Source organism: Paenibacillus sp. P46E, assembly GCF_001909095.1.
In the GTDB taxonomy this organism is placed as follows: domain Bacteria; phylum Bacillota; class Bacilli; order Paenibacillales; family Paenibacillaceae; genus Paenibacillus_AQ; species Paenibacillus_AQ helianthi.
Genome location: NZ_LVYZ01000099.1, coordinates 1 through 57,671 on the forward strand (window position 1 = coordinate 1; position 57,671 = coordinate 57,671).

Annotated in this window: 47 protein-coding genes and 1 tRNA gene; 34 read left to right on the top strand and 14 right to left on the bottom strand. The window is 49.1% G+C overall.

What is annotated here, in order from left to right; translation table 11 throughout:
- Positions 1-223 precede the first annotated feature (223 nt).
- Positions 224-982, top strand: a complete 759-nt coding sequence (locus A3849_RS30095) for a carbohydrate-binding protein (protein ID WP_256701122.1) — start codon at positions 224-226, stop codon at positions 980-982.
- Positions 983-1,121: 139 nt separating this feature from the next.
- Here A3849_RS30095 and A3849_RS30100 read toward each other — a convergent pair whose 3' ends face one another.
- Entirely contained in the window at positions 1,122-2,516 is a 1,395-nt protein-coding gene (locus A3849_RS30100; RefSeq protein ID WP_074114745.1) for an RsmB/NOP family class I SAM-dependent RNA methyltransferase, read from the bottom strand.
- Positions 2,517-2,700: 184 nt separating this feature from the next.
- On the opposite strand from A3849_RS30100, the gene A3849_RS30105 reads away from it, so the two are divergent.
- The 3 genes from A3849_RS30105 to A3849_RS30115 are packed head-to-tail and all read left to right on the top strand — an operon-like array spanning position 2,701 to position 8,607.
- On the top strand, positions 2,701-3,837 hold the full coding sequence (locus A3849_RS30105) for a glycosyltransferase family 4 protein (protein WP_074114746.1): 1,137 nt from the start codon (positions 2,701-2,703) through the stop codon (positions 3,835-3,837).
- 4 nt (positions 3,838-3,841) lie between these two features.
- A complete protein-coding gene (locus A3849_RS30110) occupies positions 3,842-5,191 on the top strand; it encodes a metallophosphoesterase family protein (protein ID WP_074114747.1) in 1,350 nt (449 codons plus the stop codon).
- Entirely contained in the window at positions 5,188-8,607 is a 3,420-nt protein-coding gene (locus A3849_RS30115) for an AAA family ATPase (RefSeq protein ID WP_074114748.1), read from the top strand. The genes A3849_RS30110 and A3849_RS30115 overlap by 4 nt, the downstream gene beginning before the upstream one ends.
- A 108-nt stretch (positions 8,608-8,715) precedes the next feature.
- Here the strand turns inward: A3849_RS30115 and A3849_RS30120 are convergent, their stop codons facing one another.
- Positions 8,716-8,964: a hypothetical protein gene (locus tag A3849_RS30120; RefSeq protein ID WP_074114749.1), complete on the bottom strand. Its 249-nt coding sequence runs from the start codon at positions 8,962-8,964 to the stop codon at positions 8,716-8,718.
- 37 nt (positions 8,965-9,001) lie between these two features.
- Positions 9,002-10,123 (bottom strand): YkvI family membrane protein, encoded by a 1,122-nt coding sequence (locus tag A3849_RS30125; RefSeq protein WP_074114750.1) that lies wholly within the window; start codon positions 10,121-10,123, stop codon positions 9,002-9,004.
- Between the two features lie 181 nt (positions 10,124-10,304).
- Between A3849_RS30125 and A3849_RS30130 the strand changes: the two genes are divergently transcribed.
- From A3849_RS30130 to A3849_RS30140, 3 genes are all read left to right on the top strand, one after another.
- Positions 10,305-10,877: a xanthine phosphoribosyltransferase gene (locus A3849_RS30130; RefSeq protein WP_074114751.1), complete on the top strand. Its 573-nt coding sequence runs from the start codon at positions 10,305-10,307 to the stop codon at positions 10,875-10,877.
- A gap of 104 nt (positions 10,878-10,981) precedes the next feature.
- A complete protein-coding gene (locus A3849_RS30135; protein ID WP_039309077.1) occupies positions 10,982-11,299 on the top strand; it encodes a hypothetical protein in 318 nt (105 codons plus the stop codon).
- A gap of 116 nt (positions 11,300-11,415) precedes the next feature.
- Positions 11,416-11,634 carry a hypothetical protein gene (locus A3849_RS30140; RefSeq protein ID WP_074102935.1) on the top strand — a complete coding sequence of 73 codons (219 nt, stop codon included), beginning with the start codon at positions 11,416-11,418 and terminating at the stop codon, positions 11,632-11,634.
- Between the two features lie 68 nt (positions 11,635-11,702).
- Here A3849_RS30140 and A3849_RS30145 read toward each other — a convergent pair whose 3' ends face one another.
- On the bottom strand, positions 11,703-12,158 hold the full coding sequence (locus A3849_RS30145) for a YhjD family protein (RefSeq protein ID WP_074114752.1): 456 nt from the start codon (positions 12,156-12,158) through the stop codon (positions 11,703-11,705).
- A 178-nt stretch (positions 12,159-12,336) separates the two neighbouring features.
- Here A3849_RS30145 and A3849_RS30150 point away from each other — a divergent pair.
- Positions 12,337-12,420 (top strand) — tRNA-Leu (locus A3849_RS30150).
- A gap of 72 nt (positions 12,421-12,492) precedes the next feature.
- On the opposite strand, the gene A3849_RS30155 is transcribed toward A3849_RS30150, so the two are convergent.
- On the bottom strand, positions 12,493-13,188 hold the full coding sequence (locus A3849_RS30155; protein WP_074114753.1) for a DUF7002 family protein: 696 nt from the start codon (positions 13,186-13,188) through the stop codon (positions 12,493-12,495).
- An 82-nt stretch (positions 13,189-13,270) separates the two neighbouring features.
- Between A3849_RS30155 and A3849_RS30160 the strand changes: the two genes are divergently transcribed.
- The 7 genes from A3849_RS30160 to A3849_RS30190 all read left to right on the top strand — a co-directional run bounded on the left by A3849_RS30160 (position 13,271) and on the right by A3849_RS30190 (position 22,877).
- Complete coding sequence (locus A3849_RS30160) at positions 13,271-14,173, top strand: GNAT family N-acetyltransferase (RefSeq protein ID WP_074114754.1); 903 nt, start codon at positions 13,271-13,273, stop codon at positions 14,171-14,173.
- A gap of 166 nt (positions 14,174-14,339) precedes the next feature.
- Positions 14,340-15,986, top strand: a complete 1,647-nt coding sequence (locus A3849_RS30165; RefSeq protein ID WP_074114755.1) for a response regulator transcription factor — start codon at positions 14,340-14,342, stop codon at positions 15,984-15,986.
- Positions 15,987-16,041: 55 nt separating this feature from the next.
- Entirely contained in the window at positions 16,042-17,895 is a 1,854-nt protein-coding gene (locus A3849_RS30170; protein WP_074114756.1) for a sensor histidine kinase, read from the top strand.
- A 216-nt stretch (positions 17,896-18,111) separates the two neighbouring features.
- Positions 18,112-18,972: an ABC transporter permease gene (locus A3849_RS30175; RefSeq protein ID WP_083613747.1), complete on the top strand. Its 861-nt coding sequence runs from the start codon at positions 18,112-18,114 to the stop codon at positions 18,970-18,972.
- Between the two features lie 22 nt (positions 18,973-18,994).
- Complete coding sequence (locus tag A3849_RS30180; protein ID WP_074114758.1) at positions 18,995-19,870, top strand: carbohydrate ABC transporter permease; 876 nt, start codon at positions 18,995-18,997, stop codon at positions 19,868-19,870.
- A 37-nt stretch (positions 19,871-19,907) separates the two neighbouring features.
- A complete protein-coding gene (locus A3849_RS30185) occupies positions 19,908-21,449 on the top strand; it encodes an extracellular solute-binding protein (RefSeq protein ID WP_074114759.1) in 1,542 nt (513 codons plus the stop codon).
- A 15-nt stretch (positions 21,450-21,464) separates the two neighbouring features.
- Entirely contained in the window at positions 21,465-22,877 is a 1,413-nt protein-coding gene (locus A3849_RS30190) for an FAD-dependent oxidoreductase (protein ID WP_083613733.1), read from the top strand.
- Positions 22,878-22,885: 8 nt separating this feature from the next.
- Here the strand turns inward: A3849_RS30190 and A3849_RS30195 are convergent, their stop codons facing one another.
- On the bottom strand, positions 22,886-23,731 hold the full coding sequence (locus A3849_RS30195; protein ID WP_074114760.1) for a YihY/virulence factor BrkB family protein: 846 nt from the start codon (positions 23,729-23,731) through the stop codon (positions 22,886-22,888).
- A gap of 330 nt (positions 23,732-24,061) precedes the next feature.
- Here A3849_RS30195 and A3849_RS30200 point away from each other — a divergent pair, with 330 nt between their 5' ends.
- The gene (locus A3849_RS30200; protein ID WP_074114761.1) at positions 24,062-25,012 is read left to right on the top strand and encodes a hypothetical protein; all 951 of its coding nucleotides are present in this window, start codon (positions 24,062-24,064) and stop codon (positions 25,010-25,012) included.
- Here the strand turns inward: A3849_RS30200 and A3849_RS30205 are convergent.
- Positions 24,979-25,836, bottom strand: a complete 858-nt coding sequence (locus A3849_RS30205) for an SDR family NAD(P)-dependent oxidoreductase (RefSeq protein ID WP_074114762.1) — start codon at positions 25,834-25,836, stop codon at positions 24,979-24,981. The two genes, A3849_RS30200 and A3849_RS30205, sit on opposite strands and share 34 nt — an antisense overlap.
- Positions 25,837-26,037: 201 nt before the next feature.
- Between A3849_RS30205 and A3849_RS30210 the strand changes: the two genes are divergently transcribed.
- From A3849_RS30210 to A3849_RS30220, 3 genes are all read left to right on the top strand, one after another.
- A complete protein-coding gene (locus tag A3849_RS30210; RefSeq protein WP_074114763.1) occupies positions 26,038-26,493 on the top strand; it encodes a MerR family transcriptional regulator in 456 nt (151 codons plus the stop codon).
- 110 nt (positions 26,494-26,603) lie between these two features.
- Complete coding sequence (locus A3849_RS30215; RefSeq protein ID WP_074114764.1) at positions 26,604-27,707, top strand: glycerol dehydrogenase; 1,104 nt, start codon at positions 26,604-26,606, stop codon at positions 27,705-27,707.
- A gap of 86 nt (positions 27,708-27,793) precedes the next feature.
- The gene (locus A3849_RS30220) at positions 27,794-28,720 is read left to right on the top strand and encodes a divergent polysaccharide deacetylase family protein (protein ID WP_074114765.1); all 927 of its coding nucleotides are present in this window, start codon (positions 27,794-27,796) and stop codon (positions 28,718-28,720) included.
- Here the strand turns inward: A3849_RS30220 and A3849_RS30225 are convergent.
- Positions 28,707-29,483, bottom strand: a complete 777-nt coding sequence (locus tag A3849_RS30225) for an N-acetylmuramoyl-L-alanine amidase (RefSeq protein ID WP_074114766.1) — start codon at positions 29,481-29,483, stop codon at positions 28,707-28,709. The two genes, A3849_RS30220 and A3849_RS30225, sit on opposite strands and share 14 nt — an antisense overlap.
- 170 nt (positions 29,484-29,653) lie before the next feature.
- Here A3849_RS30225 and A3849_RS30230 point away from each other — a divergent pair, with 170 nt between their 5' ends.
- Entirely contained in the window at positions 29,654-29,842 is a 189-nt protein-coding gene (locus tag A3849_RS30230) for a YqzE family protein (protein WP_074085117.1), read from the top strand.
- A 167-nt stretch (positions 29,843-30,009) separates the two neighbouring features.
- Here the strand turns inward: A3849_RS30230 and A3849_RS30235 are convergent, their stop codons facing one another.
- From A3849_RS30235 to A3849_RS30245, 3 genes are all read right to left on the bottom strand, one after another.
- Positions 30,010-31,092, bottom strand: a complete 1,083-nt coding sequence (locus tag A3849_RS30235) for a hypothetical protein (RefSeq protein WP_074114767.1) — start codon at positions 31,090-31,092, stop codon at positions 30,010-30,012.
- 232 nt (positions 31,093-31,324) lie between these two features.
- Positions 31,325-32,404 (bottom strand): YqhG family protein, encoded by a 1,080-nt coding sequence (locus A3849_RS30240; RefSeq protein ID WP_074114768.1) that lies wholly within the window; start codon positions 32,402-32,404, stop codon positions 31,325-31,327.
- Complete coding sequence (locus A3849_RS30245; protein WP_074114769.1) at positions 32,401-34,146, bottom strand: DEAD/DEAH box helicase; 1,746 nt, start codon at positions 34,144-34,146, stop codon at positions 32,401-32,403. The genes A3849_RS30240 and A3849_RS30245 overlap by 4 nt, the downstream gene beginning before the upstream one ends.
- A gap of 485 nt (positions 34,147-34,631) precedes the next feature.
- On the opposite strand from A3849_RS30245, the gene A3849_RS30250 reads away from it, so the two are divergent.
- From A3849_RS30250 to A3849_RS30280, 7 genes are all read left to right on the top strand, one after another.
- Positions 34,632-37,289, top strand: coding sequence for an adenosylcobalamin-dependent ribonucleoside-diphosphate reductase (locus A3849_RS30250; protein WP_074114770.1), 2,658 nt, complete (start codon positions 34,632-34,634; stop codon positions 37,287-37,289).
- A gap of 279 nt (positions 37,290-37,568) precedes the next feature.
- Complete coding sequence (locus A3849_RS30255) at positions 37,569-38,114, top strand: nitroreductase family protein (RefSeq protein WP_074114771.1); 546 nt, start codon at positions 37,569-37,571, stop codon at positions 38,112-38,114.
- Between the two features lie 765 nt (positions 38,115-38,879).
- Positions 38,880-40,289, top strand: coding sequence for a PTS transporter subunit EIIC (locus A3849_RS30260; protein WP_074114772.1), 1,410 nt, complete (start codon positions 38,880-38,882; stop codon positions 40,287-40,289).
- 24 nt (positions 40,290-40,313) lie between these two features.
- Positions 40,314-40,796 (top strand): heme-binding protein, encoded by a 483-nt coding sequence (locus A3849_RS30265; RefSeq protein ID WP_074114773.1) that lies wholly within the window; start codon positions 40,314-40,316, stop codon positions 40,794-40,796.
- An 84-nt stretch (positions 40,797-40,880) separates the two neighbouring features.
- Positions 40,881-42,020 carry a Gfo/Idh/MocA family protein gene (locus A3849_RS30270; protein ID WP_074114774.1) on the top strand — a complete coding sequence of 380 codons (1,140 nt, stop codon included), beginning with the start codon at positions 40,881-40,883 and terminating at the stop codon, positions 42,018-42,020.
- A gap of 37 nt (positions 42,021-42,057) precedes the next feature.
- Positions 42,058-42,483 (top strand): VOC family protein, encoded by a 426-nt coding sequence (locus A3849_RS30275; RefSeq protein WP_074114775.1) that lies wholly within the window; start codon positions 42,058-42,060, stop codon positions 42,481-42,483.
- 24 nt (positions 42,484-42,507) lie between these two features.
- Positions 42,508-43,014: a PTS sugar transporter subunit IIA gene (locus A3849_RS30280; RefSeq protein ID WP_074114776.1), complete on the top strand. Its 507-nt coding sequence runs from the start codon at positions 42,508-42,510 to the stop codon at positions 43,012-43,014.
- Positions 43,015-43,069: 55 nt separating this feature from the next.
- On the opposite strand, the gene A3849_RS30285 is transcribed toward A3849_RS30280, so the two are convergent.
- Positions 43,070-44,056, bottom strand: coding sequence for an AraC family transcriptional regulator (locus tag A3849_RS30285; RefSeq protein WP_074114777.1), 987 nt, complete (start codon positions 44,054-44,056; stop codon positions 43,070-43,072).
- Between the two features lie 128 nt (positions 44,057-44,184).
- Complete coding sequence (bglX, locus tag A3849_RS30290; RefSeq protein ID WP_074114778.1) at positions 44,185-46,404, bottom strand: beta-glucosidase BglX; 2,220 nt, start codon at positions 46,402-46,404, stop codon at positions 44,185-44,187.
- A 198-nt stretch (positions 46,405-46,602) separates the two neighbouring features.
- On the opposite strand from bglX, the gene A3849_RS30295 reads away from it, so the two are divergent.
- From A3849_RS30295 to A3849_RS30320, 6 genes are all read left to right on the top strand, one after another.
- On the top strand, positions 46,603-48,138 hold the full coding sequence (locus A3849_RS30295) for a glycoside hydrolase family 43 protein (protein WP_074114779.1): 1,536 nt from the start codon (positions 46,603-46,605) through the stop codon (positions 48,136-48,138).
- A gap of 394 nt (positions 48,139-48,532) precedes the next feature.
- Positions 48,533-50,311, top strand: coding sequence for a sensor histidine kinase (locus A3849_RS30300; protein WP_074114780.1), 1,779 nt, complete (start codon positions 48,533-48,535; stop codon positions 50,309-50,311).
- Entirely contained in the window at positions 50,304-51,842 is a 1,539-nt protein-coding gene (locus A3849_RS30305; protein ID WP_074114781.1) for a response regulator, read from the top strand. The genes A3849_RS30300 and A3849_RS30305 overlap by 8 nt, the downstream gene beginning before the upstream one ends.
- Before the next feature lie 72 nt (positions 51,843-51,914).
- On the top strand, positions 51,915-53,252 hold the full coding sequence (locus tag A3849_RS30310; protein WP_074114782.1) for an ABC transporter substrate-binding protein: 1,338 nt from the start codon (positions 51,915-51,917) through the stop codon (positions 53,250-53,252).
- 75 nt (positions 53,253-53,327) lie between these two features.
- A complete protein-coding gene (locus A3849_RS30315) occupies positions 53,328-54,194 on the top strand; it encodes a carbohydrate ABC transporter permease (RefSeq protein ID WP_074114783.1) in 867 nt (288 codons plus the stop codon).
- Positions 54,191-55,021, top strand: a complete 831-nt coding sequence (locus A3849_RS30320; protein WP_074114784.1) for a carbohydrate ABC transporter permease — start codon at positions 54,191-54,193, stop codon at positions 55,019-55,021. The genes A3849_RS30315 and A3849_RS30320 overlap by 4 nt, the downstream gene beginning before the upstream one ends.
- Before the next feature lie 6 nt (positions 55,022-55,027).
- On the opposite strand, the gene A3849_RS30325 is transcribed toward A3849_RS30320, so the two are convergent.
- Entirely contained in the window at positions 55,028-56,104 is a 1,077-nt protein-coding gene (locus A3849_RS30325) for an AraC family transcriptional regulator (RefSeq protein WP_074114785.1), read from the bottom strand.
- A 162-nt stretch (positions 56,105-56,266) separates the two neighbouring features.
- Between A3849_RS30325 and A3849_RS30330 the strand changes: the two genes are divergently transcribed.
- Positions 56,267-57,652 carry an MFS transporter gene (locus A3849_RS30330; RefSeq protein WP_074114786.1) on the top strand — a complete coding sequence of 462 codons (1,386 nt, stop codon included), beginning with the start codon at positions 56,267-56,269 and terminating at the stop codon, positions 57,650-57,652.
- Positions 57,653-57,671: the final 19 nt, after the last annotated feature.

The following is a 57,671-nucleotide window of genomic DNA, read 5'->3' on the forward strand; positions in this document are numbered from 1 at the left end:
ACTTTATATATAAAATATGTTACTTATTTACTATTTACAGAGATCTCAATAAAAGTTATTGTATTAAAAGGAAATGAATGTATTTCCGGAAGTTGCAATTTATTTTCAAAAACATTACAGGAGGGATGAAAGAAGAACAACGCATTACAAAGGTATGTCTTCCTTGTCGGCTCAGACTCAGGTGTAAAAATTTGAAATTCGAGGAGAGAGAACTGTGAAAGCAATGAAAAAACTTTTTGCTGGATTGATGATGCTTACTCTGATTTTTGGTGTATCTTTTGCCGGATCGGCATTTGCCAGCGGTAATGAGGTCAAGCTTATTGACTCGGATGTCGGCGTTATGTATAAACCCGGATATGTCGGATTCAGCGGCAATATTGAAGTTGCTAATCTGGGACCCGTGAAGAATGTGAGTGTCCATTACACAACAGATAACACAAATTGGTATGATACGACGGCATCTTATGCAGGACCGGGGGATGTAAATCGTGAGAAATGGCATTTTGCTATTTCCAGAACGGATGCTTCAACTGATCATTTAGAGTTAAAGAATCTGAGCTTCATCAAATTTGCGATTAAATATGAAGTGAATAACCAGACCTATTGGGATAACAACGATGGAGCGAACTATTACAATGAAGTGAATTATACAGTTCCCCTGAGATCTGTAATTTTGGGAGCACCAAATGTGCTTAACGCTAATAGTACGCTGAGTAATGGTGAATTTACCGGAAATATCTATGTGAAAAACCTGAATCCGACGAAAACAGTAAAAATACTGTACACAACGGATAACTGGGCAACGACTCATGAGGGCTTCGCCACTTATACTGGCTCCTTGAATAATTTCAATAGTGTTGAAAATTGGAGCTACAGTTTCAATGTTCCGGGTGCTACAAATATTAAATATTCGATTTCGTATACAACTGGCGGACAAACGTATTGGGATAATAACTATGGTCATAATTACGAGGTATTCTAAATCATTTTAATATACATTTAATAGCAGGATCCCAGGCGGCTTATATCTCCGCTCTGAGATCCTTTTCTCTATGGAAACCTTTTTTCATACGGTTAGTAACAGCTTATGCGGAATAAGGTACGGTGAACGGGTCAGCCGACTATTGCTCGTCGTTCTGGGATTTAAGTATCCGCAGTCCCTTGGGTAGATGGTTCTTCAGCTGCCCGGAGCTGGCTTTGCCCCAACTAACAGGCAATCCGTCCACGGTTACCAACGTCCATCCGTGCAGCTCAGGAGGAACAGGAAGACCTTCGCCGCGCAGCCAGGCCTGAAGATCCAGACTGTCGGCTGCCAGATCGTAGCTGCGTGCTGCTTGTTGGGGCTGAAGAGCCATGGCCAGGGCATGTGCCGGTTCAATGCGGTTTTTTTTCAGATGCGCAATGTGCAGTCCTGCACGCGGCACCTTCAGGCCATCCAATAGCCCTGTATGCAAGCTGGTATTGAACGCTTCCGGGAGCAGATACAGCGATTCTCCGAAGAGCAGAGGTATACCCTGCCCGGTAAACCCCGGCAGCTCGCCAGCCGCCCAGTTCATAAACTGCTGATAGGCATCGCGGACAGACGAAGGCAGCCTGGAACCGGTTTTGCTCTTACCACTGCCGCGTTTACTGTGGCTGGGAGCAGCTTCTTCGAAGGCTGCCTTACGGAGTAAGGCGACGAAATGGCCTTCGCCTTTTTCCAGATGTGGCCAAAGACGTCTCGTTTCGATAAGCTCCATATCAGGATAGTGATCCAGAATCCGTGATATCGTATCCTCATTCTCCTTATGGTTGAAGGTGCAGGTAGAGTAAGCCAGACTCCCCCCCGGTCTCAGCATAATGTAGGCATCCTGCAGGATATCCCATTGTCTGGCCGCACACATCTCTACATGCTCCGGGGACCATTCGCCGATCGCGGCAGGGTCTTTACGGAACATACCTTCTCCAGAGCAAGGTGCATCCAGCATAATCCGGTCAAAAGCCTCCGGGAATCGGCGGGAGAGTTCTCCCGGGGCAGCGCTAGTTACAACAGCGTGGGGAATGCCGAGGCGTTCCACATTTTCTGCAAGTATTTTGGCCCGCTCCGGGTGAATCTCATTGGAGATGAGCAGGCCTTGTCCCTTCATGAGAGCAGCGATATGGGTGGTTTTTCCTCCTGGTGCAGCGGCTAGGTCAAGTACAATTTCACCGGGAAGAGGTGCCAGCAGTTCGGCTGCGGACATTGCGGAGGGCTCCTGAATATAATATAATCCGGCGGCATGATAAGCATGCCGTCCCGGCCGGAACGGCTCCTCATAATAATATCCCGAAGCACACCAGGGTACGGGAGTCAGGCCAAATTGGATCCGTGCGAGCTCCGCTGCCGCGTTGCCTGAGGCGGAGGTGCTTTTTAGCGTGTTAAACCGCAGACCCTGGGTCCGCCGCGCAGTATAGCTCTCCAGAAAAGCGTCCGCTTCCTGTCCCAGCATCTCTCTAATGCCGGCAGTAAAAGCAGCGGGCAGCCGTTCTTCATTCATACATCATTTCTCCTCTTGTTAAAATCTAAGAATAGTTTCGGGTTCTTCTTAGTTGCTGTTTCAGGTGGATACCGATAAAATCAAGGTATGGGACCTTAAGCGTACCTGTGAATCTACATATATAACTATATCATAATTGCCGGGTCTCACCGTATACAGGGCAATTGTAAAGGGGATGTGCCTTATGAACTTGCTGCAAGCGCTATTCTTCCCTCCGGAGCAACCCGGTGGTGTATCTTCCATGATCCCTTATCTACAGGAACGGTTTCGTTCCAGCCGATGGGAAATGGATTTGTTCTGGCTGCCTAAGCGCATCCGGGGCAAAGGCCGCGAAGACATTAGTTTTGAAACCTTTGACTGGACTCTCTATGGCGAAAGCCCGGTTGTGCAAAAATATATTCAAACCTACAGGGATTATCTATGGTGGACCAAGCTGCGTATGACCAAAAAGTACGACCTGATTCATGCCCATCATCCGATTGCAGGGTTGGCAATGAAAAAGATTTATCCCGAGATCCCGCTTATTCAAACTTTGCATTCCAGCTATGAACGCGAGCTGATATTGAATGGAGCAATTATTGAAGGCGGCTTGGAGCATCAATTTCTCGTATCGATTTACCGTGAGCTGGAGCATGTCAGCGACCGGTTGATGACCGTGTCACGTTCATTTGCCGACTACTTGGCTCCCTATATTGACCGGCCGGACGGCATCGGAGTCATTCCGAACGGTTTTGATGAGAAAAGATTCAAGCCGGTGCCGCATGACAACGACATTCCGCAGTTGGTGACCGTAACCCGTCTTGTACCCGCCAAAGGGATCGACACGTTGTTCAAGGCTTGTGCTGAGCTGAAAAAACGCAACCATGAATATGTGCTGCATATTATCGGAGACGGCCCTTGCCGTGCAGAACTAGAGCTGCTGGCACAGAATCTCGGTATATATAATGAAACTATCTTTTATGGATATACCCTGCACCCGGAAGAATTCATGCCGTTTTTTGATATTTTTGTACTGCCGTCACGGGCGGAGGCGTTCGGATCTGTATTTGCAGAGGCAGCACTTAGCTGTCTGGCACTGGTAGGTACCAATGTAGGCGGAATTCCGGAACAGATTGAAGACGGGGTAAACGGACTGCTGGTTGATCCCGATGATGAGCTGGCCCTGGCAGATGCGCTGGAAAAGGTGATCACCGATCCGGGCTATCGTTACGAGCTGTCGCGTTCAGCCTGGGATAAAGCCAAAAGCTTGTATTCCTTGACACGCGTAGCCAATGAGCTCAAAAAAACGTATCTGCAGTATCAGCCGGGATTGAAAGGGTGAGGTTATGATTCCTTTTCGTTTCCTGCATGCTGCAGACTTGCACCTGGACAGCCGTTTTGCCGGTCTGGCACAGCTTCCGCAGACGATCCGCTCCTACTTAAGAGAGTCCACTTTCGCCGCCCTCGGGCGGCTTGTTGGCGTAGCTGTTCATGAAAAAGTTGATTTCGTGGTCATCAGCGGAGATGTCTACGATATCTCAGATGCTTCACTGCAGGGCCAGCTGCGCTTTCAGGAGGCGCTTCAGGAGCTGGGCAGACACGGTATCGCTGTATTCCTGATTCATGGCAATCATGATCCGCTCGATGGGCCGCGTCTCTCGTCAGAGCCTCCGGCGCATGTGACCGTATTTGGCAGCGGGGAACCGGGACAAGCGATTGCCTTAAGACGCAGTGACGGCCAAGAGGTGGCTGTAGTCAGTGGAATATCGTACCCTACGGCCAAAGTAACGGAGAATACGTCCCTGCAGTTTCAACGCCTGCCGGGAAGCGAGTTGTTTCACATCGCTCTTTTACACGGAAATGTTGATGGGGATTTACAGCATGAGACCTATTCTCCCTGCAGCCGTACAGATTTGATTGGCCGGGGTTACGATTATTGGGCACTGGGACATATACATAAACGCAGTATTCTGCATGAGCAGCCGCCGATCGTATATCCAGGGAATATCCAGGGACGCAGTGTCAAAGAGACTGGACCTAAGGGATGTTATGTCGTAGATGTGAATCAGGAAGGTCAGGCGTCCCTCCAGTTTCACGAATTGGATGCCGTCCGCTGGCATGTCCGTGAGCTCTCCATTGAAGGACTGGCAGATGAAGCGCAGTGGACTGAGGCGGTGGAAAAGATGGTAGAGGAGATCAGGGATGAGCTTCCGGAACGGATGTCAGTGGTGCGCTTCCGGCTGACAGGAAGAGGTCCCGTACACAGAGTTCTGGCGGAGAAAGGCGCTGCGGAGGATCTGCTTGCGGAGCTGCAGCGGAGGGAGGTTATACGTGCAGAACGCAATGAGTACGCTGGCCTGGTGTGGACGGAAGGATTTGTGCTGGAAACAGGACTTGCTATCGACCGGGAGCGCCTGGCTCAGGAGGATAGTTTCCTTGGCGAAATGCTGCGGCTGGCAAGGCAGAACGAACAGTCCTCAAGCATGCTGGATGAACTGATGGACCGTGCGCTTAAGCCGCTAATGGAGAACCGGGAACTGCGCCGGATGCTCGCTTCTGCCTCTCATGAAGAGAAGTTGGGCTGGCTGAGAAGTGCGGCGGAGCTCGGAATTACCCTGCTTGCAGGCATGGATGATCATGCAGAAGCTGCTGGAGCGGAGAGGACTTATCAGGGGGATCGGGGGAATGGAGGATGAGGATCGAGGAGCTGCAGATTGGCGGTTACGGCCGTCTGCATAACCGGGAGTTGAAGCTGGATAGCGGTATAAGCTTGCTCTACGGACGCAATGAAGCTGGTAAAAGTACTACCCTGCAGTTCATCCGTGCCATGCTCTTCGGCATTCCGGGGAGAGCCAATCTACATGAACGTTATGAGCCTGCTCAAGGGGGACAGCATGGCGGAATGCTGGCTGCACGTGACCGCGAAGGCTCACTTTGGAGAATCCGACGATATATGGCAGGTGGAGAGGTTCAAGGCAGAAGTGAAAAGCTGCACATCACTGTCAGCCACCTGGACGGAACAACCGAAGAACGGAGCCAGACGGAAATGGAGCGGCGACTTCTCGGAGGCATCTCCCGGAGCATGTTCCGTCAGCTGTTTGCTGTCTCACTAGATGAGCTGCAAGAGCTAGGTGCATTGCAATCTGAGGAAATGAGCAGCTATCTCTTCCATGCTGGAATGGGAGGCGGCGGAGAAATTATGCGGGCTGAGCGGCGCCTGCAGCAGGATGCCGATAAGCTCTACAAACCGCGCGGCAAGGTGCAGGAGGCAGCCAAAATCCTCCAGTCGATTGAGAAGCTGGAGAAGGAAGCGGCTGAAAGCCGTTCCTATCTGCCGCGCTATAATCAGAACACAGCGGCGCTGGAAGCCGCGGAGCTGCAACTGGCGCAGCTGGAGGAGCACCGCCGGTCGGCAGCGGGCAGACTGACCCTGACGCGTAAAGCGCAGGAGATTCGTGAGATGTGGCTGAAGTGGAGCGAAGCCCGGCTCGAGCTTGCGGAGCTTCCGGTTATCCCTTCTTTTCCGGAGAACGGTGCTTCCCGCTGGCAGTCGCTGCAGCTGGAATTGCGCGGCGCTGAAGCTACGGTATTCCGTCTTCAGCGGCAGTACAGCGAGCTTGCCGCAGAACTGGCGAAGAATCTGCCAGATGCGCTTCTTCAGTCACAGGGACTGCGTCTTGAAGCGTTGGACCGCCGGCGCAGCAGTTATGAGGACAAGAAGGCAGAAGCGGAACGTCTTACAGCTGAAATGGAAGCACAGGAGGAACACCTGGAACGTATTCTGCGCGGGATCGGTGCAGGCTGGGGCACAGCCGAACTGGCCGGATTCTCCGGAACGGCGGCGGATCGTGAGGCCGCACGGCGTTTTGCGGCGGGATTCAGCGCGTATGACCGCCGGATGGAAGCCCAGGAAGCGGAGCGGCAGACCCTGCGCTCCCGCCTGGCCGCTGCCGCTGCTTCGCTGCAGGCGGCAGAACGGGCCCTGGCGCGCGAGCATGCTGCCGGTGCCGCCGATTTTGCGGGCCTCGCTGCGCGCAGCCCGCGTGAACTGCTGCAGCTCTGGGACGAGCTGCAGCAAGCTGCCGAGCGCTGGCGCGAAGCGCAGCTCGGCGGGGAGCCGCTGCGCGGCCGCGGCGCCGCAGGCAGCGGCGCTGACGGGCGCCGGGCGCAGCGCTACCGGCGCCTCCTGCTGGCGGGCGCAGCGCTTACGCTGCTGCTGCCGCCAGCATTATGGCTGACCGGTGCGCCGCCGGTCAGCGCCTGGGCCGCGCTCGGCCTGCTGGCCGCAGCGGACCTGGCCCTGTGGGCTGCCCTGCGCGCGGAGCGCAGGGCGGACGTTGCCCCGCCGGGACAAGGCGGGGCGGGCAGTGCCGCCGCAGCCGAGATGCGGCGGCTGCGCGGGCTGCTGCTCTCCGGCGCAGAGCCGGAGAGCGGGCTTGGCCGGCCGGGACGGCGGCCGGCGGAAGGCGCCAGCCCTGATGCAAGCGGGCTGGAGGCTGGAATGAAGGAGCTTCGCAGGCTCATGGAGGCCTGGAACGCCTGGCGTCAGCGTGTCGAACGGTTGGCTTCCGAACGGGAGGCCTGCCGGATAGAGGTGGATTCGCTGTCGGGTCAGGAGCGTGCCCTTGGTGCAGAATTGGAACAGGCCGAGGCGGATTTCACCAAGCTGGCCGGGCGTTATGAAGAGTGGCTGCATGAACGCAAGCTGCCTGAAGGGCTGTCGCCCGAAGGACTGCCGGATATCTTTGCGATGGTGGATCAGGGCAACGAGCTGCTGCGTCAGGAACATAAACTTTCAATGCGTCTAAGAACATTGGAATCGGAGTGCTCTGTTTTTGAGCAGGAAGTGTTGGCACTGATGATTGAAGCCGGAGCTGGGCAGACGAAAGGGGTTGGAGTGGATTGGGCGGTGCCTGCTGAGTCGGATCACGAAGGGTTGTCGTCAAGCAGTGATTCAATGATCGAATTGGCGCATTCTGTACCGATCTTAGACGGTTGGGTTGGCTCGAACCAGTCAAGTATGGCCGTTACGCCTGTACTGGCCGAATTGGCGCATTCAGACTTGGATAGTATAGCTCGCGACATGCCTGCTCTTTCACCATCTCAACCGTTTGAAGCAGGCGGATTATCCCTCCTCAGCTGGCTGGAACTGAGAAAGCGGGATTGGGATCTTCTGCAGAAGGAAGTCCTTCGCCGGGAAGGGATGAATGCACGGCTGCTGGAGCTACAGGAAGAGCTGGCGCTGAGCACCAGGGACCTGGAAGATTTGTCACGGCGCTCCGGCGGGCTCCTACACGAGGGGGGTGCTGCGGACGCAGAGGATTTTCTGCGGCGGTCATCTGTTGTGCAGCGGCGCATCGAGCTGACGAAATTGATCCGTCAATGGGAGCTGGCGATGTTCGGAGGCTGGGAGAATCAATCCACGGCTGAGCTGCTGGCCCTCCTGGAGCAATACGATTCGTACACTCTGGAACAGGAAAGGAATGCTGCGGAAGAGGCTGCGTTACACATTGAGGAAGACCGTAATGCCTTGCTTCAGCATCGCGGGAAGCTCCTGCAAGAGCGGGAATACTTGAAGGAGCGGGGGATGGAGGATTCAGTCCCTCAGCAGCTGGAAGAACAACGGGCGGCGCTGAGAGGAATAGCAGGCCAATATGCAGTGACTGCACTTACTGCCGAGCTGATGGGGAGAACGCGCCGTATCTATGAACAGGAAAAACAGCCGCAGGTACTCCGGCTGGCCTCTGAATATTTTACCAAGCTTACCGAAGGGGAGTACCATCGGGTAGTAATGACGCTTGGCAACAAAGAGCTAAAGGCGGAGCATAAGAACCTTGGACTGCTGGACAGCGGCTTGCTTAGCCGTGGTACGGCGGAGCAGCTATATCTGGCCATCCGGCTAGCCCTTGCGGAGACGATGACACATCAGGCGAATCTTCCGCTGCTGTTCGATGACTTGTTTGTTAATTTCGATGAACGCCGGTTGCATGCGGCACTGAGCCTGCTTGGAGAACTGTCAGCCACCCGGCAGATCATCATGATGACCTGTCACAGACATGTGACTGAAGCGGCATCCCGGATCATTCCCGCCGCCTCGGTAATCTCCGTCTAGAGCACATCAGTACAGAATTTACCGTCAGGCAAGCGAGGATGTGCCTGTGAGGGTCTTTCTGTGGCGACGCTCGGAGCAATCAAAGGTAAAAATACCTTTGAATGAGCCCTACCCGCCGGAATCGGGACAATCAAAGGTAAAAATACCTTTGAATGGGCCCCACCCGCCGGAATCGGGGTAATCAAAGGTAAAAATACCTTTGAATGGACCCCACCCGCCGGAATCGGGGTAATCAAAGGTAAAAATACCTTTGAATGGGCCCCACCCGCCGGCCTCCCCAATCCGCAATACCTGCCGTATTGGGCAGCCCGTCCGGTTCATTGATCCAAAGTTCAGCGTTACAATATTACCGCTCATTTCCAATGTACCACCTGCCGTTATCCACACGCAGCGGCTATTTCCGTGTAATCCGGATCACTGGCTTCACGGCAACAATTGTGATCCCTTTGATGTCTGTGGCAGGGGGATCACCTTTTCGTGGAGGCGGCGTCATCGGAGCGCGGAGCAGCATTACTACCCATACCAGAGATACCGCCCCGAAGATGGGATAGAAAATGGAGAGTAGGGAGCTGAAGCCAAACTGGCTGAACACATAGCAGATTAGCATGAGGATCGGGGTTACCAGGGCGGGTGCGATGGGCAGACGTTGCTGAAGCTGTGCACCGACGCCATAAATATCAGCCACAAAGGTACTGAAGATCTCCATGAATATCAGCATCAGATAGATCCCCTGTACCACTGGACCGAGGCGGACGGCGATACTGCCCATTGGAATCTCAAACTGAAGAATACCCGGCATCTGTGAGCTCATGGCAAAATGTGCAGCAAGCAGCATGAAGCCAATGCCTATCCCCCCGAGAATACCGCCTCGCAGCAGTGCTCTCTCATCATTCGTATGCCGGGCCAGAGGTACCAGTACGGCTTGTGCCATGCCCAGATTAAAGGCAGTGTAGAGAAGCGGCGACATCCAGGCGCTAAAGGGGCTGTGATCTGTCGGCAGAAACAAGAACCGGTCTGCGCCGGGGACGTCCAGCGTATTAAAAATTATAATTAGCGACAGAGTAAGCATTAACGGCACAACCAGACTGTTGATCTGCAGGATGCCTGAAATCCCGCGCTTCAGCAGCAGATAGGACCCGAGAATTGTCAGCAGGAGTCCTGCCTGATAGGGCATTCCGAGATGCTCCTGAAAAATAGCTCCTGCCCCGGCCAGCATAATGCTGTTGACGCCAATCAGGATGATCATCGTGAACAGGCTGATGCTTTTGCCGACACGCTCACCGAAGAGGTGGCGGTTGAAATCCTCATAAGAGTCTGCTTTGATGCGCTGGCTGATAATCATCATTTTGGTGCCGAGCCAGATGAACAGGGCCGTGGAGAGCAGGATGGTGAGCACGGCCCAGTGTCCATATCTTGTGAAGAACCGCAGGATCTCCTGGCCGGTGGCGAATCCGGCACCTACAATGGTGCCAATATAGGTGAAAGCGATTTGCAGAGTACGGACATGGGATTTCATGGCTCCCCTCCTTAATTGTGCTGCAAAGATAAAAAATGGCTGTGCCAAAGGATAGCCTTGTGCAGTCCATATAGTACAGGTTATGATGATGAGCAGAAGGACATGACTTCCGCCTAATGCTTATATAGGATTATTACAGTGGAACGTATGGAATTATAAAGGGTAATGGAGGTTCAAAATCATGGAATTATTGAAACAACGGATTTTGCAGGAGGGGGTCGTCCTTTCTGATCAGGTGCTGAAGCTGGATGCGCTGCTCAACCACCAGGTTGATCCTATGCTGACGATGGAAATGGGACGGGAGTTTGCCGGGAGATTTGCTGATGCTGGAGTTACACGGGTGGTTACCGTGGAATCCTCGGGTATTGCCGTGGCATTTGCCACCGCTTACGAATTGAAGGTGCCGCTGGTATTTGCCCGCCGTAAAAAAACGCTGTTAGCTGATCCGGATGCACTGTGCGAGAGAGTGCCTTCATTCACCAAAGGCATTGTTACAGACATCATGCTCTCCCGCCAATTTATCTCTGCGGATGACAAGGTGCTGTTCATTGACGATATTATCGCAAACGGCGACGCCGCACGCGGTCTCATCAAAATCATTCAGCGCTCCGGCGCCGAACTGGTCGGACTCGGTGTAGTTGTGGAGAAAAGCTTCCAGGCCGGAGCCAGAACCATTAGAGAACAGGGTATACGTCTGGAGTCACTTGTCCGGATTATGTCTCTTAGTGAAGGAACCATTGTCTTTGACGAATAAAGGGTGACAATTAGAGGAACTTAGCCTATTTTTTTAACAACTGCTTTTCACTCTATAAGTTTTCCTTTATAATAAAAATTAGACATGAGAGAGGAGGCGTCACAATGGGGAAAGAACCGGTGACAGAGCAATTTTTTATTGATAAACTAACCGAGGCCAAGGATCATTTCGAGCGTGCGCTGGATTGCAAACATACGGAATTCGACGACCTGTATCCCTATATGATTGAACATCCTCAGTTTTTCTGGTACAAACGTTACGTCGCTTGGTCTGAACTTTTGACGATCACAAGTTTGTGTGAAGAATTGTCCTTCAATTGGAGACAGAAATTCACTGATCATCAGGTGGAATATCTGGAACAACGTGTGATGTCCGCTAAAGTTCTTGACTTCTGGTTTGAGAAGAATGAAGCGCTGATATAGAACTTCATAAGATATAAGGTTAGAACTGCAAGTAACTAGACCCGAATGATTACTCATTGGGGTCTTTTTCACGGGTGGATAAGGCTAGCAATGTGTTGAAAGGAGACTTGAACTTCATGATTAGTGACGAACAGCTGGATGCCTACCGGATTTCCGGTGAGAAGATCCGTGTTGTACGCGATGCACTGGAGAGTAATGATGTAAAAGGTATTGTGCTCGCCTGGGACGAGTCCCAGGTGATGATACGCCGTCCCAATAAGCGGATAGTGAAGCTTGACCGCAACTATGTGTACCAGCCCTTTGCCGAACCCAGACAAGAGCCGGAGAACGTATAATGTATAAACCTAGCAAGAACAGCCCCCTCCATAGCGGAGGGGGCTGTTTCTTATGATAAGTACAGGACTTATATGGATAACGCCATCTGTTCCACAGTATCTTCCCGGGGGAGAACGGTTAGCTCAGGTGTCAGGCCGAGGTAAGCACGCATCCGCAGCATCATTTCATTACGAAATCCGGGCCAAGGGATATTCATCTCGCCGGTATATCCACGGCAGGAATACTGGGCCTCTACCCCCCGTTGATCTTGACGGATGGTCGTGATCTTCAGATGATGCGAGGTAAGCTCCCGGGTGACCTCCTGGAGCATCAGCGAGGTCTTCTTCGTTGCACCGGATACCAGCTCCATATAGAGCTGTGGTGTCTTGAATAATCCGCTCTTGCCGATGACCCGGCAGTCGCGTTCAAATACTTTATGAATGAACGTAAGCAGCAAATAGCTTCTGACAAGGGACTTTTCGTCTTTGGTTATATCTTCGGGGATTGTTGGTGTAGTTAGTGGATTTCTCTTGGTAGTCGCCATATAAATCACCTCATTTATAGTATGCGAACCTTTGTTCTCATTATACCCCGAATACGTAAATAAAAGCAATATTTATACAGAAATTTATGTATTAAAAATGATTACAAAAAAATATTGACTCAGGCATCATCGAATGGTATGATCTATCTTGTGACTGCGAAAGTAAGTCATTGAATATGCGGTCATGGCGGAATTGGCAGACGCGCTGGCTTCAGGTGCCAGTGATAGCAATATCGTGGAGGTTCGAGTCCTCTTGACCGCACTACGGTTTACGCAAGCATCCCTTCTTTTGAAGGGATGCTTGTTTTTTTATGCCCGAATGACCTCACATTGTTTAGGAATGCGGAGCCGAAGGCAAAACCAGCGGTTCATGGATACCCCTCCAAGCTGCCGGCACCAGATCCTGACCGGAACAGTAAATGGTCTGCAGATAGCGGCTTAACGGAGTGAGCGAATACGCTACAAGCACCTCTTTGATCTCGGAGGGCTTTGCCGGAATCGACGGCCCATTCTCTATCATGAATAGCCCAATGGGCAGCAGCATCTTACAGCTCTTGCGGTAGGACATCCGGTGCGGGTATCGTGGAGAGCTCCCGGAGTCATATTTGGACAACCGGATATGATCGAAGTGATCCGTTAAGAGCTTAAGGGCATCCAATTTCAAAATGGCAAAGGTCTCTCCTGGTTCTCTGCGAGAGTACATAGCTGCCATGGACATACAGTCACGTTCAGTTGGCCAGAGGAAGACATGGCGGTCCAGACAGGCGCGGAACTGTTCAGCCGTTGTTCCTGCCTCCATAGCCTCGGGGGTGATTCGAAGATGGGAGTTCAGCACTGCATGCTGGCCGTTATAGACTGTCTTCCAGGCTTCAGTCCGGCGTATGCCGTTGGCATATTCGGGGTACAGCAAGGCCGATGCGAAGATCCCATCCAAGGCAGCCATACCTTGCAGATTACTTGCTCTGGTAAAATGATACAGTGAGGCTCTCAGCGGACTTTTGGTAATGGCAGCAATGATACAATGGTTCATAGTTGTTTTTACCCTTTTCGGTTGATTGAACTTCTGATATTTTTAGAACAGCAGTATAACAGGCTGGAAGGATGATAAGCAAATGAAGATCGAAGCGTTAAGTCAGCACAGAAGAGACGAGTTTTTGGACTTTTGCCGGAAGCACCGGCCGGATATTGATGATTCCTTTTTATATGAAGAGCAGCTTGCCGGGTTTGAACTGTCGGAAGAGAACCCCACCTATGTGGCGGTAAATGAGCAGGGAGCACTGGTTGCGGCCGCTTCGCTGATTTTGAATGACTATAACCGCAGAGGACGAAAAGGCCGTTTTCGGATTTTTCAGGCGGATACCGCTGAACCCGAAATTTACCGGAAGCTGCTGCAAGCCATACTACCGCATACGGCAGGTTTGGATAAGCTGGATATATTTGTGCCAACGGTTAATGCAAGAGAGACGCACAATATGCTAGCTGCCGGCTTCGCTGTGGAGCGCTATTCCTATTTGCTTGTCCGGAATGAAGAATCTGTTCCTGACTTCAGCTTGCCCACCGGATACGAAATTAAGCCCTTTCGGCTTGGAACCGATGAGTCTGTCTGGTGCGAGGTGAGAAATGCCGGTTTTGCCAAACTGAAAGGGAGCGAAACACCGGCCACACCGGAAATGGTAACGAATATGATTTCCCGCAAAGACTACATTGAAGGCGGCCTCATGATTCTTCGCCATAATGGTCAAGCGGTAGGCGTTGTCCGTGGAGCAGACGATGACTATGAAGGATCTCCGATCATGAACATTGGACCACTGGCCATACTTCCGGAGTATCAGGGTAAAGGGCTGGGGAGAATTCTGCTGAGAGCGGCATTGCGGTTCGCCAAGGAACAGGCCTATACGCAGACAGTGCTGTGTGTAAACGCGGAAAATGAACGTGCCAAGGCCCTGTATATTAGAGAGGGCTTCAAGCAGGTGGAGGCTGCGGCATGCTTCGCCTACGATTTGACAGCTAAATAGCAGAAAAGAGGAAGCGCCTGGGAAACCGGGCGTTTTCCTATTTCTTTTCCTTTTATAAGCTGAATATTTAAAATTCTTGGGTTCAACATTTACCTTTGAGGAAGGAGAACCTCTTTGTGTGTAGAAGACGACAGAATAACTAACGGGTTCAGAAAGGAACATGCCCATGAAAACACTAATCATAGTGGATGATGAGCCGTCGGTGCTGAACGGACTGCGGAACTATGTGAACTGGACAGAGCAGGGGATCGAGCTGATTGGAACAGCGGATGATGGGGATACCGGACTTGAGCTGATTAAGGAGCTGAAGCCGGATATTGTGCTGACGGATGTCCAGATGCCAGCGATGGACGGAATCCGGATGGCAGCGGAAGTGCGTGAGGTGCTGCCTTTTGCCAAGATTGTGTTCATCAGCGGGCATAACGATGCCGATTATTTGCGGTCTGCTCTCCAGATCCATGCGGTAGATTACCTCCTGAAGCCCATCCGCCGCAAAGAGCTGGTCTCTGTTATGAGCAAGGTTACAGAGTCGCTTGATGCGGAGGACCGGGAACGAGGCCGGGTAAAGGAGATGCAGGTGAAACTGGCCCAGAGCCTGCCGCTGCTGCGCGAGAGGTTTCTCCTGTCCGTCATCAGTGACAGCATCAATCCGTCGCATATCCGGGAGAAGCTGGAGTTCCTGGATTTGCCGCTGTTGTCTGCAAGCGATTACATGGTTGTGGTTATTATGATTGATGATGTGCCACAGGTGCTGGATACCCGGAGTGAACAGGATAAGCAGCTGCTGTCTTATACTGTGCTGAATATTATACAGGAGTTAATCGACAAGCAGATGCGGGGCATTACCTTTGAGAAGCAGCCTGGAGAATATGTGGGTATTCTGCTGACCCCGCAGCTGGAGGATGGAAATACAGAAGAGGCGGAGGAGGTTCAATCTCCAGAACAGGAGCTGCTGTTGCTGGCGGAATCCATCCGCGGCAATCTGCGGCAATGGCTGAAGCTCAGTGTAACCATCGGGGTAGGTGAAGGGGTGGACAGTCTGTCAGAGCTGCCATCGTCCTATAAACAGGCGAGAGGTGCAGCTGACCAGAAATGGTATCTGGGCAAAAATCGTATCCTGACAATGGATAAGCTGGAGTCTCGAGATTATCTTCGGTACCGGTACGAAGCAGAGTGGGGTGAACGGGTGCTCTCGGCATTGAGATCCGGGGACTGGGAGCGAACGTTGAATGAGCTGGAACAGATTTTTGCACGGCTGGAGCAGAATCGGCGGCATGGCTCACGTTATGCACAGAACGTAAGTCTGCACCTGATCTTACAGTCCGGGCAGGTCATGCTTGAATTGAATGGTATGACAGAAGAGTGGGAGCAGAAGGAAATGGAAGCCTGGAAACAGGTCATGCGCCAGGAAACGATGCGGGATTTGCTGCATTATACCGCTGAATATCTGCAGGAGGTATGTGAGTACTCTCTTTTGAAACGCAGTGGAAAGTCCAGTGAGGTTATTGAACGGGTCCGTCTGCTGATCGGGCAGAGATATGCGGAGAATTTGAGCGCATCCGACATCGCCGAAGGTGTATATCTAAGCCCGACCTACGTCCGGCTGTTGTTCAAGCAGGAAACCGGAGAAACCCTATTTGAATATCTGACCAAGGTGCGTATTGAGCAGGCTAAACACATGCTAAAAAATCCGCAGAATAAATTATATGAGGTCTGTTATGCGGTGGGCTATACCGATCCCAGCCACTTCAGCAAGCTGTTCAAGAAAATAACCGGAAGTACACCAAGCGCATTCAGAGAGCTGCATAAATGAGTACGGCGTCTGAAGTCTTACGGGTGCGATCCAGGAAGACCGGGAGGGCTGTACGATGAAAAAAGCCTGGGCCTATCTGACCGGTTTGGGTCAGGGAATACTTGCTGCAAGAAAATGGCTGTTTGCCTATGTACTGCTCATCCTGCTGCCGGTTTCTATTATGCTGGGCTCCTTTTATCAGCGTTCCAATGACATTCTGGAGAAGGAAGTGACCCGCACGATGCAGCTCACTCTGAAGCAGGCGGGCATGAATCTGTCCTATAAGCTGAACCATGTCCGCGACAGCAGCAATTCCGTCTTCATGAACCAGATTCTGTACGACAATTTGCTGCAAAAAGACAACATTACCGACCAGCTGGTGCAGATCAAGGAGCTGCGCAACTTGGCCGAAACCGCTCAGGAGAATCAGGATATCTTCCGTCTGCGTTTTTTTGCCGATGCTTCCCGGATATATGGCGGTGACCGGATAAATCTGTATCCCTTAGCGGATATGGATCAATACCCCTGGTATGAAGCTGTAAAGGAAGCTGGCGGTGGGATCGTCTGGACGGGGGTTTATCCTGAAATTTATAACGATTATGGAGAAAAAAATATTTTCTCTGCCGCCCGTCTGCTGCGTAACCCGCGGGACTACGAGGAAATTGTTGGCATTCTGGTGATGGATATATCCGAAACTATGATTCAGGAGATTGTGTCAGAGCTTCATTTCTCGGACAAATATGCACCGTTCCTCCTTGACGGAGGGGGGAAGCTGATCTATGGAACAGATGGACCGGATCAAGGTGCGGTTCCTAATACAAAGGCAGAGGCAGGTTCGGGACAGACTGTGAACCACCTTCCTGAAGAACTGCTTAACGGGATCAGCCATACGGAAGAAGGCATTATAAAAAGAATCATTGGCCGTGATCACGTGAATGTAGTATACACCACTATTGGGACAACAGGCTGGAAGCTGGTGGCTCAGGTGTCGGAAGCGGAAATCTCGCACCGCGCCACGGCGCTAGGCCAGTTCACCAGTATAGCCACTCTGGCAGGAATTACGGTGATGTTTCTTGTTCTGGTGTTTGTGCTCCTGATGTTCATGATCCAAGGCATGCAGCGCCGGGTGCAGATGATCCTGCGGATGATCCGCAAGGAGGGCATCGGGTGGCTGGAGGATCGCCGGTCGATGCCGGACGGGGATTTCCGGCTGCTGGAGCGCAGCGTTGATCATCTGATTCATAAGGTCAATCACCTGATGGAAGAGTCTTATCAGGCGAAGATGCAGGAACGGGAAGCCCAGCTGAGGACGCTGCAGGCACAGATCAATCCGCATTTTCTCTATAATGCCCTGGATATGATCAACTGGTCGGCCATCTCCCATGATGCGGAGGATACCAGCGAGATGATCGAGGCGCTAGCACAGTATTTCCGGTTAAGTCTGAACAAGGGCCGCGATAATGTCAGCATAGCCGACGAATTAGAGCTGGCGCGGGTATTCCTGGAGATTCAGCAGAACCGTTTTCCGTCTACATTCACCTTCTCCATTCAGGCGGAGCCTGGGCTCGCGGCGTATATCATTCCCAAGCTGACACTGCAGCCGCTGGTAGAGAATGCACTGCTGCACGGTATCCGCAAGATGAAAAACAAGCAGGGAACGATAGCGATTTCGGCGTGTCTGGAGAATGGCGATGTTGTACTTACGGTTGCAGATGACGGAATTGGTATGAACCCGGAGCAGGCTAACCGGCTACTCCTCGAACCCGCCGCCGGGCAGCAGGAGGATGGACTGGACGGGTCGTTCGGATTATACAATGTAAATGAGAGAATCCGTTATTTTGCCGGGAACCGTTATGGTCTATCCATCGAAACGCAGCCCGGAAAGGGCACGACTGTAAGAGTTACCGTGAAAGCGACCCTTGCGGAATAAAACCATCTATATTTACAGTCGCCAGAGACCAGAAATAATCAGATTACCCTCTACTGGCCGTGCCCCATTCCTCAGTATAATCAACTCACAAGCATACGGAGGTGATTGAAGTTGGGCGCAGGTGCCACGGAGTTGAACCCGAAGAGCAGAACAGCCGCAGCCAGAAGCAGGGCTGCCGGCAAATGGAGACTAGCCTGGAGGAACAGGGACTATTATATGCTGCTGATCCCCGGACTTTTGTTTCTGCTGCTTTTCAAATATACGCCTTTGTATGGCGTGCTGATCGCCTTTCAGGACTTTAATATTTTTGACGGCATCAGAGGCAGTGAATGGGTGGGGCTGGAGCAGTTCCACAAGCTGGTCCAGTCCGAGGAGTTCGGACAGGTATTCATGAATACGCTGCTGATCAGCGTATATAAGATCGTGCTGCTGTTCCCGGTTCCGATTATCATAGCGCTGGTGCTGAACGAGGTCCGGCTGATGTTTTTCAAACGGACTATTCAGACGATTATCTATCTTCCGCATTTTCTGTCCTGGGTCATTATATCCGGATTGTTCGTGACGATTCTCTCTACTTCAGGAGGGCTCGTCAACCATATCATTCAGTGGTTCGGCGGAGAGCCGGTCAGTTTCTTTGTCAGCAACCAGTATTTCCGCAGTCTGGTAGTCTTCACTGCCGGATGGAAGGAGGTAGGCTGGAATGCCATCGTCTTCATTGCCGCTATCGCCGGGATTGATCAGGAACAATATGAAGCCGCTTCCATAGATGGGGCGGGCCGGATCCGCAGAATGCTGCATATCTCGCTCCCCGGGATTCTGCCTACAGTAGTGCTGATGTTCATTCTCCGCCTGGGCTCTGTGCTGGATGCCGGGACCGAGCAGATTCTCACGATGTACAATCCGGTGGTTTACGAGACGGCTGATGTCATCGGAACCTTTGTATACCGGATCGGTCTTGGCAAAATGGACTACAGCTTCAGTACGGCAGTCGGATTATTCAATTCAGTCGTAGGTTTTATTCTCATTGTCTCCGGTAATTATCTCAGCCGCAAGCTGCTGAAGCGCGGGATCTGGTGAGGAGGAAAGGAGCAGGACAACCATGACCAAACGGACCAAAGGGGATCTTTTGCTGGATACCGGAGTGTATCTTTTCCTGATTGCCATCGGACTCATTATGCTGCTGCCCCCGGCAAGTGTCTTCTCCAAATCGGTCAGCGAAGAGTGGGCAATCACCTCCGGCAAAGTCGGCATTCTGCCTGTAGGGTTCCAGCTCGATACGCTGACGCAGGTTATTTCCTCATCCATGTTCATTCGGGCCTTCTGTATCTCCGTTGGTGTTACCGCCATCGGTACACTAATCTCCATTCTTATGACGGCGCTTACAGCCTATCCGCTATCCAAACGCAATCTGCCCGGCATTTCCTTCATTATGGTGCTGTTCATCTTCACGATGCTCTTCAGCGGCGGACTGATTCCCAATTATCTGCTGATGCGCCAGCTGCACTTGGTCAATAATCTGTGGGTGCTGATTCTCCCGGGAATGATTAGCGTGTTCAATATGCTGGTGATCAAAAGCTATTATGAAAGCCTCCCTGAAGCACTGGAGGAATCTGCACGGATCGACGGAGCGAAGACGTATACGATTTTGTTCCGGATCATCCTTCCGCTGAGTATGCCGGTGATCGCTACGATTGCGCTGTTCTATGCAGTGGGTTATTGGAATGATTATTTTGGCCCGATGATTTACATTAATGACACCGCACTGAAGACACTGCAATTGTATCTGCAGGATGTGGTGATGGATGCAAATAGTGCAAACCTCACGAATAAAAGCGTAGACGATCTTATGAATATGTCCCCCGAAGGCATCCGCGCTGCTACAGTCGTCGCGTCTACGGTGCCGATCCTGCTCGTATATCCGTTTATGCAGAAGTATTTTATCAAAGGGGTGCTGATTGGATCGGTTAAGGGATGACCTAAGATTTCAGAACTTAAGGGGAGGTTTAATTCATATGATAAATAGAAAATGGCTGACACTTATGCTGTCTGCAGGGCTTGTGGCATCGATAGCCGGCTGTGGTTCATCCGGCAATACGAACAAGGATGGCGCAGCCGGAAGTGCAGCGGAGCAAACGGCTGGCACGCAAACGGAAAGCGGCTCCAAACCGGAACTGAAGACGCTCAATTTATGGTCGAAGGATGATTATAACACGTATACACTGGCCAAAGTGGTGGAGGAGAAAACCGGATATAAGGTCAAATACGAGATGCTGCCTGCTGATAAGGCCATGGATAAGCTGAATCTGCTGATTTCCTCCGCAGAGCCTTACGATGTCATTACCATCAATGGAGAGAAAGCGGTCTATACCGATTATGCCAAGATGGGTGCACTTGTGGATCTGACCCCGCTGATTGACAAGTATGGAGAGAATATCAAAGCCTCTATCTCTCCCGAATCCTTCGAGGCGATGAAGGTGGACGGCAAAATCTACGCTATTCCGAACCGGGCGTCCGAGTTTGCGGGCAGCAGTCTGATGATCCGCACGGATTGGCTGGATAAGCTTGGCCTTAAGATGCCCACAACACTGGATGAATTCACTGCAGTCCTGAAGGCTTTTAAGGAAAAGGATCCGGGGGGGAATGGGGATAAAGGCGCACCGCTCTCCATAGACGGCGCAATGGCCACGATGGTTAATGTAACCGGCGCTTTCGGCATCGCCACCAGCTGGAATGTAGTGGATGGGAAGCTGGTTGCGGCACCGGCACATCCGGGGTTCAGAGAATATCTGAGTTATATGGCTGATCTGTATAAGCAGGGGCTGCTGGATAAAGAGTTTGCAGTGAATAAAGACGCTACACTGAAAGAAAAGTTCACTAGCGGACGGGTCGGTGTGATCCCGCTTGCCTGGTATGATATCCCCGGCATTGCAGACGCCCTGACCAAGAACTTCCCGGATGCCAAATATGCTTATGTTCCAGCGTTGAAGGGTAAGGATGGGCAGGCGGGTATAGGAATGAGTGGCGGTTTTGACCGGCTGACCTTTATTCCCAAGTCCTCAAAGCATCCGGAGGATGCCATCAAGTGGATCAATGCCAAGCTGGACAAAGAGACCTTCAAGCTGATCGCCATTGGCGAGGAAGGGAAGCATTTCACTTACAAAGACGGTGTCTACAGCCCGATTCTGCCCCTGTTTACCGATGAGCGCGGACTGGCAAGCAACTATTTGACCGGAATTGATGAGAAGCTGTATCCCGTATACTGGCAGGCCCGTGTGCAGAAAGACCCGCGTTTGTTCGCAGGCTTCACCTTCCTGAACAAGGATATTCCGGCTGAATTCCGAATCTCTGATCCGCTGGCCATGGCGCCGTCCTTGCCGGAGTACTCCAAGAACAACGCATCGCTGAATCAGATGATCAATGATTTTGCTGTAAAAGTGATTGTTGGCGAGGAATCGGTGGATGCAGTGGCCGCATTCGTAGAGAAATACAATGCCGCCGGTGGTGAAGCCAGCGCCAGGGAAGTCAATGAATGGTATGCGTCAGTGAAGAAATAGTCGGGAGGGAAGCGCATGAACAGCTACAGAATGCGGAGTAACGAAATTCCGCTTCAGGATTCCTGGGATGTCATTGTAGTGGGCGGAGGTCCGTCCGGGTGTACTGCGGCAGCCGCGGCAGCTCGGGAAGGAGCAAAAACGCTGCTGATTGAAGCCACAAGCAGCCTTGGCGGAATGGGAACTTCGGGACTGGTGCCGGCGTGGTGTCCATTCTCTGATCTGGAGACGATGATCTACAGAGGGCTGGCGATGAAGGTATTTGAAACTCTGAAGGCGAAGATGCCGCATGTAAGCAAGGATGCTATGGACTGGGTGCCTATTGAGCCTGAGAAGCTGAAGGTGGTCTATGATGAGCTGGTCCAAGGAGCGGGGGCAAAGGTTCAGTTCATGACACAGCTGGGTGCGGTAGATACGGATGAGGACGGTAATGTGACTGCACTGATTACAGCCAGTAAAAGCGGGCTTCAAGCCCTGAAGGCCAAGGTGTATGTTGACTGTACGGGTGATGCGGATGTTGCCGCTTGGGCGGGTGCGGAATATCTGAAAGGAGATGCGGATACTGGTGAGCTGATGCCGGCCACACACTGCTTCACGCTGGGCAATGTGGATGAGTATGCGTACCTTCATGGCCCGATGCTCCATAACAACAACAAAACCAGCCCGATTTATGATATTCTTGGCTCCGGCCGTTATCCCCTGATCCCGGATGCGCATATCTGCAACAATATTATTGCTCCCCGAACGGTTGGCTTCAATGCAGGTCATTTGTGGGAAGTGGATAATACGGATGTTCTATCCATATCCGAGGCTCTGATGCAGGGACGCAAGCTGGCCGCAGCTTACAGGGATGCTCTTGCTGAATACCAGCCAGCCTCCTTCGGGAACTCGTTCGTAGCCAATACGGGATCATTGATGGGCGTGCGGGAGACACGGAGAATTACAGGAGATTATGTGCTCAGTGTGGATGATTACGTCAGCCGCCGAAGCTTCGCCGATGAAATTTGCCGTAACAGCTATTTCATTGATATCCATGGAACGGAGAAGGAGGAGAAGCAGGCTGGAGGCAAGCAGGAAGTGATTAAGCGATATGGTCCGGGAGAATCTCATGGGATTCCCTACCGTTGCCTGACCCCCCGTTCGCTCAAAAATGTGCTGGTTGCCGGGCGCTCCATTTCCTGTGTACGTGAAGTGCAGGGAAGCGTCAGAGTTATGCCTGTCTGTCTGGCAATGGGTGAGGCTGCAGGGATTGCCTCTGCCATGGCTGCTGTACAGCCCCTGCCTAACGTCCATGCGGTAGACACGATTTCCCTCCGCAGACGGCTGCGGGAGGAAGGCGCATATCTGCCGCTTACGGAAGCCGAGGCAGCGGCGTCAGCCGCCGCAACGGCCAAGGGTGGGGAAGGCAGCGGCGGGAACCTTTACCATTAAGCTTACATTCACTTGATGGACCGCTTGAGCGTCCGGTTCATAAGGATGGCGTTGATCTCACCGCCGGCCAGGATAATGATGGAGCTGATGTACAGCCAGATCAGCAGCACCATGACCCCGCCGAGACTGCCATAGGTCTCAGTGAAACTGCTGAACTGATTGACATAGACGGAGAACAGGGTAGAGGTTATGATCCAGCCGAGGGTAGCAAACATCGCGCCGGGCATAACCTCTTTCAGTCTTAGCCTGCGGCTGGGGGCAATCCAGTACAGCAGAGTGAAGACGATGAACATGATGGACAGCGGAACAGCATATTGCAGCAAGTCCCAAATTTTTTGGAAGCCATAAGGCAGATCGACCAGCAGGAAGACCTGTGTTTTCAGCCAGGAGCCAAATACCAGCAGCAAAATGCTGAGCAGCACCACTAATCCGATGAAGAGAGTGGCCAAAAAGGCAATACCGCGTATTTTCCAGAAAACCCTGCTCTCCTCAATATCGTAGGCACGGTTGAGGCCTTTGATGATCGCATTGATTCCTTTGGAGGCGGCCCATAAGGTTGCCAGCATCCCGAAGGACAGCAAAGCCTGACTGCGGCCCTCCGCAACATCCTTCAGAATTTCCTCGATAATTGAGATCGCCTCGGCAGGCATGATCTGCTCCAGATCACGGATTTTATCCTCCACCGAAATATGGGCATAACCAATCAGTGTCATAATGAAGATCAGAAAAGGGAATAAAGACAGGATTAAGTAGTAGGTAAGCTGTGCGCTGATCCCTTGAACATCATCAAGTTTAATCTTGTGATACAGCTGTTTGGAAAAGGAAATGGCGCGTCTGGTGGCAGTCTTCTTCATAAGTCCCTCCTCTGCTTATCCTATAATATGCTTATCGCATATATTTAACTCAACTTCCCAGGTTGGAATCAGTGGATGGAGCGGCAGAAAGCATTTAGAGGAATAGGAAACTGCTATAGATTAGCTTATGTCAAGCGGGTAGCTAAATCAATGGTACGGGCAAGCTAGATGTGTCGGATGCCAGATTCGGGATCTATCGCAGGGGGTAGCCAACCCAATTTTCTTCCCGGTAATGAAGGATATCATAGTATTTGAGGGAAGAGTGGGGTTAAATACAGGCAGGTGCAGAGGATGTTCATGTCTAGACCTTGTGCCCAAAGGAGAATGCAGATGGATTTATCAGAACAGGATTTCAAAAGGATCCGAAATTGGGTGTACCGCAATGCCCGGCCGGTTGACCTGGCGCGATGGAAGTTTCACTTCGAGAAGGGACCAGCAGAGGCTGTGCTGTCTGCCTTATCGGCCTATCAGAATGAGGATGGCGGGTTGGCTTATGCCCTCGAGGCAGATTCGTGGAATCCATGTTCGGCTCCGATTCAGACTGCTAACGCAGTAGAGAAGCTGCTGGAGATACATTGGGAGGATGGATCTCATCCAGTGATTCAAGGGATTCTGAAGTATCTTGACAGTGGAGCTGAGGTGGAGGGGAATGCGTGGAAGAATGTTGTTGAATCAAATAACATTTATCCGCATGCGCCATGGTGGCACACAAGCTCGAATAGCACGGCCCACAGTATGTACAATCCTACAGCCATTCTGGCCGGATTTATTCTGAAGTATGCGGATAGAAGCAGCAGACTCTATCAACGAGGGATGGAGATTGCCAGAGAATTGAGTGTATTTTTCCTCACAGACCCTGGGATTGAGATGCATCCGCTTAAATGTATCGTTACTCTCATCGAGTGTATCTCGGACGCGGGGTTGCAGGAACAATTGCCCTATGCCCGGCTTCAGGCAGCTGCTGTGGAGCAAATTACAGCATTAATTAAGCGGGAAGCCGGGGAGTGGAGCGGCTACAGCTGCAGACCCTCGGTATTCATCCAATCACCGGAGAGCCCGGGGTATGCAGGCAATGCCGCTCTTCTTCATAAGGAGCTGGACTATCTTCTTCAGACAAGAAATGAGGAAGGCGTCTGGAACTTGACCTGGAGTTGGGACGCCTATGAGCGGGAGTTCGCCATCAGCGAAAACTGGTGGAAAACGCATATCGTGATTGAGAATGTGCTGCTGCTGCGCGCGTTTGGCCGTTATTCGCCGTCTTTTAGGAATTCCTGCTCATAAATGGCCCGCACCTTCGCAAGGACAGTGGCGCTGTGTTCAGTGAACTTCAGCTCGGTGATCTGATCCTTCATCAGAAAAACACCGGGCTGCTTGCTGTGCTGACCTAAGGCTGCATTGTACAGTAGTCCGGCACCATGGCGCGGGTGAGGGAAGAAGAGCTTAATGATCGGCTTCAGCCAGAAGGGCAATCCTGATTTTTTGCCGCTTCTGATGGTATTATTACCTCCGGGATCGGCGCTTCGGATCAGGATGCCTTCCGCAGCCAGCTGAGGGGCAAGCTCACGGGTCCAGAGCGAGAGAGCCAGCTTGGAGGCCGCATACGGACCGAAAAGCTTTTTAAATTCAGTGGGATGCTCCAGCAAATCCGGGTTAAATCGCTTCATGGTCATAAATGCATTGGACGAAGTGTTGACTACGGTTTTTAATTGCCCTTTCTGGAGAAGCGCTTTGAGCTCCATGGTAATCAAATACGGCGCTACGGTCTGGAGATCGAAGTGCATTTCACGTCCTTGCCTGGAGTTGCTTAGTTCAGGGAAGCTGCCGCCCGCATTGTTGAACAGCAGATCGATCCTCTGCTCCTTACTTTTAATCTCATTTAAGGCACGTCTCAGCGCGGTGAAGTCACTAAGGTCGGCTTTGTAGATCCGCAGCTTCCCGCTTTTGACGGACTCGGCGATGAATGGATCTTCCATTGGATAGCCCGAACGGATCAAGGCAATAATCTGCCAGCCTTCTGCCAGCATTTTGCGGGTCAATTCAAGTCCTATGCCGTTGTTTGCACCTGTAATCAGTGCTGTTCCTCGATACTGTTGTCCTGTAGTCATTTGTCATTTCTCCTTTGGAGTGAGTCTGCAGGCTGCTGAAATGAGCTGAAGGCCTGCGGTTAATGCGCTCAGTGTATAACTTGGAGCCGACTCCAAGTCAAGCGGAGGATTTTTAAGCAAACTTAAGATTGACTTGGAGCTGACTCCAGGTTATACAATGAATAGAAGACACAGTTCAAAATAACCGCGGAAGGTGATCCTATGAGCGAAGCTGGTGTGAACACTGGCGTTGATGTGCTGCACGGTTATTCCATTAAACAAACCTCGGAGCTTACGGGGATTACAGAGGATACGATACGGTATTATGAGAAGATTGGATTGCTGCCCCGGGCGCAGCGTAAGGGAAACAGCCACCGTATCTACAGCGGCCACGATATTGAGACCATGAAGCTGATCACCTGCCTCAAAAAAACAGGGATGTCATTGGATGAGATGCGCCCTTACCTGGACCTGTCACTGGATTCCAATTTGTCTGAATTTCCGGAACTGCATGAGAGGATATTGAACCATAAGCAGAAAATACTGGATCAGATCGCGTCCTTGCAACAAATTGTAGATCTGATCGACAGCAAAATAGACCAGAACTTTCTTGGGCCGCAGGAATGTGAACTGACCGGAGATCAGAAGAAACTGCCTGTGCGCCGGACAATACGATAATAGACTGTAGGCTCCAGCCCATAGGTTGGGGCTTTTTTCATTGCCGGATCCGGACAGTCTGCTTAGAATGAAAGGAATTCGAAAGACTATGGATTTGGGAGGAGTTACAGATGACACAAATGATTTGCTCTCCGTCAAAATATATTCAGGGGAAAGGCGAGCTTTCGCAGCTTGGACGTTATTGCGCACAGCTCGGAGTGAAAGGAGCCTATGCGATCGTAGATCCCTATATCCTCTCTGTATATGGGCAAGAGGTTGCTGATAGCTTTGAACGTGCGGCTCTCCCTGTGGTTCAGCATGAATTCCGGGGGGAGTGTTCGATGGAGCAAGTAGAACAACTTATTGGCGGACTTGATGCGGGCATTGGTGTGATTGTCGGTATCGGTGGCGGGAAAACTCTGGATACGGCAAAAGCGGTCAGCCACTTCGCGGAGTTGCCTGTGGTCCTCGTGCCAACGGTGGCTTCCACCGATGCACCCTGCAGCGCCCTGTCCGTGCTATACAAGGAGGATGGCCAATTGGACCGTTACCTGCACTTGCAGCGCAGTCCGGATATGGTGGTTGCCGATGTGGATATCATCGCCAAGGCGCCGGCCAGACTGCTCGCTGCCGGAATGGGCGATGCCTTGTCAACCTATTATGAGGCTAGAGCCTGCCGCCGCTCGGGTGCGGTTACTGAGGCCGGAGGAACCGGCTCCATTGCCGCCCTCGCTCTGGCGGGTGCTTGCCGTGACACTCTGCTCGCCTATGGAGCCGAGGCGCTGCAGGATTGCCGGGAAGGTATCGGCTCAGAGGCGGTTGGGCACATTGTCGAAGCCAACATTTATCTCAGCGGCATCGGTTTTGAGAGTGGCGGATTAGCTGCAGCCCACGCCATCCATAATGGGCTTACGGTGCTGGAGGAATGCCGGCATGTGCTGCATGGTGAGAAGGTCGCATTCACGACACTTGTGCAGCTGATACTTGAGCAGGCACCGGAAGAGGAGATCGTGGAGGTCCTTTCATTTTGCCGGATGGCTGGCCTGCCATTGACCTTAAGCCAACTGGGGTTGTCCGGTACTCTGGAGGAGCGACTTATGACTGCTGCTGAAGCGAGCTGTGCGGAAGACAATCCGATGGGGAATATGCCTTTTACTGTGACTCCACAGCAGGTGCTTGATGCTATTCTTGCCGCAGATCGGCGGGGACAGCAGGTCTTGGCTGGGGATTGTTAATAATTGCGAAGCCGTCCTGTACATATTTATCCTTCGGGTTCCAAACAATGAGAACTACGGTTATAGAACTCGAAGGAGGATTCCTTATGAATAAGGGCTATCGTTTGGTTAAACGCACCTTGATGTGTCTTTTTGGGTTAGTAGTTATACTAACCACATTGTGCATTGCTGCACCACCCGCTCAAGGGAAGGACCTTGCACAAGACTCTGGCCGGATGCAGAAACATCCTGGCGTTCTGCTGGCGGAGCCCGTTCCGCCAAGTGGCGGCAGAAGCACACGTGTACAGCCAGCAGAGAACATTTCAGGTCGCAGCCGTGTAGCCATGATCATTGATGATTTTGGCAACGGGATGCGGGGGACGGATGAGATGTTCGCGCTGCCTGTGAAATTCACGGTGGCGGTCATGCCATTCCTCCCGACTTCGGAGAAGGATGCAAGGCGTGCGCATGAGCAGGGCCTGGATGTGCTGGTGCATTTGCCCATGGAGCCGAATAAAGGCAGACCGGAATGGCTGGGGCCAGGAGCCGTCCTGACACGGATGAGCGATACAGAGGTGCGCCAGCGGGTGGAGGCTGCACTGGATAATATTCCGTTTGCCATCGGGATCAACAATCACATGGGTTCCAAAGTGACCGGAGATGAGCGGGTCATGGGCATTATTCTGAGCGTATGCAAGGAGCGTGGCTTGTTCTTTGTCGACAGTCACACCAACTACCGCTCGATTGCCGGAAGGATGGCTAGGGAGATGGGACTTCCTCCGGTGGAGAATCACATTTTTCTGGATGATGTCCATACCTCAGGCCATGTGGCGAAGCAAATGCGGCTTGTGCAGGAAAGGGCGCAGAGTCAAAAATATTGTGTGACGATCGGACATGTCGGCATTCAGGGTAAAGAGACCGCCGCAGGTATCCGCAGCGGTATTGCCGAGTTGAAAGACAGTGTTGAATTTGTAGGCATTTCGGATCTGGTCAAGGTCCAGTGGAAATGGAATTCCAGTCTCACACTTCCATAAGGTAGGCAGCGATGCCGCCCGCGATGGCTTCGGCAATTTCCTCCTGGCCCTTCGGGCTGCAGAGCCTGTCCCGGTCGGCTGCACTGCTAATGAATCCCGCCTCAACGATAACCGTTGTGGCGGTTATTTTGTTGAGCAGATAAAAGGGTTTGCCGGCTCTGGGAGATTCCGATACATCATAGAGCTGGTTCAGCTGATCCTGAATAGACCTGGCCAGCAGGAAGCTGCGGCCCTCCTGGCGGTATAGCACCAATGGCCCATGCTTCGCCGGAGAAGGCGCCCAGTTGATATGAATGCTGACCACAAGGTTCGCAGGCAGGGTCTCAGCCAGCTCCTTGCGCTGAGCCAGATCACGCAAATGCCGGGAGGAGCTGCGAAGCCAGCGGTTCTCATCACTGGGAGCGTAATCCCCGGTCCGGTTCAGAATGGCGTCAAAACCGTCACTGCGCAGCAGCAGGAACAGGCGGCGGGATATCGCCAGCGTAATATCTTTTTCCAGAATGCTGCCATGCGAGGTGCCGCCGTCTACACCCCCATGTCCGGCGTCAATCAGAATGATCCGCTGATCGTGGCCGAGTATTTGTTGGCGTTCCGGCTTCCCGTCTGCTACTGGAGATACAGGAAGCGGTTGTGCTCCCGCAGCCGTTCCTGACAATAACGAGAGCAGAAGTCCTGCAATTACCAGTAGCATCCATAAACACCGTGTTTGTCTCAGGCAGACGATTGCTCTCGGCAGTGTTTTCAAGTGATACGAGCTTCTCAAGTGAATAACCTCCTTGTCTGGGCGGGTCAATGGGATGGACTCTTTGTTAGATTGTGCCATAGCTGTCCAAGCTATACGGATCCAAGTGCAAAGGTTTAGCATGTGGGATTATGGAGCAGACTAGAAAGATGTAATGGACTTCTGAATCAGGGAAACAGGAGGTGATCCGTATGGCTTCCGGGGGAGATGATCTGGTGAAGTACATCACGGAGAAGGTAGTCGTCTATATGGAAGACCCGAAGGCCAGCAGGGAACGGAGAAAGGCTGAAAAGCAGCCCTGGTCGGAAAAATGGTTCGGCATGCTTCCGCTAGGCTGGTCCATATGGCGCAGCAATTGGTCGCGAAACAGTAAGAAATAGAGCAGTACTGACTCGCTTCGCTGTAACGTATCAAGCCCAGAAGGTTCACCATAGACATACACGTTTCAGCCTTATACAGCACATCTTAAGTAAAGAACCTTCCCATGCCTATACTTCAGGCATCGGGAAGGTTCTTTGTGTGTACATATAGACTTGTTAGCACTACCTCATTTAGGGACAGAACCGGCTGATACTACTTCAGAAGTGAAGCCTAGTGCGGCACTGCCGGATGAGGGAAGCTTGTGCAGGGTACCGCTATGCTGTAGCGCCCCAAAGGGGAGATACCGTCTGCCTTCCGGTCCGGAAGCGGCGTACAGGATGCTGGAGCCGGCGCTATCCGTGCTGCTGCCGGAGTCAGCTATCCGCCAGCTCTGGTAACCGGTAATCATAAAGGGAGCCCCCAATGCATCATTTCGGCCTCGGGATTGGAAGGCTAAACTGCCGCCTGAGGCAAGCGTCAGGGCGAGTTTGTCGGTGCTGAGATTGGCCAGTGGCGGTGCCGACAGCCAGATCAAATCGGCATAGGGATCATCCTGCCCCTCCGTCAGGTAGACGGGAAGGGGAGAAAGAGCTGTATCCAGGCTGGATAGGGTGCCGCTTCCGCCAGCTTTGCCATGCAGAACATCATCCGCTTGGCTGGGACTCCAAGGCAGAACCTGTAATATAGATGCATTAATATAGAATGTCTTGCTGCCTATCGTTAATTTCCATACGGGCAGCATTGGAGCATAGAGCGCGTCAAGTTCAAGCTTTCCGGAAAAATAGGAGGGGATAAGTTCCTGCTGCACCAGAAACTGGCGCAGATCCTGCATGCTGTAGGGGAGGCCGTAGCTGCCGGCTCCATACTCACTAAGCACATAACCGCCTTGTTCTGCAGCGGTGATAATCAAATAGCCAATCCGTTGCTCTCCGTTCATCACATTAACCAGCCAGCTATGGGTTCCAGGACCAAGGGGGAAATACTCAGTGCTGGCATGTTTCCAGCCCGTGAAGGGCGGACTGGCCGCCAGCTTGCTAATCGTTAGACTGGCGAAATCCTGCAAGGATTCCGGTGAGGCAACGGGTGTCATCTCAAGTAAAGGCAAATAGGCTTTGGAGACCGCTTGTGTGACGGTCACCCGGGTCCCTGTGGCTGACAGCTCTGCAGGAAATGCAGAGCTTGCTGAGAACAGGATCAGACCCAGACACAGGCAGAGAAGGAGGCGTGCACGGTATCCAAGAGCGTCTTTCTGCCTAGATTTTATCTTCATTGGCGTTCACCTTTCCTAAAATATAAGGATTAATATGTTTCACGCTATAAATCATCCTTCTATTTCTCGCTGAAACGAATACTATCCATAAAAGGATGGTATTCGTTTCCACTTGCCGGAAGTACTGATTGTATTGTAGTGGACAAGCTCTGAAAAGGCTGTTGCTTGCTGTCCGCGGCGGTGCGGGAATTCCGCTGTTTTTTTGCCTGCTTTTAGCGAGCCGGGTCGCATCTTATGTGCTCCGCAGATGGAACAAGCCGTAGGTGACGGCAGAAACTGCAATCTGCGGCTCATACTGCCAGGCTGTCTCCTTGCGGCGGCGGTTGTACTGCTCCAGAATCACCAGCCGTTTCTCCTCATCCTGCTCCTTAAGCAGCTCCTCATAATAGATGTCTACAATGCTCAGCTCCAGCCGCAGCCGTTCACGCGCTTCCTCGGCCCAGGTGTAGTCCAGCAGAGCCAGCTTAGAAGTAAGATAGCCCTCCAGCTTGTCGGCTCCGGCAGTAAGGCTCAGTCCATAGGGCTCTATGTGAATGTTTTCGGGCAAGCGCGGCGTCAATTCACGTGACCCCAGCTTTGCTTCGAAGTCCGGGACAATCAGCCCGGAGGTGAGCGAGACGCCGATGAAATGCAGCTCCTCCCGCTTCAGGTCACAGCTCATTTCCACTTTGTAACAGACAGCGAGCCAAGGCTCATAGGCTGCCGAGAACAAGGTCATCCGCTGTCTGCTTCCCGGATCCTCGAAGAGCTGCAGACATTTGCCTTCCTCCCGGGCGGCTGACCAGATCTGCCCCAGCCGCTTGCTGCCGTAGGTGACGTCCTCGCGTCTGATCATGCCGGGACCGATCCGGGGGAGCGGCGGAACGAACCCGAAGAAGCGGGCAAGGATGCTGTCCTGCGAATCAGCAGAGACCCCCGGCGGTGCCGCTCCGGCTAGGGGCCCGCCTGTAGTATAGCTGCCGGCGTCCGCCCCGGCTTCCATCCCGGCCGCGCCAGCTCCGGCCGGCAGTCCAGCCGCGGCTGTGCGGTCCCCCGCTCCGCTCGGCTGTCTGGAGGGCGGGGCCGCCTGAGCGGCTGCCGCCAAATGATCGTATTTCTCCGGTTCGAAGACGAAGGTGAACGACAGCGTTTCCGGCGGGGCGCCCGTCCGCTCGACGAACCCCCAATAGTAAGGCCGGTCTGTGAGCATCCGGTCCGCGCGCGGCGAGAGCTTCACCGTCACATGCAGTGGCGACACTTCGATAACCGAGCACTCTGTGGCCTCCAGATAATCCATGACTTGCTTGCGTACTTCTTGTGGCGTGAGTGTCATGCCCCAGCCTCGCTTTCGTCCCGTACCCCGTGTGTCAGCTCGCTCAGCGATTCGCCGATATGGTCCAGTCCGCTGCGCAGCTCCTCGTCGCTGCGTGCTTCGAGCATGATCTTGTACAGGCTTTTCTCCAAAGATTCCTTCTTCTCAAAACGTTCCAGAATAACATCCAGTCCGCCGATGACCATCTCAAACATATTGATCTTTTCATGCAGCAGATGGAGGATATGCTCCTCAATGGTGCCTTCCGTCGAAAGATTGTAGATCACCACATCATTCTCCTGTCCCAGCCGATGTACACGGCCAATCCGCTGCTCCACCCGCATCGGATTCCAGGGCAGATCGAAATTGATCATATGGTGGCAGAATTGCAGGTTGATGCCTTCGCCGCCGGCTTCGGTGGCAATCATCACCTGGGCGCGGCCGCGGAAGAGATCCATCATCCAGTCTTTTTTCCCCCGGTTCATACCGCCGGAATAGGTTACGCACTGGAGACCGTGATCGCGGAAGTACTGGAGCAGATACTCCTGAGTAGCCCGATATTCGGTAAAAACAATCACCTTTTCGTTCATCCCCCGGATCAGCTCCATGGTTTTCTCGGCTTTGGTGTTCGTCTTGACGGTCCGCAGGGTCTGGAGCAGCTCCATCATCCGCTCGCGTTTTGGCGAGTCGGCCGGGAGCTTTTTGATCAGGTTGACCAGGGTGATAAATACGGCATCCCGGCTGCTGCACACCTCGCGCTGAAGCGTAACCAGGGAGAGCATGCTGCTGAGACTGCCGCCCGCTTCCTGATACTGGTCTTTGACAAAGGCAGTAACCCCGTCATATAATACTTTCTCCTCCGGTGAGAGCGTGAGCGGAATATTGCGCACTTTGCGCTTCGTGAAGTTGACCGGACCTTCGCCGCGGCGGTTGCGGATCATGACCTTGGATAACTCGCCCCGCAGCTGAACCTCATTCTTCGGCTGGCGCTTGTCGACCACGAAATTAGTGGCGAAGTCCCCCTGATTGCCGAGCTGTCCCGGCTTCAGCAGCGTGATCAGATTGAACAACTCACCCAGATCATTCTGAACCGGCGTGGCGGTGAGCAGGAGACAATATTTTTTGCGCAGCTGCTGGACGAAGAGATAATTAGTTGATTTCTTGTTCTTGAGTTTATGGGCTTCGTCAATAATCAGCATGTCGTATTCATGATTCAGCAATATTTCCTTATGCGGATCCCGCTTGGCGGTATCCATAGAGGCGACTACAATAGAGTTATCCCAGGAGTAGGCTTTCTTCTGGGCTACTGCAGAGATGCCGAATTTGGTGTTCAGCTCGCGTACCCATTGAAGCACTAGTGATGCAGGAACGAGAATGAGGACCCTAGTCACAAGCCCCCGTACCAGATATTCCTTGAGCACGAGCCCGGCTTCAATCGTCTTGCCAAGCCCTACCTCATCGGCGAGGATGGCGCGCCCGGACATTTGGAATAGTACCTTGTGAGCGGTATCGAGCTGGTGGGGGAGCGGGGAGAGCCCGGACAGATGCTTCATACACTGCAGCTCATCAAAGCTGGTTACAAGCCCGGATTTCTCTCCTTCAATGGCGAGCCGGGATAGTCTCCAATTGCCCCAAGGTCCGCCCTTCTCCAGACTTGACTCTAATTCATCCAGCCATTTTCGCTCGAATGACAGAGGTACAGGCAGCACACTTTCGTTGGTCGGGTTCTCTTCCGGTAATGGATTACGGAATAATTGCGTCATGTTGCAGCCTCCTCCGGCGCTTGGTTCATATCGGAATGTGTAGCAGTAGTATGCTCTTAAAAGAAAGGTTTCATAACCTGCTATTTTCGGTCCGATGTTGTAAAATAGCGAGCAAGAGGGAGTAAATGTGCCATCTTTTGCCGAAATTTCGCTGAGAGGCTCCTATTTTCGAAAAAGACCTTCCACACAATATGTGGTATAGTTGAAAAGCTGACTGACACAATATATTGTTACAAATGCTTGAAATTTTGATTACACCGGGCGATTTTCGGTTATTTTTTATTGACAAGAGGATCTTTCTGCGTCCAAGCCGGGTGCAGTCACAATCCGCCGAGTTCCGGTTGGAATATGAGGATTATACCGCTCCGTAAGGCTTGCCGATCCTTATATTTCTCGCTGAAACGGATTCCGTCCCTTTAAAAGGACAGCGAAGCCGTTTCCATTTGGAGAGTTTTACATATCACAATATCCGGGAGGTTTTTCTATTGAGTACAGTGGAACGCAAACAGCGTCTTGAAGGTCTGAGCGAAAAAATATTTTTGGACCGTTATGCCTGGAAGGATGCAGACAACAACAATGCCAAGGTAGGCGATGTTGTGCTTGTGCTGACAAAAGACGATCCGAAGTTCCCTACCAAGGAAGTCGGAGAAATTGTTGAACGGAACGGCCGTACGGTAACCGTAAAAACGCGCAGTGGAGAGCTCGTACAATCAGATGTGGAGAAGCTTACACTTAACATAGAGAAGACCCCGGAAGAAATGTGGGACCGGCTCGCATCCGCTATGGCTTCAGTAGAGAAAACCCCTGAGCTTCAGGAAGAATGGACAGGCAAATTCCGGTCTATTCTGGATGACTGGAAGCTTGTTCCGGGCGGACGCATTGCAGCAGGTGCCGGGGCAAGTGAAGAACTGACCCTGTTCAACTGTTATGTCGTCCCTTCGCCAAAAGACAGCCGTGGGGGCATTATGCAGACGCTGTCCGAAATGACTGAGATCATGGCACGCGGCGGCGGTGTAGGCATCAACCTGTCCTCGCTTCGCCCGCGCCGCGCTATCGTAAGAGGCGTCAATGGCTCATCCAGCGGCTCCGTATCCTGGGGCGGATTGTTCAGCTACACCACTGGACTAATTGAACAAGGCGGAAGCCGCCGCGGTGCGCTGATGCTGATGATCAATGACTGGCACCCTGATGTGGTTGATTTCATTACCGTGAAGCAGACGATGGGTCAGGTGACGAACGCCAACCTGTCGGTATGCGTGAGCAATGCTTTTATGAAAGCAGTGAAGGAAGATCTGGACTGGGAGCTGGTATTCCCGGATACGACAGATCCGGATTACGATACCATCTGGGACGGCGATCTGGATAAATGGAAGGCCGACGGCCGGGCCGTGATTCCTTACCGCACAGTCAAGGCGCGTGAGGTATGGCACACCATTATTGAATCGGCATGGAAATCGGCGGAGCCGGGTGTTGTATTCATGGAGTACTACAACCAGATGTCCAACAGCTGGTATTTCAACCCGATCATCTGCACCAATCCATGCGGCGAGCAGGGTCTGCCGGGCTGGGGCGTATGCAATCTTTCCGCCATTAACCTCTCCAAGTTCTATGACGCGGAGAATCATGATGTAGATTGGGCCGATCTGGCGACAACCACCCGTTATTCTGTCCGTTTTCTGGACAATGTTATCGACAAGACTCCTTATCACTTCCCGGAAAATGAAGCGAACCAGAAGCTGGAACGCCGTGTAGGTCTGGGCACCATGGGTCTGGCCGAGCTGATGATCAAGCTGAACATCCGTTATGGCAGCCCGGAATCCCTGGAGTTCCTGGACAAGCTCTACGGTTTCATGGCACGCGAAGCTTACCTGGCCTCGTCCGGAATTGCCGGCGAGAAGGGTTCGTTCCAGGCCTTTGACACTGAGAAATATCTGCTCAGCGGATTCATGAAAAACATCACCGAAACCTATCCTGAAGTCGGTGAATCCATCCGCAAGCACGGCATGCGCAATGTTACCGTGATCACCCAGGCACCTACTGGCAGCACGGGTACCATGGTAGGTACATCGACCGGCATTGAGCCGTATTTCGCCTTCAAATATTTCCGTCAGAGCCGTCTCGGCTACGACGAGCAGTTCGTGCCGATTGCCCAGGAATGGCTGGAAGCCCATCCGGGTGAAGAGCTTCCTGACTACTTCGTAACCTCGATGGATCTGTCAGCGAAGGATCATATCCGCGCACAGGCGGCGATCCAGCGCTGGGTGGACAGTTCGATCTCCAAGACGGCGAACTGCCCGTCCGACTTCACCGTTGAGGAAACGGCAGAATTGTACGAAATGGCCTTCGATTTAGGTTGCAAAGGCGTAACGATTTACCGTGATGGCAGCCGTGACGTACAGATTCTGGAAACGTCGAAGAAGGAAGACAAGAAGGAAACTCCGGCAGCGGAAGCCGCAGCTCCAGCCGCTGAACCTGCTGCACCGGCTGTAACAGCCAGCGCAGTTGTAGCGGCAGCTCCAGCACCGCAAGCCAGCACCGCAGGCAGCGGAGACAAACAATACAAAAAACGCCCGCAGGTCCTGCGCGGCGCTACCTATAAGATCAACACGCCATTCGGTATGGCGTATATCACCATTAACGACCTGGATGGCATTCCGGCCGAAATCTTCCTGAATGTCGGCAAGGCCGGCTCCGACGTCTTCGCCATGGCTGAAGCGCTGGGCCGTGTCTGCTCGCTGTTCCTCCGCTACGGCGACCATGGTGAGAAGGTTGAGCTGCTGATTAAGCATCTCAAAGGCATCGGCGGCTCCGGCGCCATCGGCTTCGGCGCGAACCGTGTCGAGTCCATCGCCGACGCAGTAGCCAAAGCTCTGGAAACCCATGTGCAGAACAACGCCCATGAAGACGATGTGCCTGCTCCAATCGCGGCTACTCTGGAGCTTGATTTCAATGAAGCTTTGAATGCAGAATTGAACTCAAGCTTGCCAGCGGCGGCCTCCACGGATGACGGTCACGGCGGCCACGGTGCACATAGCCACGCCACCGCCTCCCGTGACCTCTGCCCATCCTGCGGCAGCGCCTCGCTGATTAACATCGAAGGATGTAAGACCTGCAGCAATTGCGGATATAGCCGGTGCGGGTAAGGATAACTGAAGGACAGCATAATGGAAATGTGTGAGGGATCACAAAAGCTGCGATAAGTGGCTCATGGATGTTGAATATATGTTCTTTCATGGTGAATAAAAATACACGTTTAAATGACTTTTGCAATTAAATGATATTTATTTGTGAAAACCTGTTTTGTATTTAAACAGCATGCTGCTATATTAGCTGCATGCTGTTTTTTTGTGAGGAGACAAAAATAAAGTCACTTTAAAATATAAGCCCTTAACTGAGTGTATTTTTACACAGATATAACCATAATGACAATCCAAGCACAAGCAGCAGTAAACACCGACTTTTTCAAGGTGCTGAATGAACGTTATTCCGTACGCCAGTATGATCCAAGCTTCAAAATTCCGCAAGAAGAGCTGCAAGAAATATTGGAGCTGGCTCAGGTTGTGGACTCTTCTGCAGTAATCGTAATTCTGGGTGATATGGAAATGTACAAGAAATCAGAACAAATAAACCAGCTGGCTGTAGACGCAGGCTACATGAGTGCTGAACTCGCAAAGCAATTTACTGATGCTACCGTCGAGCTGTACAGTTCGACATGGAAAGAAAGACAGCATGAGGTTGCCGTATTTGATGCAGGTCTTGTAGCTATGCAAATTATGCTTATTGCAAAAGCAAAAGGCTATGGAACAGTGCCAATGACCGGCTACGATCGCGAGAAGCTCAAAGAGTTCCTGAATATTCCGGCGAACCTTGCACCAACTATTATTATGCCGATTGGTAAAGCAGCAGTAGAAGGTCATCCTTCTGCCCGTCTTCCGATTAGTGATATTACGTTCTGGAACCATTTGTAATTCAGATTATTACCTTTCAGCAGCCTCGATTGTGAGGCTGCTTTTTCGATTGAGAGCGGGGCTGTGGAAATAAGTGTTGACATGCCGTAAACCGAATACTTCATTCCCGATCTTTGGGTGGGTTAATGTGCGCAGAACATGTATCACCTCTTAAATATTGCTGCTATGGGTTCACTAAATGAACAAATCCATGTGTCTGCTTTTCCTGCAATCAGCATAAATATGGGTAGACTTTTTGCTGAAGGGCCGCTAAAGATAGCTACTCAGTTCTATGCAACCGCAACGAAGTCGTTTATTTTACTAGTCAAATTATGCAATTCGACTAAATGGTAGACAGAAGAAAGAGAATCTTTTTCGAAAAAAATGTCTTCATAATAACTAGTACTGAAAGGCAGTAACCTTCGATAGCGCAAGGCTGGCCTCAACGATCCAGCCCTATTTTTGCTGGAGGCACAGGATCAAGCGTTATGCAGCTACTAGAAAACTAAATAAGATTAGGTCGTCTGAGGGGGCACTAGACAAACGGATCAGTGGAGGGATCTTCATGCTGATCCTATTTTTTTGTAAATTATCATATAATAGTGTATTTCTGTACACAATAAAACAACGATTTGGTCAATAAAAAACTGTGTTTTTGATCTTATTTTGAACGTTCAATGGTGATAATCTAAGCTTGTAAACATTATGAAAGGGCTTCAATTTATAAATTGCACTAAGTTAGGCGAGGTTATACATCCGGTTTGAGTAAAGGAAGGCGGGGGAGTTATGGGGAAAGATTACACACAATTAGCGAAACAAATTGAAGAAAAAGTTGGGGGTGCCAACAACGTTGAAAGCTTGGTGCATTGTATGACCCGGCTACGTTTCAAATTACACGATAGCACTAAATTTGATAAATCTGGTTTAGAGCAAACTGATGGCGTTATCAAAGTACTGATTGCCAGCAATCAGCATCAGGTTGTCATTGGCCCTCATGTTGGGGAAGTGATGAAATCATTCGAACAAGTGACAGGCAGAGTCTTCAAAGACGATGAAGAGCAGGGGGAAAGTGAAAGTGCGGACCGGGTAGCAGCATCACCCCCTCCTGAGGAGAAAAAGAAAAATGTATTTACTAGAGCCGTAAATCTCTACATTGATGTAGTTTCAAGTATATTCATGCCAATAATGGGTGCGCTGGCCGGCGCTGCACTGCTGAAAGCATTTGTAATTATGGCTACTACCTTCGGATGGTTGTCGACGGAAAGTACGACATACACCATTTTGTATGCTATTGGGGATGCGTTCTTCTACTTCCTGCCGTTCTACCTTGCCACCTCGGCAGCGGAGAAATTTAAAGCCAATAAATATGTAGCCGGTATCATTGCAGGAACAATGCTTTACCCGTCCATCATGGCCCTTCAAGGTGGAGATGTAGAATTTTTCGGGATTCCAGTTGTAATGATTAACTATTCATCGTCTGTTCTCCCAATCTTAGTAGCTGTTTACGGACAGAGTAAATTAGAAGCGCTATTAAAGAAATTTGTACCCAAGTCTGTCCAATTTTTCCTTAATCCATTCTTTACTTTAGTCATTGTTGTACCTCTTTCTTTGATTGTAATTGGACCTATTACGAGCGAGATCAGTAACGTAATTGCTAAAGGTTTAGTGGGATTAATCGATATATCTCCAGCCCTTACAGCTTTTGTTTTCGGATGCTTATGGCAAGTAATGATTATGTTTGGGTTGCATTGGGGGCTTCTGCCAATCGTCATGAACAACATTTCGATCTACGGTGGTGACGTGCTTTTACCACTTGTTACCGGGGCAACCTTCTCGATGGCAGGGGCAGTACTAGCAGTATGGATCAAAACGAAAATACCTTCCATTAAACAACTGGCTGGTCCGGCGTTTGTTACAGCACTGATAGGTGGCGTTACAGAACCGGCGATATATGGTATTGCGCTGAAATACAAGAGACCATTCGTTATCTCTTGTCTGGCTACTGGCATAAGCGGCATCGCCATGGCATTTGGAAAGGTGATGTGGCCTTCCATTATGAGCATTAATATTCTGACATTACCAGCCCTTTATGCTATCGGAGGAGTACCTGTACTATTAAATGCCGTAATTGCTTTCGGCCTAGGCCTGGTATTAACTTATCTGTTTGGATTTAAGGATTCGATGGTAAAAGAATAGTCATGATTCAAAGGAGGGACATGCATGTTAGATGATTCCCGGAATGCTTTATTGCAAATGTGTAAAGAACAAGAAGACAAATATAAGTTTGAAGAGATCACACAACAGGATATTTGTCAGCTGGGTGAGTATTTGAAGGGAATAAGCCTTCAATTAGACAGGCCAGTAGCTATTGAAGCGGCTTTGGGTAATTTTGTTGTATTCCGGTTTTATCCTGAAGGAAGAGGAATCCATGAGGAAACCTGGATTGCCGGCAAGAGAAATACGGTAATGGCCTTCGGATTAAGCAGTAAGCATATGATGCTCAAAATGCTGGGCAAGGGACTAACACAATCTCATACCTTTGCTGCTCTGGATCCGGGGAAATTTGCGCTAAGCGGTGGCGGGTTTCCTTTGAAATTAAAGAATGGACTGCTGGTAGGTTCTATATGTGCATCCGGACTTAGGGATGATGATGATCACAACGTTTTAATACAAGCATTGGATAAGTTCTTTCAATCTAAATAGTACGAAAGTTAAGTACAAATCTATATGAAAGAACATCTGTATTTTACAGCTGTTCTTTCATATATTAACAAAGGAGGTAGAGCTTTGACATCATTCCAACAAGTAAAGACAGCTGTTATTGGCTGCGGAAAGATAAGCGGAATCTATTTGGAGAATATGATCAATAAGTTCGAGATTCTGGATGTAGTTGCTTGTGGTGAAATTGATGCGGCAAGGGCTCAAGCAAGAGCACAAGAATTTGGTATCAAGGGAGTTTCTGTGGATGAGCTGTTGAAGGATCCCGAAATTGAATTAGTTGTGAACCTGACGCCTGCGGCAGCTCACTATACAGTTATCAAGCAGTCTTTAGAAGCAGGGAAAAATGTTTACACTGAGAAGATTGTGACACCTTATTTGAATGAGGCTCTTGAATTACAACAGCTTGCCCAAAAACAAAATTTGAGACTTGGATGTGCGCCGGACACCTTTCTCGGAGCTGCTATTCAAACTGCCCGTAAGGTAGTTGACCGCGGCGGAATCGGGAAAGTGGTTTCTACTCATGCAGCCGTAAATCGTGATATGGGATTCCTGTATGCACCAGGGACATTCCAGACGAAAGTAGGCGGCGGAATTGGCTTTGATGTAGGAATCTACTATATTACAGCACTGCTTAGCATTCTCGGTCCTATTGAAAAGATAAGCGGATTCGCAGACCATACAGATCCTCAATATACGGTTGGAAATCCGGCATCACCTTACTTTGGCCAAACCTTTTCGGTTGAAAATGAGAATGTTATGGTAGCAAGCATGAAGTATAAAAATGGCGTTTATGGAACGATGAATTTCAATGCGAATAGCATTTGGCCGCAGGTACCGATGTTAACGATTTATGGTACAGAAGGCATTCTGCAATTGGCTGATCCAGATCGTTTCGGCGGTAAAGTCCTGTTACAGAAAAAAGGAATGTCAGAATCGATTGAAGTACCGAATAGCTTCGGGTACGGTGAAAATTCAAGAGGGCTTGGCGTTGCAGAAATGGCATGGGCAATGAGAAAAGGCAGACCACACCGCGCAAGTATTGAGATGGCCAGTCATGCTGTTGAAATCTTGAATGGTGTCGTGAAATCTGCAGAAACAGGCGTCGTACAGACGATGGAAACAGAGTTTGAGGTTCTGCCTGCATTGCCGGAAGGCTACATTGATAATTATTTTGGAAAGAGTCAAGAGGGCGCTCTAATCTTGTAATCATTACTTAATTAAATGATGAACGGATGGATTATATATGAAAGTTTTAAGTCTTGCGCATGCGGGTATGAAAGTGAAAGATATGGATAAATCGTTAGCATTTTATTGTGACGGTTTAGGCTTTAAACGTAAATTTACGCTCTACAGGGATGAATCGGATAAGTTGCCCTGGATCGAATATCTTGAGTTTGGGGATCAACAGTTTGTTGAATTGTTCTATAGCTACGAAGAAAGAAAAGAGCATCCTAATCTTAAGGAATATTACTCTCTGTATCATATTGCATTGGTCGTTGACGATATTCATGAGGCAGCCGCACAATTTAAAGAAAAAGGTATTCATATGAAAACCGATCTGGTACTGGGACCTGATCATACCTGGCAGTTATGGATTGTTGATCCTGACGGTAATGAAATTGAGATTATGCAATATACCGAGAAGTCGTTCCAGCTGGTTGGGAAATAAAGCTTACAATAAGGGAGAATTTGCATGCTTTTTGGACGTAAGAAGAAAGAAACATTCGATGAAGTCGTTGTTGCTGCGCCGGTTAAGGGGAAGGTTATTCCATTGGAGCAAGTAGATGACGAAGCTTTCTCCAGTAGGTCTATGGGAGAAGGCATAGCAATTCTACCCGAAGAAGGTAAAGTATTCGCACCATTTGACGGAACTGTAGCCTATATAATGGAAAAGAGTAAACATGCCATCGTATTGGAACATAAGAGTGGTGCCCAAGTGTTGATTCATGTCGGTATGAACACCGTTTCCTTAAAAGGGAAGGGATTTATCCTTCATGTAGCCACTGGTGACAAAATTAAACAAGGCCAGCTCTTAATTCAGTTTGATATTCAGCTTATCGAACAAGAGGGTTATCCCATCGTGACACCTGTCGTAGTACCTGTTGGGCAAGATTTAGTAAAACAAGTAGCCATTGTTGCAGAGAACGATCAACTGGCAGGCTTGAAGAATGAAGTGTTTGTTATAAAGCTGAATTCCTAGAATAAAAACGGACCGCATAAGGAATGTTCCTTGTGCGGTCCGTTTTCCGGTTTAACTAACTGCTCCGGTACTCTTTAGGTGAGCAGCCACAGATGGAGTTGAACTTCTTGTAGAAGAAGCTAACATTTTCATAGCCCACATAATTGGCGACCTCAATGACAGTCATCTTACTGTTTATGAGCAATGTTTTGGCAAAGCGTATTTTTTGCTGATGCAGCAAGGTAATGAAGGACATCCCTGTATATTTTTTCAACTGTGAGGACAGGTAATTAGCGTTAATATTAAAGTGAACAGCAGTAGAGTTCAACGTGCAGGTTTGGTAATGGTCTTCGATATATCGAAGAATGGGAATAATAGGACTTTTCTTGAACTGTTTGCTATCCTTGGTCGTGTCACTCTCATAAACATGGATAAGCTCCATCATAATTAAGGAAAACATGGAGTCCAGCATGTCCGCAGAATGTGCAGAAGGGTCAAACCATTCACAGAAAAACTCATTCATAAATAGCGGCAGTCTCCTGCTATTTTCTGATCGGATAAGAATAAAGCTATCATGGTCGTTACCTTCGGTAATGGAGTTGATAAAGAAGCTTGAAAGCGGACTGTCTGATGCAAGCCTGTTAAAAAAGCTGCTGTTAAAATACTCCTTGGTGATAATAATATTAATGAGAATATCAGATTCGCCAAGCGGCTCAATAGTATGCACGGTGTCTGAATCAACAAGCAGAACCTGTCCCTTTTGCAGGGAGTAGGTATTATTATTGATGATTTGGGTGCAGGAGCCATCGTACATATAATTAATTTCGATCCAGTCATGAATATGCAGCGGGTAGGATTGAAAGCGCGAATGCTTTTTGACTAAAATGTTAGGAGAGCTTGTGAAAAGATCCGAAAATTGTTTGAATAGTAATTTGCCGACCCGTTTTCTCTCCTTAAACATATAAATGAACTCAGGCGGATTTGGAGAAGGAATTCCTTGACGATATAATTCTTCATGCTTTGTAATGACACGCAACTTCTTGTCCAACTGCTTCGGGTTCATGTCTGCTAGTCTCCTTTCAGCAGATTTAACGTTCTTCATTATAACATGGACCAGCGAGAGAAATGTCACAGTTATGGAGCGGATCCAATAAAAAAGTACGACTGTTGTCCAGCCGTACCGTTCAAATGTTACTTCATGAATGTAAAAGCGGCTGTCAACACATCTTCGGAGTTACTTCCGATGTATACCTCAAAACGGCCTTCTTCTGCTTCATATCTCATGTCCTTGGTATAGAACTTTAGCATGTCCTCCGTGATTTTAAAATATACCTTTCTTTGTTCACCTGCTTGCAAATGTATTTTTTGAAACCCGCGCAATTCCTTCACAGGTCTAACTACACTGCCGACGAGGTCACGAATGTAGAGCTGGATAACCTCATAACCGCTTCGTTCACTCCCGTTATGAACCTCGACCTCTGCCTCCAGATGCTGTCCTGACTGCAGAACAGAGCTGCTCAGCAGCAGATTAGCGTATTCCGTTTTATGATAGGATAGGCCATATCCAAAAGGATATAAGGGCTCATTCGGAATATCTAAATACCGTGAAGTGAACCGCATGCTATGGGTAGAGGTCCTTGACGGCCGCCCAGTGTTGAAACTGTTATAATATACGGGAATCTGTCCTACAGCATAGGGAAAACTCATCGTTAATCTGCCCGATGGATTGGCATCACCCAATAACAAGTCTGCAATTGCATGTCCACCTTCTGTGCCGGGATACCAGCATTCCAGGATGGCATCGACCTTATCCTTGATGTCTGTAAGAACTAAAGGGCGGCCATTAAATAGTAAGAGTACGGATGACTTCACATAAGGAAGCACTTCATCCATGAAGTCAGTCTGATTGGAAGGCAGACTCAGATCGCTTCGGCTTCCTGCTTCTCCGCTTTGCAGTGTATGCTCACCCATGGCGAAAATAACAGTGTCCGCCCATTTAGCAAGCTCAATCGCTTGCTGAAGCTCCTGGTTCTTGGCTTTCTGTGTTGTCAATGTAGATTCATCCAGCTTAAAGAATCCAAAATCCCCTAAACCTTCATGGCTGTCCAGCAGGTTGCAGCCTTGCGTCATTTGGAACCGCTCAGGAGGAAGAACCTCCTCAAATGCAGCTTTTAACGTAACCACCTGACTTTTATCGCCATATACGGCCCAAAGTCCACTCAAATCCTGACTGTCCGCATACGGTCCAATGAGTGCAATTTTCTTGTTTTTTGATAACGGTAAAGCTGACTTATTATTTTGCAGTAAAACTAAAGAATGGATGGCTGCATTGCGGGCAAGCGCCTTTCGCTCAGGAGTATGGCTTAACTCTTGTTCCCTTGTAATACTTGCACCCCGGTATGGATCTTCAAACAAGCCCAGTTTATTCTTCAGCTTCAATACCCGAAGCACGGCATCGTCGAGCTTCTTCATGCTTAATCGGCCTTCTTCAAGTAAAGGCTTAAGCTGATTGGAGTAGCACGCGGTTTTCATGTCGATATCGACACTTGCTTCCATAGAAAGCCTTGCTGCTTCCTTGTCGTCCTCTGCTACACCATGGGCAATCAGCTCTGAAATGGCTGCATAATCCGTAATCAGTACACCACTAAAGCCCCATTCCTTGCGCAGCACATCATCCATTAACCACTGATTTCCCGTAGCAGGAATTCCATCTACCGTATTAAAGGCTGTCATAACGAGCTCACAACCTGCATCAATTGCGGCTTTGTAAGGGGGTAAATAGTCTTCACGCAGTCTTCGTTCTGACATGTCGACTGTATTGTAATCACGCCCGCCTTCAGGAGCGCCATACGCTGCATAGTGCTTCACACAAGAAGCAAGGCTTGCGCCCGGTGTAAAATCACCTTGGAAGCCTTCTACCATTGCTTTAGCAAAGACGCTGTTCAAGTAAGTATCTTCACCTGTAGATTCCATACAACGTCCCCATCTCGGATCGCGAACCACATCCACCATTGGTGCAAAGGTAACATGTGCTCCTGCCGCACACGACTCCTCCGCAGTCATCGTATTACAGTTCTTCACCATCTCCGGGTTCCAACTGCTTCCCATCGCCAACGGAATAGGAAATACCGTTTTGTATCCATATACTATATCTGCCATAAATAACAATGGGATTTTATGTCTGCTCTTTTCAAGATAGTTGCTTTGAATTTGTATGACCTTTTCTGCGCCTAGCACATTTAAGACCGAACCTGTATACTGCACCATGTTCCCGTCGATTCCAAGCTTCTGCATAGGCCCGACTGCCATTGCACCAGTGTTGAAAAATTCACCGGAAAGCTGAACGAGCTGCCCGATCTTTTCCTCAATAGAAAGTGTCTCTAGTAAGTGTAATATTTGTTTTTCTTCCATACTACTTACCTCGTATCTTTAGTTTTTTTATAGAATGTTTATGGCATAAATCGAAGTTTAATTGGACATAGTTAGATTTTAACTTCAATGTTTGCGTTATCATAATAACCAAATCGTATCAATTGATTGACCGTTTCACAGTTTTATTTTTCGGCAATTTACGTTATTCTAGTTGAAAATATTCAAGGAGAATGAAATATGAATTTTAAAAACCCTGTTATCTCAGGTTTTTATCCTGATCCTAGTATTTGCAGAGTAGGAGCGGACTATTATCTGGTGAATAGCTCCTTTCATTATTTTCCAGGGGTTCCTATTTTCCATAGCCGGGATTTGGTGAACTGGCAACAGATTGGACATTGCCTAACGCGTCCTCAGCAGCTATCCATTCCAAAGGTAGGGAGCTCCATGGGTATCTTTGCCCCGACCATCCGATACTATAAAGAATATTTTTATATGATTACAACCGTTATTACAGGCAGGACGGATGCTGAAATCAGAAATTTTTATGTTCGTGCAAGCGATCCGGCAGGACCCTGGTCTGATCCTGTGTATCTGGATTGGCCGGGCATCGACCCATCCCTGTTCTTTGATGAAGATGGCTCTGTGTACATAACGGGAACCAATGCGTTATCCAGCCAGGAAGCAGGCATTTATCAGGCGGAATTGGATATAGAGACAGGGAAGCTGCTATCGCAACGTCAATTGATCTGGACTGGGACAGGAGGGAAAGCTCCGGAAGGCCCGCATTTGTACCGGATTAACGGAAATTATTATCTGTTGATTGCTGAAGGTGGTACGGAGTACGGACATATGGTTACCATTGCGCGGAGCAGTTCTCCTTATGGCCCTTTTGAAAGTGCACCTAACAATCCGATCTTAAGCCAACGCAGTACAGGTCATCCCATTCAGGCTACAGGGCATGCCGATTTCGTCCAGGCACATGATGGAAGCTGGTGGGCAGTCATGTTGGGAATTCGTCCATTTTCCAGAAGACATCATTTGGGCAGGGAGACTTACTTGTCCAAGGTTGAATGGTCGGAAGATGGCTGGCCGATGATGGGTGACCATGGACACATACACCCTGAAATGGAAGGGCCGTCATTTTATACAGGAACATTACCGAATGTGGATGAACTAGATCATTTTAATTCAACCGAATTTAATGATGTTTGGAATTTTGCGCGTAATCCGCAATCTGAGGATTGGTCGCTTCAGACCCGTTCAGGTTGGCTAACTTTAAATGGTTCAGCAGTTACCTTAGATGATGTTGATTCCCCTGCATTTGTAGCCCGCCGTCAGCAGCATTTTAATTGTAGTGCTTCTACATGGCTGGAATTCGAGCCTGGTCATAATGATGAAGCAGGACTCACTGTGTATATGGATGAATTGCACCATTATGAAATAGCCCTAATCAATGTGGATGGACAGCGTTCGGTTATTTTACGTAAAAGAGTAGGCTCTGTCTGGATGATCGCAGAACGGCATCCCTACGATGAGAACCACATTATTCTAGAAATCATTGCCAATGCTAAGGAATACGCATTTTATTACCGCAACCCTGAGCATGCTGACTTTATCCTGCTTGGGCACGCAGAGTGCAGCTTGTTAGCTACAGAAGTGGCTGGAGGATTTACAGGTGTGTACGTTGGCCTTTATGCTACAGGCAACGGGAATAAAGCTAGCAGGCCTGCCTACTTTGATTGGTTTCATTATCAGACGCCTGCGTTTCAATGAGGTTAACTAACTAATCTGGCTCTCTTATTAATGCTTTTACAAATGGACCTCATTCCTGTCTGGCGCAGGTTTAGTGGTCCATTTATTTAACGTTGAAGAAGGCCAACGGAAAAGCCTACCGATTAAAGTTATCTCTGCAAGAACTCTGGAAACAGCCACATATTCTGGCCGATGTCTGGAATGGATAGGATGGGCTAGACGCTCCCAACTGAAGCCGATGATGGAATTGTCCAAAACAGCTCTTTCACAAGTGAAACGGTGTCTGGAAGAGAGGTTGAGATAGTAGTGTCTTTTTTTCGGACGAAGTTCTACAATTGTGTTGGATCTAGATCGATAAGTCCATGTATAGTAAGGGAAGTCGAAGGTTTTCATTTTGATTACTTGGAGGAGAACGATGTTTCTTCGTAGATTACGTTTATTTCTCGCAGCCTATTTGCAGCTTCAAAGAATTCGTAACCGCGTCCTTCTGGCGTTGATCCTGATTTCGATTCCTCCATTGTTTATCTTAGGTTTTTTCTCATTTAATACAGCGAAGGAAGCGATTGTGAAGACGAATACCCAGACCAATCTGGACAACCTGACGACCTCCAGTGAGATTACTGATTTGATTTTCCGGAATATTGTAAATCTGAATCAGGCTATGGTTATGGATGAAGGCATTCGGAATGATCTGAGCTTAAGCCACGAAACTGCGTACAGAAATGAGCTGGAGCGCAGCAGAGGGCTGCAAAGCCGGATGCAGAAGATCATGTACAGTAACTTTATTGATTCCAGGTATGTCGACTCAGTCTGCTTGTACAATATGAACTTTGATTCCTATTGTCTTGGGCGCTCGGACGATGCAGGTAAGTATGAGGGTACGGATAAGGCGGGCGTGATTCCCCGGGAAAAGTGGTTTCGAACAGCGGAAGCGGCAAAGGGGCGGGTCGTCTTTATGGCACATAATGTCATCGAGGATTCGGACAGCTCTTTTTCTACAGTGAAATTATTCAGGGATTCGAGCAGTATTGAAGGCAAACCGATAGGCATCCTGGTCATCAATATATCCCGTTCCATATTTGACCGGGTGTTTGTAGGAGCCAGATCATTTGGGGGGATATATATTGTTCTTGATTCATCTGCAGCTCCGGTAAATATTATATATCCTCCAACGCCGGGTGTTGAGCGTGAATTGAAGCCCGGGAATGTGGAAGAAACCATTTCTCAGCTGCAAGCACAAGGGTATCTGGTAAGCTCTTATACGAATTACACCACGGATTGGACATTTCTGCATGCAATACAGAGCAGTATGCTCCTGCAGGAATCCCGCCAGATCGGTAAGGTAACGACTATAATTGGCATCCTTATTGCGGTAAGCGCAATCATTTTGGCAATCATAATCTCTGAAGGGATTACCCGCCCGTTGCTGAAGCTGAAAAAAATGATGGTGGATTGGACAAAAGGGTCACGTGTCATAGATCAAACCTTTGGGACGGACGAGGTTGGCGTAATCGGTAACACCTTTAAGCGGCTTGCTGTAGAAAATGAAGAGCTTAATCACCGCTTGATCACTACTACGCTGAAGGAGCGTGAAGCGGAATTACGGGCACTTCAGGCCCAGATCAATCCGCATTTTCTCTATAACACACTGGATTCGATTTACTGGATGGCTAAAATACAGAATCACGAAAATATCGCCAAGATGGCACTCGCACTGTCCTACAGCTTTAAATTAAGCCTGAATAAAGGCAAGGAGCGAATTCTGGTCAGTAAAGAGCTTCAGCATGTTGAGCATTATCTGACCATCCAGAATATCCGGTATAACCACCGGTTCATGTTTCACTCGAATATTGAAGAATCCATTATGAATATCGAAATCCAAAAGTTAATGCTGCAGCCCCTTATCGAGAATGCGATTACACATGGCTTGGAGCCGAAAGTCGGTCCGGGAACCCTTAGTTTGACAGGAAAATGGGATGGTGATTTCATTGTGTTTACCGTAAAGGATGACGGGATAGGTATAGAGGATATGAGCCGGACAGAGCAAGGCTATGGACTGCGGAATGTGCATGAACGACTTAAGCTTTATTATGGACTGTCCAGCGGGTTCAATATTTCGAGTACGAAGGATGAGGGGACAGCTGTTGAGCTGAGATTTAATCCATTCGTGAAGGAGAGGAATCAGGATGCTTAGAGCTTTGTTATTTGATGATGAATATATTGTGCTTGAAGGACTGGGCGCGGTTATTAATTGGAGTCAGTATGGGATTGAAATTGCCGGTACAGCACAGGACGGTACTACAGCTCTGCAGCTGATTAACTCGGAGAAGCCGGACATTATCCTAACTGATATACGTATGCCGGGGATGGACGGGCTGCAGCTCATTCAAGCTGTAATGGACAGAACACCTGAGGTGTATTGCATTGTTTTTAGCGGTTACAACGAATACGAGTATGTAAAACGGGCAATCCAAATGGGTGTATCTGATTATCTGGAAAAACCGCTGGAAGTGGAGAAGATTGAGGAGGCTCTTCAAAAAGCAATTACCCGGATTAATCAGCGTACAGAGACTAAAGCGATTAGACGTGATCACGAACAAAGTAAGCACGTATTACTGGAAAAGATGACGATTGAGCTGCTTACAGGCAAAATGCACAATCTTCCCAAATGGTTAGAGTACCTTGGAGCTCAAACGGACCTTTGGGCAGGCACAACGGTACTTGCTTGTTCTCAGCAGCTAAGATTAACCAGCCGGCCTGATTGTTACCCGCTTATGGTCCGTGACGGTGAGCAATGTCTGCTCATACTTCTTCACCGTACACCTCCGGTGCATGATCTTTGGGAAGAAATAGAGAATGAAGCAGAAAGTCAGGATATTACGGTTGGCTGCAGCTGTACCAAGGAGGATTGGGCCCAAATGACCGACGGGTATGAGGAAGCACTTAGGGCGCTGCGGTGTGCCAGGTTTTTAGGACAATCCGGAGTGGTCAGATATTTGGATTTGGGGGAGTTAATCACCGATCTAGAGCCTCTGGCCGAAAAGGAAGAGGCCATTATACTGAGTCTGCGTACAGGGAATTATGCCGGGGTTATGGAGCATCTGCATCCATTTATGGAGTGGATTCGTTCAGAGCTCATTGCCCCGGAAATCGTTGAACGTGAAATGCTGAAGCTGCTGTACTTAGCGCTGGAAACAGCAAAAGAGAGCCATTTTTTAAATACAGAGGATCAGTATATGCCTCATCTTGCTATAAGAAAAATACATGGAAGGAAACATATGCTAGTCTGGTTCCGCGAACAATTCGAACAGATTGTAGAGTCAGCCTTACAGGTGCGTGAGGATACCAAACTGATGACAATAGGAAAGGCAAAGCTCTATATTGAAGCCCATATATCCCAGAACATTTCCCTGCAGGAGGTGGCCGGATATGTGGGAATGAATCCTTCCTATCTGAGTGTTTTGTTTAAAGAGGTAACAGGTGTGACCTATATCCGTTACGTAACACGCTTCCGTATGGAGCTGGCCAAGAAATGGCTGGCAAGCGGGCTGAAGGTAAATGAGGTCAGTGAGAAGGTGGGATATCATACGTACAGGCATTTTTCGGAAGTGTTTAAGAAATATACTGGAATCTCTCCTGGACAATTCAAGGAAAAATGCGATTGCTCATCGCACAAACCTAAAAAAAACGGACATGAACCTATGAAAAGTGAGGATTATTATTAAAACCTGCTGCCCTTATACTTTGATTAGGAACAGCAATGCAGTTCCATATCCTATGCAAGGGGGACAAAGAAGATGAAAATGAAGCGAAAGACTTTTATCACGAGTAGCGTGCTTATTATCAGCGGATTATTGTCTGCGTGCGGAAGTAACAACTCAGCGTCTGACACCGGCAATTCTGCAAGCGCTTCCGCAGACAAGGAACAGGCAAATGTCAAAATTACAGCTATGGTAGGCAGTGATACAGATAACCAAAATACAGCAAAGGCATTGATTGCGGCATTCGAGCAGAAATTTCCGCACATCACAGTTGAAATTGAAATTAGTCCCGGTGGAACCGAAGGCGATAACCTGACTAAAACAAAGCTGGCTACAGGTGATATGACCGATGTGTTTTTTTATAACTCCGGATCACTTTTGCAAGCGCTTAATCCTGAACAGAATTTATTGGATCTGACAAATGAACCCTTCCAGGCCAATGTAGAGGACTCCTTCAAAAGTTCAGTTTCTTTTAACGGAAAGGTCTATGGAGCGCCTTATCAAGCATCCGGGGCAGGGGGATGGTTCTACAATAAACAGGTTTATGCAGATTTAGGCTTGACCGTTCCCAAAACATGGGATGAGCTGATGAAGAATGTGAGAACCATTGAGGAAAAAGGAAATGGTATCGCTCCGATCATCGGCACCTTCAAGGATACCTGGACTTCACAGCTCATTTTCCTGTCGGATTATTACAATGTGCAGGCGGAAGCACCGGAATTCGCTGCTGATTACACTGTCAATAAAGCCAAGTATGAGACAACACCTTCTGCATTAAGAAGCTTTGAAAAGCTTCAGGATATTGTCGGGTATATGAATAAGGATTATCTGGCAACCAATCTGGATTCCGGTCTCAAAATGCTGGTTGAGGGTAAGGGGGCGCATTATCCAATGCTGAGTCTCATTATTCCGACGATTCTGCAGAACACCCCGGACAAGATCAATGACATCGGATTTTTTGCCCAGCCTGGAGATCGTGCAGATGCCAACGGTTTGACCGTATGGATGCCGAATTCGGTCTATATTTACAAAAATTCAAAGCACCTTGAAGAAGCCAAGCAATTCGTAAACTTTATAGCATCTGTGGAGGGGATGGAGGCTGTTGCTGGCGCTTCTAAACCCCAGGGACCCTATGTGATTAAAGGTGCCAAAATGCCAGAAGATACACCACAGGCAGTAAAGGATATGCTTCCTTACTTCGAGGAAGGGAAGACATCGCCAGCCCTTGAATTTTTATCCCCTGTAAAAGGTCCAAATCTCGAGAGCTTTACGATTCAGGTTGCTTCCGGACAAATTAGCGCACTTGATGCTGCAGCAGCCTACGATAAAGATGTTGAAAAGCAGGCTCAGCAGCTTGGGCTTACAGGCTGGTAAAGCCTCGACTATTACATCTGGGAGACCGTCACGGTAATCGATACCGGGGCGGCTCCTATATCAGGGGGAATATTCATGAATAAAGTATTTAAACGCACGTATTCTTATGCCTTCCTTTTACCTGCTGCCCTCATTTATCTCATTATTTTTATCGCTCCAACGATTATGTCCTTTTTCTTCAGCTTAACAAGGTGGACTCTCTTTGACTGGAAGTTTATCGGCCTCGATAACTTCATCAACTTTCTTAGTGAGCCAGCACTTAGAATCGGTTTTAAAAATACCTTTATTTACGCAGTCATAACCTGTTTATTAAAAGTGGTTTTAGGGCTGCTCCTGGGTGTATTTCTGACTTCGAAAATAAGATTCAAAGGATATTTGCGGTCTGTAGTGTTTTTCCCCACGTTGGTGAGTACGATTGCTGTCGGTATAGCTTTTAGCATGATGATGCATCCAACCTTAGGAATGTTAAACAAAGGACTGGAGTTAATCGGCTTGCAAGGGATTGATTGGCTCGGAAATCCGAGTATAGCACTGCTTTCAGTTGCTTTAACAGATGTCTGGAAGGGTGTAGGCTTTGCTACAGTAATATATATTGCAGGCATTCTATCGATTCCTGAACAATATTATGAAGCTTTGCAGATTGATGGAGGAAATGCGTACCACAAATTCAAGAATATTATTCTCCCTCTAAGCCGTTCGGCTACCAATACCGTGATCATATTTGCTTTTATCGGGGGCTTAAGATCCTTTGATTTAATTTGGGCGATGACCAAAGGCGGACCTGGCTTTGCTACGGATGTGATTGCATCCATTATTTATAAGCAATACCAGGCAGGGTTTTATGGGCTTGCCACAGCAGGTAATGTTATATTATTTTTCTTCGTAACGCTGTTAGCGTTCCCGCTCAATTATTTGTTAACGAAACGTGAGGTGGAACTATGAGCTTAAAACCGAAAAGTTGGCTTATTGAAATACTTGCTGTACTGCTGTCCGCCATTATTTTTTGGATTCCGTTTTATTTTGTCATTGTGAACGCACTGAAAAATCCGGAAAGTGCCTCTGAGCTAAGCATCGCGTTTCCTTCAACGATTCATTTCTGGGAAAACCTTAAAGCAGTAATAACCAAAAATGACTTTATGATTGTCAGAGCTTTTTACAACAGTGCCGTTCTGACCGTTCTGTCGATCATTCTTATGGTTATGATTTGTGCAATGGCCGGTTTTATTATGCATCGAAGAAGAGATGCTTTGACTCCCTGGATCAATTTCCTGGTCCTCGCCGGACTGATTATTCCGCCTGCAATTGTTCCGACCATCTGGGTGCTCAATGGCATGGGGCTATTCAAAACTATGCTTGGCATTGTTCTGGTAGAGGTTGCTTTGGGTTTTCCGTTCGGAGTGATCTTATACCGGAATTTCATGGGCGGCATTCCAAGAGAGATTGATGAAGCTGCCATCATTGACGGTTGCGGAGGCTTTGGACTCTTCTTTAGAATTATTTTACCCTTATTAAAACCGGTCACGGCGACAACAATCATTACCTCTTCGGTCACGATATTTAATGATTTTGTAAATCCGCTCTACTTCTTTCCAGGATCTAAAAACGTCACCGTTCAATTAACCTTGTACAATTTCATGAGTCAATACACAACACAATATAATCTGCTCTTCATGAATATATTAGTGATTACGATTCCACTCCTGATTCTTTTTGTTTTCTTCAATCAGAAGATTGTATCAGGAATGACTGCTGGTTCGGTCAAAGGATAATGTTCATTATTCCTTTCTAAATTGCCGACGGTAATCTCTCGGAGTTGATTCGTATAAATCATGGAATTTTCTATAAAAGTAAGTTAGATTTCTGTATCCGATCTCTTCTGAGATACTCTCGACAGTCTGATCAGTCGTCCGGAGTAGCCTGGCTGCATGTTTGAATTTTTGCTCATGAATGAGCGCAGAAAAGGTTTTCCCGGTTACCTTTTTGATGATCCGTCCTAAATGCTCCGGAGAATAGTTGAACTGATTAGCGGTATCCTCCAATGTCATATTCAGATAGTTAGCATCAATATAAGCAAGCAGGTTTACTATCGATATGTTTGGAGACTTCACAACTTTTCTAAGATACATTTCATAGTTTTCAGTTTCTAAAAGTCTGCTGAAGAGGATAGTCAAATAAGCTTTAATAATTTCGGAATTGGACCGTCTTCGATTATCGATTGCTTCGCATAGAATATTCTGAATGGTCTGCCTGATCTGCCAATGCTCTGCCGTGCGAAACAGTAAAAATTTATTATCTCTTGTCTCGTTGGTAAGAATGGAGGCAATCGTTTTGCCCATGACATTGTCACCGAGGATTTTATAAATAAATGCGCTGTCAAAAAATTCATTTTTAGCTAAAAAATTTATTAGTATGTCCTCTTTACCCACCTGGTCGATCGAATGCTCCACATTCTTATTGAGAATAATGAGATCTCCTGCTGTTAATTTAAATCGCTGTCCTTGAATTTCCTGGTAGAAGGTCCCGCTATAAACATAGTTCATCTCAAACAGGTTGTGGGTGTGGTTAATCATTCTAACAAACCTGGTGTGTCTGGATATAACAAAGGCCTCACCCACAACATTCAATTTCAAAATACCATTCTCTAAAGTATAGTTATATGCTGGCGGGTTGGTCAGTATGGATAACTGGTTGTCAGCGCTTACAGGAGTGCTGTGTCCAGTGTATAAGCTCTCGGCTTTTTCAGAAGTGAGGATTTGTTCCAGAATCATCTCATCGGTGAGCTCAGCATACTGCAGAGATTTCTCAAGCTCCGTCAATTCGTATAAAAAGGTATCAAGTTGATTGTAGTCCATACTTATCCTCCCGATCTAATTGATGATTAACATATCATAATTGGTTAGTATATACAACAGTTACGGACATTGGTGAAAGTGCTTTCATCGATTAATATAGCGATAAGGGTACCCAAGCATCAATCTTTATTCCATTAATTGTTTATATGCGGAGGGAAACAAATGGGCAAAAGTTATGAGCAGTACTATGAAAATACTTCTAAGATTCCATTTAGAAGAAAAGAACTGGCCGGATATCTGTTTGCAGGCATCGGTGATTCAGCATTGTCGGGCATTGTAAATACATTTTTTATGATTTTTGCAACCGCTGTCTTGAAAATTTCACCAATCACCATCGGAACTATCCTCCTTATTACCAAGTTTATCGATGCGTTCTGTGATCCAGTTGTTGGATATCTCATAGATAATACACGTACTAGATATGGTAAGCTCCGGCCTTATATCTTGTTCGGCGGACTTTTTTGGGCGGCCTTGACCTTCCTGTTGTTTATAAATCCGGGATTCACGTCTGAGGCAATGAAGATCGCTTTTGTTGCAACCGTCTACACCCTTTGGGGTATCGGCTTTTCGTTGCTGGATGTTCCCTATTGGAGTATGTCAGCTACAATGACGACAGATCCACAGAAACGGAATTCCTTAGTCAGTTTAACGAAATCCGCAACGACAATGGGGACTATTATTGTTTCTCTAGTCGGCGGAGTCCTAGTATCCTATTTTGCCCCAATGCCGTTTAGCGGCGGGGGATACTCCTACCTGGGCTTGTTAATCTCATTGATCGCGGCAATCAGCTTTATCGTGTTGTTCATTGTATCGAAAGAGCGGGTCAAGCCTACTTCCTCCAAAACAAGCCTTAAGAGTATGATCCATATTCTGAAAATAAATAAACCGCTGCAATCCTATATCATCAGTCAATTTTTCCAAGTGCTGACGATGGTCATTACCATGATTACCAGTTATTATGCCATCTACAATCTGGGCAGTATTGCATTGCTTTCGTTTATTATGATTCCGACGATGATGGGGTTTTTGTTAACACCTGTAGTCATTCCGAAGCTGCTTAAGAGAATCGAAACGCCAAGATTATTCCTGTACAACGGGATCGCTTCACTGATTGTAGGGGCTGTGTATTTCACTGTAGGATATGGCAGCCTGATACTCGTGTTTCTGATTTCTATTCTTTCCGGATTCTTTATGTCTATAAGCATGACACTGTCAACGATTTATGTAGTAGACTCCATTGACTATGCTGAATGGAAGACAGGATACCGCGCAGAGGGAATTATGTTCGCTGTTCAGTCTTTGACAGCCAAAATAATGTCGGCATTTGGTTCCTTTATAACCGGTCTCTTGCTGGCTTATATCGGACTGGATACAGAGGCGACAACCCAGTCCTCATCGACACTGCAGGGGCTGTTCTTTATATATGCCTTCGGTGTAGGCATCAGCTCGGTTCTTGGCTCCATTCCGCTCTTGATGAACAAATATAAAGGACAGGAGCGAAAACGGATACAGTCGGAGCTAGAGGCGAGCAGAGCAGCAAGTCAATGATAAGTTTCCATAATTAATA

What these genes read in the sequence shown, in the direction of transcription:
- A3849_RS30095 (WP_256701122.1), top strand. Translation starts at nt 224, where the DNA reads ATGAAAAAACTTTTTGCTGGATTGATGATGCTTACTCTGATTTTTGGT.
- A3849_RS30100 (WP_074114745.1), bottom strand. Translation starts at nt 2,516, where the DNA reads ATGAATGAAGAACGGCTGCCCGCTGCTTTTACTGCCGGCATTAGAGAG.
- A3849_RS30105 (WP_074114746.1), top strand. Translation starts at nt 2,701, where the DNA reads ATGAACTTGCTGCAAGCGCTATTCTTCCCTCCGGAGCAACCCGGTGGT.
- A3849_RS30110 (WP_074114747.1), top strand. Translation starts at nt 3,842, where the DNA reads ATGATTCCTTTTCGTTTCCTGCATGCTGCAGACTTGCACCTGGACAGC.
- A3849_RS30115 (WP_074114748.1), top strand. Translation starts at nt 5,188, where the DNA reads ATGAGGATCGAGGAGCTGCAGATTGGCGGTTACGGCCGTCTGCATAAC.
- A3849_RS30120 (WP_074114749.1), bottom strand. Translation starts at nt 8,964, where the DNA reads ATGAGCGGTAATATTGTAACGCTGAACTTTGGATCAATGAACCGGACG.
- A3849_RS30125 (WP_074114750.1), bottom strand. Translation starts at nt 10,123, where the DNA reads ATGAAATCCCATGTCCGTACTCTGCAAATCGCTTTCACCTATATTGGC.
- A3849_RS30130 (WP_074114751.1), top strand. Translation starts at nt 10,305, where the DNA reads ATGGAATTATTGAAACAACGGATTTTGCAGGAGGGGGTCGTCCTTTCT.
- A3849_RS30135 (WP_039309077.1), top strand. Translation starts at nt 10,982, where the DNA reads ATGGGGAAAGAACCGGTGACAGAGCAATTTTTTATTGATAAACTAACC.
- A3849_RS30140 (WP_074102935.1), top strand. Translation starts at nt 11,416, where the DNA reads ATGATTAGTGACGAACAGCTGGATGCCTACCGGATTTCCGGTGAGAAG.
- A3849_RS30145 (WP_074114752.1), bottom strand. Translation starts at nt 12,158, where the DNA reads ATGGCGACTACCAAGAGAAATCCACTAACTACACCAACAATCCCCGAA.
- A3849_RS30155 (WP_074114753.1), bottom strand. Translation starts at nt 13,188, where the DNA reads ATGAACCATTGTATCATTGCTGCCATTACCAAAAGTCCGCTGAGAGCC.
- A3849_RS30160 (WP_074114754.1), top strand. Translation starts at nt 13,271, where the DNA reads ATGAAGATCGAAGCGTTAAGTCAGCACAGAAGAGACGAGTTTTTGGAC.
- A3849_RS30165 (WP_074114755.1), top strand. Translation starts at nt 14,340, where the DNA reads ATGAAAACACTAATCATAGTGGATGATGAGCCGTCGGTGCTGAACGGA.
- A3849_RS30170 (WP_074114756.1), top strand. Translation starts at nt 16,042, where the DNA reads ATGAAAAAAGCCTGGGCCTATCTGACCGGTTTGGGTCAGGGAATACTT.
- A3849_RS30175 (WP_083613747.1), top strand. Translation starts at nt 18,112, where the DNA reads ATGCTGCTGATCCCCGGACTTTTGTTTCTGCTGCTTTTCAAATATACG.
- A3849_RS30180 (WP_074114758.1), top strand. Translation starts at nt 18,995, where the DNA reads ATGACCAAACGGACCAAAGGGGATCTTTTGCTGGATACCGGAGTGTAT.
- A3849_RS30185 (WP_074114759.1), top strand. Translation starts at nt 19,908, where the DNA reads ATGATAAATAGAAAATGGCTGACACTTATGCTGTCTGCAGGGCTTGTG.
- A3849_RS30190 (WP_083613733.1), top strand. Translation starts at nt 21,465, where the DNA reads ATGAACAGCTACAGAATGCGGAGTAACGAAATTCCGCTTCAGGATTCC.
- A3849_RS30195 (WP_074114760.1), bottom strand. Translation starts at nt 23,731, where the DNA reads ATGAAGAAGACTGCCACCAGACGCGCCATTTCCTTTTCCAAACAGCTG.
- A3849_RS30200 (WP_074114761.1), top strand. Translation starts at nt 24,062, where the DNA reads ATGGATTTATCAGAACAGGATTTCAAAAGGATCCGAAATTGGGTGTAC.
- A3849_RS30205 (WP_074114762.1), bottom strand. Translation starts at nt 25,836, where the DNA reads ATGACTACAGGACAACAGTATCGAGGAACAGCACTGATTACAGGTGCA.
- A3849_RS30210 (WP_074114763.1), top strand. Translation starts at nt 26,038, where the DNA reads ATGAGCGAAGCTGGTGTGAACACTGGCGTTGATGTGCTGCACGGTTAT.
- A3849_RS30215 (WP_074114764.1), top strand. Translation starts at nt 26,604, where the DNA reads ATGACACAAATGATTTGCTCTCCGTCAAAATATATTCAGGGGAAAGGC.
- A3849_RS30220 (WP_074114765.1), top strand. Translation starts at nt 27,794, where the DNA reads ATGAATAAGGGCTATCGTTTGGTTAAACGCACCTTGATGTGTCTTTTT.
- A3849_RS30230 (WP_074085117.1), top strand. Translation starts at nt 29,654, where the DNA reads ATGGCTTCCGGGGGAGATGATCTGGTGAAGTACATCACGGAGAAGGTA.
- A3849_RS30235 (WP_074114767.1), bottom strand. Translation starts at nt 31,092, where the DNA reads ATGAAGATAAAATCTAGGCAGAAAGACGCTCTTGGATACCGTGCACGC.
- A3849_RS30240 (WP_074114768.1), bottom strand. Translation starts at nt 32,404, where the DNA reads ATGACACTCACGCCACAAGAAGTACGCAAGCAAGTCATGGATTATCTG.
- A3849_RS30245 (WP_074114769.1), bottom strand. Translation starts at nt 34,146, where the DNA reads ATGACGCAATTATTCCGTAATCCATTACCGGAAGAGAACCCGACCAAC.
- A3849_RS30255 (WP_074114771.1), top strand. Translation starts at nt 37,569, where the DNA reads ATGACAATCCAAGCACAAGCAGCAGTAAACACCGACTTTTTCAAGGTG.
- A3849_RS30260 (WP_074114772.1), top strand. Translation starts at nt 38,880, where the DNA reads ATGGGGAAAGATTACACACAATTAGCGAAACAAATTGAAGAAAAAGTT.
- A3849_RS30265 (WP_074114773.1), top strand. Translation starts at nt 40,314, where the DNA reads ATGTTAGATGATTCCCGGAATGCTTTATTGCAAATGTGTAAAGAACAA.
- A3849_RS30275 (WP_074114775.1), top strand. Translation starts at nt 42,058, where the DNA reads ATGAAAGTTTTAAGTCTTGCGCATGCGGGTATGAAAGTGAAAGATATG.
- A3849_RS30280 (WP_074114776.1), top strand. Translation starts at nt 42,508, where the DNA reads ATGCTTTTTGGACGTAAGAAGAAAGAAACATTCGATGAAGTCGTTGTT.
- A3849_RS30285 (WP_074114777.1), bottom strand. Translation starts at nt 44,056, where the DNA reads ATGAACCCGAAGCAGTTGGACAAGAAGTTGCGTGTCATTACAAAGCAT.
- bglX (WP_074114778.1), bottom strand. Translation starts at nt 46,404, where the DNA reads ATGGAAGAAAAACAAATATTACACTTACTAGAGACACTTTCTATTGAG.
- A3849_RS30295 (WP_074114779.1), top strand. Translation starts at nt 46,603, where the DNA reads ATGAATTTTAAAAACCCTGTTATCTCAGGTTTTTATCCTGATCCTAGT.
- A3849_RS30300 (WP_074114780.1), top strand. Translation starts at nt 48,533, where the DNA reads ATGTTTCTTCGTAGATTACGTTTATTTCTCGCAGCCTATTTGCAGCTT.
- A3849_RS30305 (WP_074114781.1), top strand. Translation starts at nt 50,304, where the DNA reads ATGCTTAGAGCTTTGTTATTTGATGATGAATATATTGTGCTTGAAGGA.
- A3849_RS30310 (WP_074114782.1), top strand. Translation starts at nt 51,915, where the DNA reads ATGAAAATGAAGCGAAAGACTTTTATCACGAGTAGCGTGCTTATTATC.
- A3849_RS30315 (WP_074114783.1), top strand. Translation starts at nt 53,328, where the DNA reads ATGAATAAAGTATTTAAACGCACGTATTCTTATGCCTTCCTTTTACCT.
- A3849_RS30320 (WP_074114784.1), top strand. Translation starts at nt 54,191, where the DNA reads ATGAGCTTAAAACCGAAAAGTTGGCTTATTGAAATACTTGCTGTACTG.
- A3849_RS30325 (WP_074114785.1), bottom strand. Translation starts at nt 56,104, where the DNA reads ATGGACTACAATCAACTTGATACCTTTTTATACGAATTGACGGAGCTT.
- A3849_RS30330 (WP_074114786.1), top strand. Translation starts at nt 56,267, where the DNA reads ATGGGCAAAAGTTATGAGCAGTACTATGAAAATACTTCTAAGATTCCA.